The following is a 57,671-nucleotide window of genomic DNA, read 5'->3' as shown; positions in this document are numbered from 1 at the left end:
CAGTTCGCTTCTTCAATCACACGCCGGTTATCTCAATGTTGTCATACTCCAACTTCGGTGCTGATACTGCAGGTAGCCCTGTGAAAGTGCACGAAGCTGTTGCCCACATGCAGGAAGAATATCCGGAACTGGCTATTGACGGTGAAATGCAGGTAAACTTTGCCATGAACCGCGAATTGCGTGATACCAAATATCCGTTTACCCGCCTGAAAGGAAAAGATGTAAATACATTGATTTTCCCGAACTTGAGTTCAGCAAACGCCGGTTACAAACTGTTGCAGGCAATGGACCCGGATACGGAATTCATCGGCCCTATCCAGATGGGATTGAACAAACCTATTCATTTCACCGATTTCGAAAGCTCTGTCCGCGACATTGTCAATATCACAGCTGTAGCCGTGATCGACGCCATCGTTGACAAAAAGAAAAGAGGAGGTAAATGAAACGTCCGTTATCCAAATCACAAATAGTTTGCATCAGCCTGCTTTGGTTGGCGCTTTGCTATCTAGTTCTGACAAAAGCCGAACGAATTGACGGGATGATGGCGGTAATGCTTGGCATTTCGGCAGCATTAGTGTTTATTCCTGTCTATAAGTCGATCAAAAAGAACAAATAAATATCTTTTTTCCTATTTTTAATGCGATAAAATATCAAATTTGATGTTTTATCGCATTTTTCTTTATAAAATGTTTGCTAGTTCAATTTTTATCTTTACTTTTGCAACCGAAAATAAAATATCCGATGTACCCATACGCAGATGTGCAAATCTGCTATATAGCACAAAAGCACATAGTCAAACGGTATATTAGCAAATTGTCAAATTAGCACTTTATTTATATCAACCAATTAAAGAAAAAAAAGATTATGAATGCAGCAAAGGTATTAGACGATCTGAAAAGAAGATTTCCCAATGAACCGGAGTATCATCAAGCAGTAGAAGAAGTACTTTCTACTATTGAAGAAGAATACAACAAACATCCGGAGTTTGATAAAGTAAACTTGATCGAACGTTTGTGTATTCCTGATAGAGTATATCAGTTCCGCGTGACTTGGATGGATGATAAAGGTAATATTCAGACCAATATGGGTTACCGTGTTCAGCACAACAACGCGATCGGTCCTTACAAAGGCGGTATCCGTTTCCACGCATCTGTAAACCTTTCTATCTTGAAGTTCCTTGCCTTTGAACAAACATTCAAAAACTCACTGACTACTCTGCCAATGGGTGGTGGTAAAGGTGGTTCTGACTTCTCTCCTCGTGGAAAGTCAAATGCTGAAGTAATGCGCTTCGTACAGGCATTCATGCTGGAACTGTGGCGTCACATCGGTCCTGAAACTGACGTTCCTGCAGGTGACATCGGTGTTGGTGGCCGCGAAGTAGGTTTCATGTTCGGTATGTATAAAAAACTGGCTCACGAATTTACCGGAACATTCACAGGTAAAGGCCGCGAATTCGGTGGTTCACTGATTCGTCCGGAAGCTACAGGTTACGGTAACATCTACTTCCTGATGGAAATGTTGAAGAGAAAAGGAACTGACTTGAAAGGTAAAGTTTGTCTGGTTTCTGGTTCTGGTAACGTTGCTCAATATACAATCGAAAAAGTAATCGAACTGGGTGGTAAAGTAGTTACTTGCTCTGACTCTGACGGTTATATCTACGATCCGGACGGTATCGACCGCGAAAAACTGGATTATATCATGGAACTGAAGAATCTGTACCGTGGCCGTATCCGTGAATACGCAGAAAAATATGGTTGCAAATATGTAGAAGGAGCTAAACCTTGGGGTGAAAAATGTGATATCGCTCTTCCTTCTGCTACTCAAAATGAATTGAACGGTGACCACGCTCGTCAGTTGGTAGCAAACGGTTGTATCGCTGTATCTGAAGGTGCTAACATGCCTTCTACTCCGGAAGCCATCAAAGTATTCCAGGATGCAAAAATCCTTTATGCTCCGGGTAAAGCTGCTAACGCTGGTGGTGTATCAGTATCAGGTCTTGAAATGACTCAAAACTCTATCAAATTAAGCTGGAGCGCTGAAGAAGTAGACGAAAAGCTGAAAAGCATCATGAAGAATATCCACGAAGCTTGCGTTCAGTATGGTACAGAGGCTGACGGATACGTAAACTATGTGAAGGGTGCTAACGTAGCCGGATTCATGAAGGTTGCTAAAGCAATGATGGCACAAGGTATCGTATAATCAGCAAAAGATATATAAGCTATAGTTTATTTAAAAGCTCCCGTCTTCCGTGAAGGAAGTGCGGGAGTTTTTTTATGCAATAAAAAGATGTACGACACCCAGGTGTCAGCACAATAATCTTTGTAGAAAAATAAATAGCAGACAATACACACAATTCATAGTTATTCTCTATCTTTAGATAGAAATTATCTGTTTGACAAGCGAGCAAAAGAAGCCTATCTTTGTTATATATTATAAACCCCGGATGAAAGAATAAAAGGAAACAGTCTGCTTATACTTGTATCCGACTAAAAAATCTATTTATGGAAAAGAAAAAACTTACTGCAGCGAACGGTCGTCCTATCGCTGACAATCAAAACTCGCAAACCGCAGGTCAACGCGGACCTGTAATGTTACAAGATCCCTGGCTTATAGAGAAACTTGCCCATTTTGATCGTGAAGTAATTCCTGAAAGACGTATGCACGCTAAAGGTTCGGGAGCTTACGGTACGTTTACTGTCACCCATGACATTACAAAGTACACCCGTGCTGCTATTTTCAGTAAAGTCGGAAAACAAACAGAATGTTTTGTCCGTTTCTCCACCGTAGCCGGAGAACGTGGAGCTGCTGATGCAGAACGTGACATCCGTGGTTTTGCTATGAAATTCTATACGGAAGAAGGTAACTGGGATTTGGTGGGTAACAACACTCCTGTATTCTTCTTACGTGATCCGCTTAAATTTCCGGATCTGAATCATGCCATCAAACGAGATCCGAAAACAAATATGCGTAGCCCGAACAGTAACTGGGACTTCTGGACGCTTTTACCAGAAGCATTACATCAGGTTACTATCACTATGAGTCCGCGTGGTATTCCTTATTCATATCGCCACATGCACGGATTCGGCAGTCATACTTATAGTTTTATCAATGCAGAAAATCAACGTATTTGGGTTAAATTCCATCTGCGTACCTTGCAGGGTATCAAGAATCTGACAGACCAGGAAGCAGAAGCAATAGTTGCTAAAGATCGCGAATCTCATCAACGTGATCTCTTCGAGAGCATCGAAAAGGGCGATTATCCGAAATGGTTATTCCAGATTCAGTTAATGACGGAGGAAGAAGCGGACAACTATCGTATCAACCCGTTTGACCTGACTAAAGTATGGCCGCACAAAGATTTCCCTCTACAAGATGTTGGTGTCCTTGAACTGAACCGCAACCCGGAAAATTATTTTGCTGAAGTGGAACAAGCTGCTTTCAACCCGATGAATATTGTAGACGGTATCGGTCTGTCTCCCGACAAAATGTTACAAGGTCGTTTATTCTCTTATGGCGACGCACAACGTTATCGTCTAGGGGTGAATGCAGAACAAATTCCGGTCAACAAACCTCGTTGTCCTTTCCACGCCTATCATCGTGACGGTGCTATGCGCGTAGACGGTAACTACGGTGCTACTAAAGGGTATGAACCGAACAGTTACGGCGAATGGCAGGATTCTCCTACTATGAAAGAACCGCCTCTTAAAGTTACCGGTGAAGTTTACAACTACAATGAACGGGAATATGATGACGACTATTATAGCCAACCGGGTGACTTATTCCGACTGATGCCAGCTGAAGAACAACAATTATTGTTCGAAAATACAGCTCGCGCCATGGGAGACTCCGAATTGTTTATCAAACAACGTCATGTGCGCAACTGCTACAAAGCCGATCCTGCATATGGAACAGGAGTTGCCAAAGCGCTGGGTATTGACTTACAAGAGGCTTTGAAAGAATAATCTGCTATCACTTTCCTCTACAGGTACTCCTTCTTCCCAAAGAAAGAGTACCTGTTTTCTTATACCCCATAAGGTATAATTCATAAATCTACAACTAAATTTATACCCTAAAGGGTGTAAAATAGAAAATTTACATTATCTTTGTACCCAAAAGGGTATAATATGAACGATAAATCATTATCAGAATACGTCAAGCAAATGCGTAAAGAACATAACTTGACCCAAGTAGAGCTGTCCGAAAAATCAGGAGTCGGGTTACGTTTTGTACGCGAACTCGAACAGGGGAAACAGACTTTGCGTCTTGATAAAGTAAATCAAGTGCTTAGTCTCTTTGGAACGGAAGTGGGTGTTGTACCAATAAGTAAATTCAACAAGCTATGAGACAAGCACTCATATACAACCAAGACCAGTTGGCAGGATTGCTTACAGAAGATGAAAATGGCTATACCTTTCAATATGATACAGCCTACATTAAATCCAGCGATGCGGAATCTATCAGCCTCACACTGCCAATCTCGGAAAAGCCATATACAAGTCTAATATTATTCCCATTCTTTGACGGTCTTATTCCTGAAGGCTGGCTTTTAGATATTGCTGAAAAAAGTTGGAAGATAAATCGACGTGACCGTATGTCACTACTGCTTGCCTGTTGCAAAGATTGTATCGGTGCAGTTAGTGTGATTCCCATCTTAAATAAAGAATAATGATGAGCAGATGCCTATATTGTTATCAGGAACTTGGCGAGGGAGAAACTGATTTTCACCCTCAATGCGGAAAGAAAATATTTGGGAGCAAAACAGTTCCTCTCCTACCTTATACAAAAGCGGATATTAAGCAACTTGCCGAACAAGTCATACGCTCACAAACCACACTTACAGGAGTGCAAGCAAAATTGTCTCTCGATATATCATCGTCCCCCAACCAACCGCAACGCTTTACTATCGTTGGTTTATGGGGACGTTATATTCTCAAACCGCAAACGGAACAATTTAAATACATGCCTGAAGTTGAGGATTTAACGATGCATCTTGCCGAATTGGCTAAAGTGAACGTTGTCCCTCATTCATTGATTCGTTTTGCCGATGGCGAATTGGCCTATATCACTAAACGCATAGATAGAACCGCAAAGGGTGAAAAGTTGCCAATGGAGGATATGTGCCAGCTCTCGGAACGCCTCACAGAGTATAAATATAAGGGTTCTTATGAAAAGATAGCAAAGATAATTATGCAATATTCCTCTGTGCCAAAACTTGACGTAATAAATTTCTGGGAACAAGTCGTTTTCTCATGGCTGACCGGAAATGCGGATATGCATCTGAAAAACTTTTCACTTTATAGTCAGCGTAAAGGCTATTATTCACTGACCCCGGGATATGACATGATCTCTACGGCACTCCTCATGCCGGAGGACACTGAAAAATTGGCTTTGACACTTTATGGAAAAAGACGCAAAATCAAGCGTTCTGATTTTGAAGTTGCCATGAATAGTTGCAGTTTAGAGAAAAAGATCATAGACAACCTATTTTCTAAATTTACCAAAGTTGCCGAAAAATGGTTAGAGTTCATAGATATTTCTTTCTTGCCCAAAGAAATGAAGCAACAGTACAAGTTGATTATAACAAGGAAGTTAGATTTATTATAAAAACAGTGCGGGGATTTAAAAAGGAATAATTCATTTATAACATTAATTTTAAAAAGGCGCTAATTTTATTGAATTACTTAAGTGATGAAGTACTGCATTTCAAAAAAGAAACTTAACTTTGCAACCAAGTTTTATAAAAGAGACTGAATTAGTAAACTAAAAAGGAAAATCAAATGAAAATTAAGACTTTAATAGCCTATTTCATCTTTACATGTGCAATATCTTCCTGCATACAGGATGAAGCATTAAATTCAGAAGCAGCCATTGATGTTTGTTCAGGCGATGATGTGCAATTGGCAAATATCGATGCAGATTCTAAAGTAATCAATGTATATGTAAATAAAGGAGCCGACCTTTCCAAACAAAAATTAGAATTTACACTTCCACAAGGAGCTACAATTAAAGTAAATACTCCAATAACTGGAGATACTGAATCTACCTATGATTTCAGCGAAGAACCGCACTCCCGTAAATTCACTGTTACATCAGAAGACGGTCAATGGCAGCCTGTTTATACCGTTAATGTGATTTTAGCGGAATTACCTACCCTTTTCAAATTTGAAGAATTACTGACAACCTCCAGTGAATACGATACATTTTACGAATTTACACCTGCAACCTCACAAGAAATATCTAAAGTATTACAATGGTCAAGCGGTAATCCCGGTTTTAAATTAACGGGTATGGCTAATTCTAGAATAGATTACCCAACAGTACAAGTTGCAAATGGTTTTAAAGGTAAGGCTGTAAAGCTAGAAACTCGTAATACTGGAGATTTTGGTGCAATGGTAAAAATGTATATTGCTGCTGGAAATTTATTTATCGGGACATTTGAAGTAGAAAATGCACTGACAAATCCTAGAAAAGCAACGAACTTTGGTTTTCAATTTTATAAACATCCCATAGCACTTAAAGGATATTATAAATTTAAAGCTGGGGAAGTTTATTCTGTAGAAGGACAGCCACAAACCGGAAAAAGGGACAAATGTGATATTTATGCTGTTATGTATGAGGCAGAAAATAATTCTATCATGCTTAATGGTGATAACGTATTTAACTCTGATAAATTGGTATTATTAGCACGAATAGAACCTGAAGATATTGTTGAATCAGATGAATGGAATGAGTTTACTATACATTTCGAATCAGTAAAAGGACGAGAAATTGACGATACGAAACTACAAAACGGTAAATATAAATTAGGTATTGTACTATCATCCAGCGTAGATGGCGCCTATTTTAGAGGAGCTGTCGGTAGCACTCTATACGTTGATGAGCTAGAACTTATTTGTAAAGAATAAAAAAACTAATACAATGAAAAAATATCAATCAATCAATATTATAGTTGTGCTGCTATTTGTAAGCATATTCACAGCTCAAGCACAGGAAGAAAGAAATCAAGGTATCATCTGGTCTTATCTACATGGATGGGAATATGGAATAAAGGCCGGTTTCAGTATTGGTGGGACTTCACCATTACCTCTACCAAAAGAAATCCGTAAAATTGATAGTTATGCGCCAGGAATCGCAATTTCAATTGAAGGTAATGCGACTAAGTGGTTCGATCCCAAATGGGGGATGACTGTAGGAGTACGACTTGAAAATAAGAATATGACCACCGAAGCTACCGTAAAAAATTACGGTATGAAAATTATTAATACTAATGGTGGAGAATTACAAGGATTATGGACAGGAGGAGTAAAGACCAAAGTTAAAAATTCATATCTGACAATTCCGGTAGTTGCTAACTATAAGATAAGCAACCGTTGGAAATTGTCTGCAGGCCCATACATATCATACCTCATCGAAAGGGGATTCTCCGGACATGTATACGACGGTCATTTACGTACCCCAGACCAAACTGGCTCACGAGTAGTTTTCTCTGGGGAAAGCATAGCTACCTATGATTTCTCCGAAAATCTCCGAAAATTCCAATGGGGACTACAACTAGGCGGTGAATGGAGAGCATTTAAACATCTAAATGTATACGCCGACTTAACGTGGGGGTTGAATGATATTTTCAAAAAAGATTTTGATACAATCTCATTTGCCATGTATCCTATTTATTTGAATATAGGATTTGGATATGCATTTTAGTATATTGTTATATTAAACGATCCAAATATTGTGTCAATAAAAAACTACGAGAATTCTTCTCGTAGTTTTTTCATTTATGTATGGGCTAAATCAATAAATACAGGAGTAGTGTCTAAGAAAAATGGACGTCTCAATAGACCAACACTCATAACATATAATTTAATTACGGTACATTCTTCATCTACACCTTAAACTTCATACCCTAGAATAACTATCAACAACTACAAAAATCCCTCCACTCATTTATTCTTCAGATGATAATAAAGAACAAGAGTGAAGGGAAATAAAACTAAATTATATTTATTCTATATCTACTATTTTTCAGCTACAACTTTCACATTGTCCACTATCAAAGTACTCCCAGGTGCTCCACTAAATTTATCACCATTTTTACTAGAAGAAAATACAATAGCAAATCGATACTTTTTAGTAGGATCATAATCTTTCTCATAGTTCAAAGTAAGGGTAATATCTTTATAATCTTCTTGGACACCACTAGAGAATGTTGCCATTGCTATAACTTGATCTGTATTAGTATATAAATTTGCCCCAGTCAATCGTTTATCATAAGCTTTATTATTAGCATCATCAGGGTCCACCGTCTCCCAATATGGCACTTCATAAATAACAGCAGTTACACTACATTCATCAGTTGTATTAGGATCTTCAGTAACTGCTTCAGCTTTTACCGGATCAGGGCATGTATAATACACTGCCCCCGGAGTATATTTATAAGAGAATTGTACAGAAATAGGTTTAGAATAATATGGATTACCAAACTTAGTACTATTCAATGTATTCTGAATATCAGTTTCAAATGTCCCTAAAAATAAAGAACCAGAAGTCACTTTAGGAATAGCTGGTATTTTAATAAAACCCCAATCAGCCCCTGCTTGTCCTTTAGTATCCAATGTTATCAATTTCACTCCAACAGCACCATCTTTAGCATCCTCACTTTTAACAACGGGATAGTCACCATTATATACATCAGGATAAACAGTCTTTATAAACCACACACCTGTGTTAGAAGTAGCCCATCCCCCATCCGGTTCTTCAAAAGCTCCATCATTTAAAGACTTCCAGGTCTCAAAAGAATAGTAGTCAGAAGATCCAGCTATAAAAACTGAATATTTTTTAGTTGTACCATCTTCAGCAGTGACAGTATATTCCACCTTTTTGCCATTCGAGAAATCCTGCGCAACACCTGAAGCTGGAGTTATTTTAGCTTTCGATGATACCACAATAGTAGGAATCATTCCAGACAAATCGTCATCAACAGCAGCATCGCTAACCTTAAAAGTTACTATTCCTTCCTCTTCATTAATAATAGGTTGTTCTGTTACAATATCATCGTCCAAAATAAAACTTATTATTTTAGCCTCCGAACTTTCACTACCTGTCAATTTACGACCAACAAAAGTAGCCTTTACATTTTGATTTAAAGGAGCACCAACCTTTACACCTATTTCAATATTAATATTGCTACCTTTCACAGTACCAGAAATACTAACAGGGCAATTACCAAGTGGCTGTACCAAATCTAGATTCTGTTGACCTTCAAAAGCATAACCACCATCTATAGCTTTCACAGTGCAAGGATCAACTTCAATATCACCAACATTTACCAAAAAAGTAAAATTCTTCAATGATAATGCAATTTGGTTAGTTTCCTTATTAGACTGTGAAATTGTGATTTTTTGATTTTCGGTAGTTCCCATTTGATTACCATCCACATTCACAGACAGATTACCAACATAGCCTCCAGCCAATTCTGTATCTATCGGATATTTCACTTCATCGTCATCATCACTACAAGACGTAAACAATGTCGCAGTACACAATACTGCAAACAGATAATAAAATAATTTCTTTTTCATTTCTAAATTCTCTTTTTAATTAATACTAGCAAACGCGCGATATACCATCGCACCAATGCCCAAATTTCACGTTGCAAAATAACAATCTAATTTAATATAACACAAGGTCTATTTTTCTTGTTTCTGTTCCATTTTGAAGAAAAACACCATATTTCTTTTATAAAACACCATTTTTTCACCAGCCAATATATTTTTGGGGAAATAAAAAAGACTTCTATTTCCCAAAATCGGTTACCTTTGCATAAAGAGAATGCATGATGAATAAAGAATTACCTAAAATAGACTTGCCAGAAGAATGGCTCATTGGTACAGGTATTAATAAGGATTTACTCAACTTGTACACGAATTTTCCATGCCGATTAAAATCGGAGATTTTCGTATTATGCATGGATGGAGAAATAGAAGCTTCAGTCAATCTGAACCACTTCACAGTACACGCTAATGATTTCGTAACAATTATGCCGGGAAGTATTATTCAGATACACAGTCTAAATGGAGAGCCTGTCCTTTACTTCGGCGGCTTCTCATCCAAATATATAGAACAGGCTAGTTTAAACCATGCAGCAATTGATACCTTATTTGTGACACTGGGAAGACCGATCATCTCATTGAAACCGGAGGGCGCCAAGCTATTGGAAGAATATCTTCATTTTTTAATAAAACTTTATTCCTTTTTCGACGAAACAACACGCAAAAGTATTACTCCACATCTATATAATAACATACACGCAGGAATAGCCGCCATGTATAAAAACCGGCTGCAAAATACAACAGAGAATCTATCAAAAAATGAGCTGATTTACAAGAATTTCACTCAACTAGTGATGCAAAATTATAATCAGACACGCAATGTAGCATGGTATGCTGAGAAACTAAAAATTACACACAACCACCTCTGTACTATAGTAAAACAGGTTACTGGGAACACATGCATAGAAATTATTTCTCACATGGTCATCATGGATGCCAAATCACAATTGAAATCGACAAGACTCTCTATTCAAGAAATTTCCGATTCACTCAATTTTGCCAACACATCGTTCTTCGGCAAATACTTTAAACGATATGTTGGCATGAGTCCATTGGCCTATAGGAATAATGGGTAAATGACCGGACACTAACAGATTATCTTCGTTATATGCTATAAAGCCAATCAGTTATCATAATCGTATTCCAGACTAAACTCATCCACATAAAGCACACTACCGGACGCTCCAGTAAAGAAATCACCATATTTGCTTGCAGAACATACCAGGACGATATAGGTTGGTTTTCTGTTCGTAGCCCTATATTCCAGTTTCAAGTCAAATTCCTTATACACGGCAACAGGAGTTCCCGATGTAAATTCAGCATAAGCAATCACATGCTTATCATTTTTATCAAACAATTTCCGGTTAGAAGGTTTGGTGCGTATTTCAATCGGACTATCCCAATCACCAATGGCAATATAGATCGAGCAGGTATCTGTCCTTCCTTTTAAATAATTATATTCAATGGAAGAGTTATCAATGACTCCGGGCTGGTACTTATAATATCCTTTCAGATGAGTAGGATAAGCAGAGAACGATTGCCCAAAGTTCAAGATACCATTTGTTCCGTCGGTTGCCACATATTTACCGACAAAGAGGTTACCGGCAGCTAATTTTCCGGCAGAACCTACTCCCACAAACTTAGACTCAAGCTTCGCAGCCATACCGGTTGTTTTACCCGACCATATATCTTCGGTAGGAACAGAGTTACTGTCACCTAAGGTTGTAGCTCCTTGATTTCCGGTATCCCAGAAAGGAGTTTCATTACTTCCCCACGGGTTCCAGACTTTACCACTCTGATTCCAATTATCAAATGTACCACCTGTTAAAGGAATCGCAGCAGTCGTTCTAAAAGTAATCTCTTCACCACGATCCTCTGTACCATCCACCAAAGCACGGCACACATATTCCGTGTCCGCTTTCAAATGCGGAACACAAACATAGAAATTTACTCCATTCTGTACAACGATATCCTGATCTACCCTTGTCCATTCTTCTGATGAAGCTTCACGTATTTCAAAGCCGTTCACTACATCCTCCTGTCCTTCTCCATAAAGCCATGCTACATTAGTCCAGCCATCCGCCGAATTAGTAAAGACAACCTTATCCGTGATGAATGCGTACAAACTCCACTCTTCGGTTTTTCCTTTAAATGTCACATTTACTCTCTGCTCTTGTGTAAAGTCCTTCAAAGTGATAAAGTCAGGCGAAACGGTAGAACTGATCGGCCCCAGCTTCAAATCTTTCACAGTTATTTTGTTGAGCATCGTATTTTTATTGACATAAACGATAGCTTGTCGAGTTTTTTCGTCAATCACAGCTCCTCCGACCTGATTCTTGACGCTAAATACGCGTTCGACGGTCTGGTTGGCTATAATCTTCCATCGATAATCTTGATACAAAGACAATACCACTTCTTTAGGAGAAGACAAATCAATCGTTGTATTCACCTTCAAATCCGTATTAGCCTCTTCCGAATAATCGAAACGAGTGACAATCACTTTCTTCAAATCCACAGAATCGAGCAAGTCTACTGTTACTGTACGTTCTTCATTATTAATGACTGCACTACCAATCTGTCCATTCACCTCAAAGCCGGTAATAGACAATCTGACAACAGGATACGGCAAATCGTTCTTGACGCATGATGAAAAAGCAAATGCAATGCAAATGCATATAATTAAGGATAAAAGTCTATTTCTGCCTTTACTTTTCATGATTACATACTTATAGTTAATCCTAAATTAATATCAAACAAATTTATTTTAAAGTTGGCTCCACCGTTCGTACGGGAACCTTTCTCACCAAGATTATTCACCTGACTTTCCTTACGGTATTTCAAGCCTATCACTCCCACACTACATTCCACACTCACATTTTGCATAATAAAGACAGCCACTCCGGGATTAATCCCCAACTGTGCCTCAAATATATTCGTTTTGGTATTCTTCAAACTCTCGCCCGAACCTCTTGTAAACTCCGAATGTCCGAATCCCAAACGCAGATTGGTTTCATTGAACAATCCGAAACGTTTTCCCGGATCCAACCCGATATAGGAGCTATGGAAAAAGGTGCAATTATACAACTCTTCTTTCAACTTCAATTCCTTGAGAGTGAAATTCACGTCATCATCAATCTTAAAACTAACATTGCCTAAATGACCGTCCGTATGCTTATAACCGAGCTTTACACCCACTACCTGATTATCTTTGAAAAAATAACCGATAAAAGGAGCCACATTAATGGTACGTGCTTCAAAATCAAAATTATCGAGGTAAGTAAACAATAATTTAGAGTCCTCACTGTTATAATCCCAAAATGAAAAATCCGTACCAAACATCCATTTTCCTTTAGGCATAAAGCGATAATTCACAATGCCACGATCAAACCGCCCTACCCTTTTGATTCTCAATAAATCAATGCCTCGCTTGGTCTCTAACGTATCACTTTTCCAATCGAACTCTCTTTTAACCGTTTCAACCGCGTGAACCGGAAGTGCAGCTGTTATTTTACTATCCTGTTGACGCTCCGACAATACAAGGTCACAAATAGTTCCTTCTAACTTCAAAGGAGTATTGACAACATCAGAAGCCAATTTTATATCCGTTGAAGAAACCGGCGGAACAGCTACTGCTTCTCTCTTAGACGCAACCTTCTGCCTTTTATCTGCCTGCTTTTTATCTACAAACTTCCCCACTGATCTTTCTTCAGATTTCTCCACTGTTCTTTCTTCAGGCTTCTTCACAACCTTTTCCACAGAATTCTCTGCTGGAGACACGTTTTCCTCCACTTCTCCAATTATCTGGCAGGCAGAGTCCACAGCAGCTTCAGGTACCTGATGAGTATCCTCTACTGATGACAATACCTCCTGTTTGTCTTCCTGTCCCTCACTTTTTATTCCATAAAAGAATACCAAGCCGGCACATACAACCAGAAGCAGGAACAGTAATATGTATTTTTTTCTATGTCTCATAAAATCATAAGCAAATCGTCAATCCTAAACTAATATTGAAAGGATTCACCCTAAAGTTAGATCCACCCGTCATCCGTTTTCCCGTCTCTCCCAGATTATTTTTCTGTTTTTCCTGCCTGTAACGAATGCCGGCTATTCCGAGCGAACATTCAATACTTACATTTTGCATGATAAAAACAGCCAATCCCGGATTTATTCCCAATTGCACCTCAAATATATCTGTTTGAGTATTAACCAGATTTTCTTCTACACCACGGTCGAATTTAGACTTTCCAAAATTGAACGTCAAAGCAGTCTCATTGAACAATCCAAATCGTTTACCGGCATCCAAACCTACATAAGAGCGATGAAAGAACGACACGTTATACAAATTTTGTTCCAACTTTAAATCTTTCAAAGAGAAATCGACATCATCATCAATTTTCAGCGTGATATTATTCAAGGCTCCCCGCATATTCCGGTATCCGAACTTCAATCCCAACACCATATTATCACGCACGGCATAGCCGCCATACACAGAAAAATTAAGGTTACGCCCGTCACAATCAAAATTATCAAAGTAGGCAAACAGCAGTTTATTATCCGCACTATTGTAGTCCCAGTATGACATTGTGAAACCAGAGATCCACTTCCCTTTAGGAATGAAACGATAATTCATGATTCCACGATCATAGCGTCCGATACGTTTGATTCGCAGGAAGTCCAAACTCCCTTTTACCGGTAGCGTATCCTTCTGAAAAACGGGGACAGAATCTTCTACCTCCAACGATTGACAAACCGTTTCCGTCTTTCCCCACAAAGAGAAAACGAATACAGACACCAGTACTGTTACCAATAACCGTTTATACATTCGTCTTGTTTTTTAAAGGTAAAAAGCTATTCCCAGTCCTATACTGAAAAGATTAATTTTAAAATTGGCACTCATCGACGAACGGTTGCTTTCGTAAATCCGGTCCGTCACTTGATGGGTTCGACTGACATTCAGTCCCAACACACCAATGCTTACTTCCACTGCCGTATAATTATTGATAAAGGCAACCAAACCTGGACTCAAACCAACACTTGCATCCAAAGAAGTCTGATATACTCCTGTCAGGTCATCCCCTTTACCGTTCACCACTTTTGAAACAGAACCTCCCAACTCTAACTGCACTTCATTGAATAATGCAAAACGCTTGCTAGTACCTAAATTGATATAATTTCTCAAGACAGCAATTCCCGAATAAGAGTTCTTCAATTCATACAGGTTACTAATATCAAAGTTGGTATCTTCATCAATATTTACACTGATATTATTTAGCTTGGTATACGTCCGGCTATACATAAAACGTCCACCTGCAGCTACATTATCCTTAAAAGCATAACACAATACCGGACTCACTTTAAAAGCATACCCTTCTCCACTCAAATTCTCTATCACCAGAAACTGATAGTTATCATTTGAGTATTGAGAATAAGAAACTGAACTACCCACAATCCATTGTCCCTTAGGAATGAAAGTTCTCATTTCTATATTCCGTTTGAACTCCTGTTGCGCGCATGTTTGCGTCGTTCCAACAATTATTCCCAAGATTATCAGGAATGAAGTTTTGATAAAGTAATTCATACTTTGCTTATTCATAAATTAATTCCAAATCATCAAGCCACAAAGTACTGCCCGTACTTCCGGTAAAATAATCTCCATATCTACTTGCACTACCCACTAAAATAATATCAGTCGGTTTACGGTTAGAGCGATAGTTAATCGGGATCTCCAGTTTAATCAATCCTTCACCCTCCGTCGACTCTTTAAGAATACACTCTCCATAGCCTATCACATTCGAAGAATTTGAATCAAAAAGCTGCCTGTCAGCAGGCTTTGTCTTAACAAGTACCGGTATATCCGTTTCTCCTTCAAAAGTCTGATGTGGCCAGTCACCCAATGCTATATAAATAGAGCCCATGTCTTTACTGTTTTTCGGCAACTCACTCAATGTTGAATAGTCCACCGTACCAGCTACATATCTATAATAAAGCACCAATTTCGATGGACGTGAAGTGAAAGGACGTCCAAACCGTAAGATACCGTCTGTTCCATCTATTTTCAGGAACTTCCCAACAAATACATTTCCGGCAGCAAAAGCACCAATTCCAAAAAGAGCCACATATTGAGACTGTAATTTTGCAGAATAATTCCCGCTGTGCTTAATGGTTGCGTCATACGTTGTCACATTCTTATTCAATGTAGCAGAACCCGTATTACCACTATCCCAGAACATTTCTCCACCACTCTTATAAATATAAAGAGGAGAACTTCCATGCCAGTCTTCAAACCCGGCATTCGGTAATTGCGCAGGAGCTTCTGTAGTGAATTGTTTTGTTTCTTTCGCTGCAACAGTACCAGCCATTGCCTGATATTCATAGGTTATACCAGGTTCAAGTCCGGTTATTTGACTCGTAAATATTTTATTATTCAACACAGCCTGATTCGAATACATCCAGTCATTGGAACCAAGCGCCCGGTAACGGAAATTCATTTCTGTAACTGAAGCAACCAGACTACCATACAGAGTGGCTTTTGTTGACCAAATATCGTTCTGTGTAGCAATATCCTCGGTAGCAACCAAAGCATCTGTAGCGATAACCGTCAACGTTTTCGCTCTATCTTTTCCATTCCGGTCCCTTACTTCAATGTCAAATCGATAGGTGTTATTACCGTCGTCAATCGAATTAGTCATTATCTCTCTCAAGTTTTCCTTAAATGCAAACTGAACCTTTGTCATATCCGCATTAAATTGGATACTAAATCCAAGATTATCCAGTTCTCTTATCTGAACTTCAGTCAATTCCATCAAGTCGAAAGAAGAAAAATGGGTAATTCCCAACCGTGCAAAATCCGCACTCGTCACTTTCAGTTCAGTAAAAGGCACACTGGCAGCCATCCGCACAACAATAGGTGTTTCCTTGTCGAATTGCGCACGATAAACTGCATTATCCAACTCATAAATCTGATCATTCTCGATTATCTTAATAACAGGACGTGCTAGTATATCTACTTTCTCATCCGTCGTCAAAGCTGTCTCAACCACATTTACAGAAATCATGCCACCACCCACTTCAGAGGAAGAATTACTAAAAGTCAAATCATATCTGGTTGCTTTCCGCACCAAATTAATAACTCCACTTTTGGTTATTTCTGTTTCACTGCCGTTAAGTTGCCCAACAAAATTCCATCTTAATTGGTTTTCATCATCCAACAGCATAAAATATCCAAGCTGGGATATATTATCCTGTGTATATTCCAAGGTTCCCAATCGGTTACTCACCGTAATTTTATAAGTAGGAAATGCCTCCTGTAATTCGTCAGACAGAACCAGACTGACTACTGTATTGCGAATGCCACACACTACTGATTCCGAAATAGCCGTCCCTTTTGAAATTGTAAACTCTTTCGTCCCCTTGAAATAAGAATCGGTAAAAGATGCAGCTACAGAATCACCCGCAGTAACTTCCGCTTTATAATTGTCGGGAACTAACAGTATTTGTTCCGGCATTTCATCCAAAGTGGCGAATTTACGCACCAAGCCCTCCGCGTTACGGATATACACTTTACACTTCTGAAGCAATTCTTCATCGGTAAGCGTAGCTCTCGTTTTTCCGGCAGAAACAGTGGGTAATTCACGTTGAACACCTATCTTTAAAGATAATGCACCCTCTCCATTATTTGTCAGATCACTTTCACGGCAGGAGACACAAACAAGTCCAACAATGAAAGCTATGACTAATATATGTATCAGTTTTTTCATTCTGTTTTCTTTGCTATTGATTTCAATGCTAAAGTAGCTGTTCTCGTATTATTTGCCTGATCGACAACGGTAATAATAAAATTATGAGAAGCAAGTCCATACAATCCGAGTAGCGGGGTAAACTGTGTAATATCAAACACCAAATATTTCACTCCGATCACTTCACTGCCCACCGGGAAACCTAAGCTCTTCAACGCTTTCTCCAAATCAGCATTTGCAGGATGTGCCAAATCAAATTCGGAAGACAAGCCTACCGACTTCAGAATTTCAGGCGTCAAAGTCTCCGAATCAATCTTCACTTTCAAATTTTGAATGCCATTATCTGCCGTGATATTAACAATAATAGTTTTGGTTTCGTCTTTCTCGACTTCTATCTCATCCATTATATTGAAACCTTGTCCTACGATTGTCGGTGCACTTGTACCAGGATTTACAGATGGATCTTCCGGCAATATATCTTCTGCTCCCGGATTAGCCCAAGCAAGCAAATCCACTTTCTTACATACCGCATCCAGCTTTACGCTTAATCCCATGTCACCCACTGAAGGTATCTCCAGATTAAACACAATGTTCCGGTGCTCTCCACCTTTCACATTGCTGAAACTGGTTTGCTCTTCTGTCCATTCCCCATCTACCGTTCCCTGGAAATGAACAATAATGATATTGCTTACTTCGGCAGCTTCAAAGAATCCGGCACGTCCACTTCCAATATCGTTATTATTAAAAGTCAGTTCACCTGTACCGACTTTTATTGTAATGGATTGGTCACCACCGACTTTCTGCTTCAAATCATCATTGAGATCGACTGTCACCATTATATTCTGCAAGAAGCATTTAATTACATCAACCGATGTAACCTCATCTTTCTTTATTGTAAAAGTCTGGGTTCCTTTATAGAAAGGTTTTTCCCATTCAGCAGGTTTTACGTCATGTGATAATGCTTCAATCTTATAGTTACCCACATTCAAGGTCAAGATCTCCGGCATATCTCTATATCTTGTATATTCCTTTACCAATAAATTATTATCAGTTGAATAAATCCGAATGATATAATCATCTGTATTGATTGCTTTACCGTCCGCACGTGACAGCACATCCACAGAAACAGAAACACTTGTTCCCGCAAGTCTTACCTGTCCTTCGCCTTGATTTGTATTCCCGGTTCCTTCGTCGTCCCTTCCAAAATCAGGGTTATCATTCATACAAGCACTGCATAAACCTAAGATGCTTGCCAAACATATAAAAACGAGTTTTTTTATTGCTTTCATATTACTCATTACTTATATTCTAATATTATATTTTTATCTATATACAATTCACTACCAGTAGAAACAGCTTCACCCTTATTATCCGTTGTTTTAATCTTACTGTCTTCAACACTTTGAGTGTTTGAAGCATTGGAAGAAGAGGCAAACATCACTCTTAAATGAGTCGCTTTTTTCTCAAACATCGTATTATAAGTTAAGTCCACCGTGAAGTCCTTTTGAGAACTCGTCGCTGTTAAGACTTCACTACCTTCGGCCAGCTTTAATGTTTGTCCTCCTTCGCGGTTTTCTACTATTACAGTTACAATACCGCCCTGATCGTTATTAGCTACATAAGTATAAGTACCCTTTAGCTTTATCGGACGGGAAGTGAAGGATATACCTTCATTATAGATTTCGACATTAGTAGAATGGTTATAACTATAACTTCCCAAGAAAAGCTTACCGGCAGAACGATGACCATGCGTAGGAGGCGTAAGATCAGTTAAGCTATTTCCAAACAAAGCACTTTTCCCTGGAGGATCTGCTGAAGTCATGGTCCATGCAACATTGCGCATTAAAACACCATTATTTTGTTTGATGCTAGAAGGAACCATATACCAAGAATTTAGATTGCCACTAGTTGGTACAGTTTTCTGATTAACAGTAACCCAAGCCCCATTTCCATCTAAATCAAAAACAGTCAAATCTGTTGTATCAAATTTATAAGTTCCAAAAGCACCATGAGTATACTTTCCTCCTTTATTAATAGTTCCACTAAAGATTGTCTTACCCCATCCCTGCGTGAAATCCGGAAGCTGTATTACACTCTCTGTTGCCTGCATAACAGGAATTGAATAAGTCGTACCATCATCACAAGTCGTTCTGAAATAATAAGTAGTTCCCGGAGTAAGTCCTGAAATGACAGCCTTTCCAGTGGTTACATCCAGTTTCAAATCTTTGGCATCCACTTTCGTCCACGTACTTCCATTCAAAGAAATATATGCTTCAATAGCACTCATCACATTAGACATATCTTCGGCATATTCAGGTATAATCGTCATTTCAGCCGTGTATGACCACACATCAAACGGTTCGAGGATAACACTATAAGAAGGTATAATAACAGCTACGGAAACGATGGCTGATTTCAAACCATTATATTCAGCCTGGAAGTCTTTGGCTACAACTCCCATATCAATACCACTTGCTTTTATATTGTAATATCCTTCTTTTCCTTCTATCGGAGTGATAACCGTATTGTTAATCAAAGTCATCACACCATAATAACGATAATAGAGCTTAATATTCTGCGGATTGCCTTCTTTCAGTTTCACCGGAATCGTCACTTCTTTACTCTTCATCTTCACAGGCTCCGTAGGCAGCAACATAAAGTTCTTAGGCGTTGTTATATTCAACACATAATCTTCACTTTGCTTACCATAAGTACTAGTGGCACTCAAATAGAATAAATGAGTATCATTATTATCCGTGATATTCAGATTAGGAATCAAACCAGTAAAATTAATAATACCCATCTGATCCTGATTAATACCAAAGCCAATCAACTTCACACCTGATTTGTCCAGCAATGCTTGATCTTCAGGAGTAAGTGCCGCCAGATTAAATCCTTCCTCCGGCCAATCGGGTAAATTAGGAGAAGTAGTTCTAAGAATACATTTCGTAAAACCGCCCAAAGAAGTCAACAAAGCCGATAACTGATTCGATTCAATCGGATTACCGTCCCACTGATTACCATCATTACTTGTTTTCTCAAATCCGGTCAATGTGAAATAAGGAGGTTTAATATTCAATGCTTTATCCGAAATATCCAAAGTAATGGGTCTGACTTCCGTTACACGGTCAAAAACAATGCTCAACATGGCTTTACCAGCGTCCACATTCATTTGCAAATGATAATGATGTTGAGCTAACGCCTCCTCAATGGTAGCCACTTCAATAGTAGTCGGACTTAGTCCGCCATTCACTTTCGTGAAAGTCAGTTTTACTGAAATTCTACCCGGCTTCACATAAGCAGCACGTGTTTCTCCGGACGAAAAAGAAACTTCACTTCCCAACTCTGCCTGTACGGTAGAAGAATAAGTCTTAAAATACTGTTTGAAATCATCCGTGTATTCAATACTTATTTTAGTATTGGCCAACTTACAAGTAGTTTCCACAGGAGTAGTCTCGCCACCACGGATGTTAAAATCGGTAGTACCCTCATAATAAGGAGAATCAAAGCCTTCCTTCTCAATGTCACCATAGAAAGCTTTCAAGGTATAACTTCCTACCGGAAAAGTAGTGTCTTCATCATAGTCACTCAACTTATCCCAGGAAGCCTGCACTTTGTCACCTTGCAACACAGAAATAGAGAAATCTTGTATGGAAGGCAGTACTTCCTCACTCGAGCGTGTCGTAACATCTGTCACCGAAGAATTTGCGGATAGATGCAAGCTCATTCCGCCAAAGGCACCCGAACGCTTTTCATCGTTTACACAACTGCACAACAATACAATCTCTAAAAATAAAATAAACTTCAAAATACCCTTCATACCGAATTAAATACGCCTTTAAATAATACGGAGTCCCTCTCTCTGAAATCAAAGATAAGCTTAAATACCTAATATACAGGTGCTATCTTGTAAACTAGCCGCAAAAATACAGTTTTATTTCTTTATAATAAAGTATCTAAAGAAAGTTTTATTTCCGAATATGAAAAGAAGACCACAATTAAGGCCTAGAATATGAAAAATAAAACATTTTTTTAAGAGATATAACATAAAAGTTCTGCCTTTCAGATGAAAAACAGAACTTCATTATGTAATAGTTAAAACGTTAATAAAGCTTATTTATCGACACCTGGCATCAAGACCACTCCCAACTTCTTTTTGCCGTCCATCTTGACTACCACAGGCTTTTCAAAGCGAACGTGACGGAGATAGTTCGTTTCCTGCACTGCCGGTTGCGCATTGAGGAAATCCTGATTATATACTCCATCATTCATAAAGGCGTTGATCGTGAAATACCCTACCCCGAAAGAAGTCAGATTCTGGAAAAAGTGTGTCCCCTGACTGGGATCTACCCGGTAATTAGTCAGACCGGCTTCCACAATCACACGGGCAGCTGAAATATGAGGCCACTTCACCGGAATACCAAGCCATGCATCACTGCTCCCCCAGCGTCCCGGACCAACCAATATATAGTTCTTTCCTTCGTTCAGGAACTGTTGATTGATCTTTTCTATCTCCCAAGCAATCGTCTGATTATTGGAGGCACTATAATTGTCCGTTTTTACATAAACCACATCATATACCTCATTCATAATGCCGTGTCCCAATGAATTATACGAACGGAGAATCACATTCTCATCAGGAATCTCGTTCAAATCTTCGTCCAGCATTTCTTTGCTGTCTACGATAGGACGAATCTGCAATAGATAGAAAGTTCCGGATTTATCATGTTCGCGACTTAACGTTGCAGCAAATTCAATTTCAACCGGACGGCGCATCTCCTGTTCACCATATTTCAATACTAACTGCAGAATACGAGCTAACGGAAAAACATCATGTTGCAGGATATTAGCAAAAGTAATCACCTTACGTCCTCCCGGATATAAACCATCACGAATGATCTGATCGTACGGATCGTAGGTAGAAGCAATATAACGCAGAGCACCGTCACTTTCTGCCTCTTTGACATGAAGTTTCAGCAAATTAAAACCATCGTCGATAGAAAAATCATGTCCGGCATTTTTCAAATCCAATGCATAGAAACGGGTTTGAGTCTCCTTGAGAGCAATTTCCATTTCGCTGGTCTGTAACACCTGATTAGGATGATAAGGAGAAAAACGAAGGGTCATGCCACCGTCAACAATATATTTTCCTAATCCCAAAGCCAGATTCACCGTTCCCTCTTCTGCCTTTTCATTCCCCAACGGATAATAATTGAGCGAGCGTGCCACACCGGACATGGAAGGATAATAACGGTCACCATACTGATTGCCAACTACTTCCTGTAAGATAACAGCCATTTTCTCCTGATCGATTACATTCGACGTAGCTTGCATATACGCTTTGCTGTCACGGAAATAAACCGAAGCATACACCCCTTTGATGGCATCGGAAAGCATCCGCAACATTTCATAGCGGTCGTCCAGATAAGGAATCATGTAAGTGTTGTAAATTCCGGCAAACGGTTGATAGTGAGAATCCTCCAACAAGGAAGAAGACCGAATGGCAATCGGAGACTTCACGACATCGAAGAAAGTGAAAAAGTCCTCTATCAACCGGTCCGGCAACTTTGCCTTCAGGAAATATTTTAAAATCGTGGCATCATCCGCATCCGACAACGCAATCTGATACAGATTGTTGGTGTCCATGAACTCATCAAAGACATCCGTGCAAAGCACCACTGTTTTCGGAATAGCAATACGCGCATTTTCAAACTCGTCAAACTCCGGATGACGCTTCACCATATTATCAATAAATGCCAGCCCACGCCCTTTTCCTCCGAGAGAGCCATCCCCGATACGGGCAAAGTTAGAATAACGGTCGAAGCGGTCGCGCTTAAAGACCGCCACGACTCCCTGGTTCTTCATCTTACGATACTTCACAATCGCCTCAAAGATGATTTTACGGTGAGCATCCACATCCTGAAGACTATTCCAGGTTATCGGTTTCAAAAATTCAGCCACCGGGAACATGGCACGTGAATAAAACCAACGCGACACGTGATTCCTGCTGATATGATATAAGAAAGATTCCGCAGGTACGGCAAAAAGAATGTTTTGCAGCTCCTTCAAATTCCGGACGCGGGCAATCTCCTCCCCGGTATCCGGATTGCGGAAAATAAAATCACCAAAACCAAAATTATCGGAGACGATACGGCGCAAATCAACGTCCATCTTCTTGGAGTTCTTATCGATAAAGCTGGCACCATACTTGGCTGCATAAGACGAATTTTCAGATTCGGAAGACTGAATAATCAAAGGAACAAACGGATCATTCTTACGTATCTCCGCACACAGCTTGATACCTGCCAGACCGTCTTTCTCTCCCCGTTCCACTTTCGGGAAACGGACGTCAGTGATTACCCCCAATATATTATTCTGATACTTATGATAGATCTCCATCGCCTCCTGATACGTACGTGCCAACACTATTTTAGGACGTCCGCGCATACGGAGCGTACGCTGGTGTGCATTCAAGGCTTCGGTAGAGAATTCCTGACTCTGCTTCAACACGAACTTATACAGATTCGGCAAAATGGAAGAATAGAAACGAATGCCATCTTCCACCAAAAGAATCAGCTGCACACCGACCTCCTGTACATCGTGTTCCAGATTCATCTTGTCCTCTATCAACTTAATGATAGACACCAACAGGTCGGTATTACCCAACCAGCAGAACACATATTCGAACGCACTTAAATCTTCATTGATAATCCGTTTGGTAATACCATGGCTAAAAGGAGTCAGTATGACGATAGGAATATGCTCGTATTTCTCTTTAATGTGACGGCCGATATCGAAACTGTCATTATCCCCCGTGCTCGGCATACAAATCACCAGGTCGAACGACATATTTTCCAACTGTGACAATGCTTCCTCCTCCGTAGATACCTGCGAGAAACGAGGTGGATAGCGCAGAGACAAAGAAGTGTATTCATTGAAAATCTTCTCATCAATGCGCCCGTCATCCTCCAACATGAAAGCATCGTAAGGATTAGCGATTAATAACACGTTAAAAATCCGCCTTGTCATCAAGTTAGCGAATTGTGTATCTTTGAAGTAAAGCTGGTTTAATTTATATTTACTAAGCATAAAGTCATTCTCCTTTCTTATTTCAAATCGTCTATCTGCAGAATCACATTTTGCAAAGTTAATTCTTTAAATCTCATTTTCCACCATCTTCTTTATAAAGTTTACTTGTTTATCTCTTATTATTTTGTAGATTTGTAACTTTAAGTTTATTCAAAAAGACTTTTTATTCACATGAAAAAAGTAACTTTATTAATGAGTGGAATCATGGTGATGTCATGCGCTCCCCAACAGAAAAAGCTAGTCTACCCCGAGACGGCAAAGGTAGACACCGTAGACGTGTACTTCGGTACACAAGTTCCCGACCCTTACAGATGGCTGGAAAATGACACCAGTGCAGCTACTACTGCCTGGGTAGAAGCACAAAACAAAGTAACGAATGAGTATCTAAGTCAGATTCCATTCCGGGAAAACTTGTTGAAACGATTGACCACACTGGCCGATTACGAGAAGATCAGTGCGCCAATCAAGAAACATGGCAAATATTACTTCAGTAAAAATGATGGCCTGCAAAACCAGAGTGTATTCTACGTACAGGATTCACTGGACGGCGAGCCTCGCGTTTTCCTCGACCCGAACAAGCTCTCGGACGATGGCACAGTGGCACTGACCGGTCTTTACTTCTCAAACGATGGCAAATATACCGCTTACAGTATCTCACGCAGCGGATCGGATTGGTCTGAAATATTTGTCATGGACACTGAAAGTGGCAAGTTATTGGAAGAGCACATCGAATGGGCCAAATTTACCGGTGCCGCCTGGCAAGGAGACGGATTCTACTACAGCGCCTACGATGCTCCCGCCAAAGGAAAAGAATTCTCCAACGTAAACGAAAAGCACAAAATCTATTATCACAAAATAGGTGAACCGCAATCGAAAGATAAACTGATTTATCAGAATCCGGCTTATCCGAAACGTTTCTATACAGCCAGCACCAGCGAAGACGAACGTATTCTCTTCCTCACAGAATCCGGTGCCGGAAGAGGCAACAACTTATTTATAAGGGACCTGAAAAATCCGAATTCTCCTTTTATCCAACTGACTACCGACCTCGACTACCAATACTACCCGATTGAAGTGTTCGGCGACCAGATTTATATTTATACTAACTATGGCGCACCGAAAAACCGGATCATGGTAGCCGACATCAACCGTCCGAAACTGGAGGACTGGAAAGAACTCGTTCCCGAATCGGAAGCCGTTCTTTCAAACGCAGAAGTGATCGGTGGCAAACTGTTCCTTACTTACGACAAAGATGCTTCGAACCATGCATACGTTTACGGCCTCGACGGCAAACAAATTCAGGAAATCCAACTGCCTTCACTCGGTTCGGTAGGCTTTAGCGGCAACAAAGACGATAAAGAATGTTTCTTCGGATTCACTTCATTCACCATTCCGGGTGCCACTTACAAATATGATATGGACCAGAACACCTACGAACTATACCGTGCACCGAAAGTACAGTTCAACTCGGATGATTTTGTGACGGAACAAGTATTCTTTGCCAGCAAAGACGGTGTAAAAGTCCCGATGTTCCTTACCTATAAGAAAGATCTGAAGAAAGACGGCAAAAATCCTGTATTCCTCTACGGATACGGTGGTTTCGGCATCAGCCTCAACCCGGGTTTCAGTGCAATGCGCATCCCATTCCTCGAAAATGGCGGTATCTACGCACAAGTCAACCTGCGTGGTGGCAGCGAATACGGTGAAGACTGGCACGTAGCCGGAACTAAGATGCAGAAGCAGAATGTATTCGACGACTTCATCTCTGCTGCCGAATATCTTATCAACGAAAAATATACGAATAAAGACAAAATCGCCATTGTAGGTGGCTCCAACGGTGGTCTGCTAGTAGGTGCCTGCATGACACAGCGTCCGGACCTGTTCCGTGTAGCAATTCCGCAGGTAGGCGTGATGGATATGCTTCGCTATCATAAATTTACTATCGGTTGGAACTGGGCAAGCGATTACGGAACAAGCGAAGACAGCAAAGAAATGTTTGAATACCTCAAAGGCTATTCTCCATTGCACAACCTGAAACCGGGCACGAAATATCCGGCAACACTAGTGACCACTGCCGACCATGACGACCGTGTGGTTCCCGCCCATTCATTCAAGTTTGCCGCTACGCTGCAAGCAGACAACGACGGTACAAACCCGACACTGATCCGCATCGACAGCAAAGCAGGTCACGGTGCAGGCAAACCGATGGCAAAAGTACTTGAAGAACAGGCAGACATCTACGGTTTCATCATGTACAATTTGGACATGAAGCCGGATTTTAAGAAGTAAAAGTACAAAGTATTAAATTCAGGTATCAAGTATTAAGTATTAGCACTGAATACTTGATACCTAATGCTTTTTCTACTATCATTTTATCATTATTTAATCAAAACAATGGCATAAAATCAATCACATCTGAAAAATTTTCCTATATTTGCAGTGAGTTAGTTGACATTTTATCAGAATTAACCTTTTAAAATATAGTATCATGAACATCCAGAAAATCATGTCCTCTTTGGAGGCTAAGCATCCCGGTGAATCTGAATATCTTCAGGCAGTGAAGGAAGTTCTTCTTTCTATCGAAGATATATACAATCAACATCCTGAATTTGAAAAAGCTAAAATCATAGAAAGATTGGTAGAACCTGACCGTATCTTCACTTTCCGTGTGACATGGGTAGACGATAGAGGCGAGGTACAGACCAATCTCGGCTATCGTGTACAATTCAATAATGCGATAGGCCCATATAAAGGTGGTATCCGTTTCCATGCATCCGTTAATCTTTCCATTTTGAAGTTCCTCGGTTTCGAACAAACATTCAAGAATGCACTGACTACCTTGCCTATGGGTGGCGGTAAAGGCGGTTCCGATTTCTCTCCACGCGGAAAGAGTGATGCTGAAATCATGCGTTTCTGCCAGGCATTTATGCTGGAGTTGTGGCGTCATCTCGGACCGGACATGGATGTGCCTGCCGGTGACATCGGCGTAGGAGGACGTGAAGTGGGCTATATGTTCGGCATGTACAAGAAACTGACTCGTGAATTTACCGGTACATTCACTGGTAAAGGATTAGAATTCGGCGGTTCATTGATTCGTCCGGAAGCTACTGGTTTTGGAGGACTGTATTTTGTCAATCAGATGCTTCAGGCAAAAGGGATCGATATAAAAGGTAAGACAGTGGCAATCTCCGGTTTCGGCAACGTTGCCTGGGGAGCAGCTACTAAAGCTACCGAACTGGGTGCAAAAGTGATTACGATTTCCGGTCCGGACGGATATATCTACGATCCGGATGGTATCAGTGGTGAAAAAATTGACTATATGCTCGAACTTCGTTCTTCGGGTAACGATATTGTGGCTCCTTATGCTGAACAGTATCCGAACGCAACCTTCGTAGAAGGAAAACGCCCGTGGGAAGTGAAAGCAGACATCGCACTTCCTTGCGCCACCCAGAACGAATTAAATGGAGAAGATGCTCAAAATCTCATAAAAAATGACGTACTTTGCGTCGGAGAAATTTCCAATATGGGATGTACCCCTGAAGCTATCGATCTTTTCATTGAACATAAGACGATGTATGCTCCCGGTAAAGCGGTCAACGCAGGTGGTGTAGCCACTTCCGGTCTGGAAATGTCTCAAAACGCAATGCACCTTAGCTGGAGTGCCGCCGAAGTGGACGAAAAACTCCATGCAATCATGCACGGCATCCATGCACAATGCGTGAAATACGGCACGGAACCCGACGGATACATTAATTATGTGAAGGGTGCCAACATTGCCGGATTTATGAAAGTAGCTCACGCAATGATGGGACAAGGCGTTATTTAAGGACTTTGTTTAGTTGTATTTGTATTTGTGGTTTGCGCTGCTCGTCTCCTGTGACAGGACGCGGGTAGCGCTATTTTTTTGAGATTAACATTATTTTCGCTGGAATTAATTATCTTTGTAGCATGATAGGTTAAATAATAGTTTGTGAATTTGTTATATGCGATAAACAACTCACAACTAATAATTTACCATTATTGGTTTTGTAATTAATAATCAAGTAATAAATAAAAAATGCTACAACCCGAATTGAAATTTCGCCGTGACAAAATTCGCAGTCTGATGGTGTCGCAGGGCATTGACGCCGCACTTATCACGTGTAATGCAAATTTAATTTACACGTATGGCTGTGTAGTCAGTGGCTATCTTTACCTCCCCCTTCATTCGCCTGCACTATTATTTTTTAAACGTCCTAATAACATCACAGGAGAGCACTCATTCTCTATCCGCAAACCGGAACAAATTGTTGATCTGCTGAAAGAACAAGGATTACCGATGCCAACCAAACTGATGTTAGAAGGTGACGAACTTCCTTATACGGAATATTGTCGTCTGGCCGGTCTCTTCCCGGAAGCGGAAGTGGTAAATGGTACCCCGTTGATTCGCCAGGCACGCAGCGTGAAAACACCTGTAGAAATTGAAATGTTCCGCCGCTCCGGCATTGCTCATGCAAAGGCTTATGAGCAGATTCCTGGTGTTTATCGTCCCGGTATGACGGATATTGAATTTTCCATCGAAATAGAACGCCTGATGCGCCTGCAAGGTTGCCTCGGAATTTTCCGGGTATTCGGACGCAGTATGGAAATATTCATGGGTAGCGTACTGACCGGAGATAATGCCGGTTACCCCTCTCCTTATGATTTTGCCTTAGGCGGTCAGGGACTTGATCCTGCCTTGCCGGGAGGAGCAAATAAAACTCCGTTAAAAGAGGGACAAAGCGTTATGGTGGACTTAGGTGGCAACTTCAACGGTTACATGAACGATATGAGCCGTGTATTCTCCATCGGCAAACTGCCCGAAGAAGCTTACACCGCCCATCAGGTTTGTCTGGATATCCAAGAAAAAATTGCTTCCATTGCCAGACCGGGTATTGCCTGTGAAGTGCTTTACGACACAGCAGTCGAAGTGGTCAAAGCAGCCGGATTTGCCGACAAATTTATGGGAACAGGACAACAAGCCAAATTTATCGGTCACGGCATCGGGCTTGAAATTAACGAAGCTCCGGTACTGGCTCCCCGCATAAAGCAACAATTAGAACCGGGTATGGTCTTTGCCCTCGAACCGAAAATCGTTATTCCGGGTGTAGGTCCCGTAGGTATCGAGAACTCTTGGGTAGTGACCAACGAAGGAATAGAAAAACTGACGAACTGCAATGAAGAAATCATTGAATTAAGTTAAACAGACGATGAAAAAGATGTGTCCGGCAAAGAACAGGCACATCTTTTTCTACTAATAATAACACACTTAACCCCCAAAACCAATGAAACAACCTTTCATTCTAACCCTTGTATCCTCTGTTGCCTGTGCTGCAACAGCCGCCAATAAAGCACCGGAAAACACCACACCGACAAAGTCAAAAACACCCAACGTTGTATTTATCTATGCCGACGATCTCGGCTACGGCGATCTGGAATGTTACGGAGCTAAAAACGTACAGACACCCAACGTCAACCGACTGGCAAAATCGGGAATCCTTTTCACCAATGCTCATGCAACAGCCGCCACCAGCACCCCTTCCCGCTACTCCATGCTAACCGGAGAATACGCATGGCGCAAAGAAGGAACGGATGTAGCGGCAGGAAATGCCGGAATGATTATCCGTCCCGAACAATACACCATGGCAGATATGTTCAAAAGTGTCGGTTACACCACTGCCGCAGTAGGCAAATGGCATCTGGGACTCGGAGATCAAACCGCCACTCAAGACTGGAATGCTCCGTTACCGTGCGCACTGGGCGATTTAGGTTTCGACTATCATTACATTATGGCAGCCACAGCCGACCGTGTACCCTGTGTATACATCGAAAACGGGAAAGTAGCCAACTATGATCCGAGTGCTCCCATCGAAGTCAGTTATCAAAAGAACTTCGAGGGTGAACCTACCGGAAAAAGTAATCCTGAATTACTTTATAACCTCAAGCCAAGTCACGGTCACGACATGTCGATCGTTAATGGAATTTCACGCATCGGTTTTATGAAAGGCGGTGGAAAGGCGCTCTGGAAAGACGAAAACATTGCTGATTCACTTACCACACACGCCATTCAATTCATCGAGGAAAACCAAAACAAACCTTTCTTTCTCTACTTTGCCACCAATGACGTACATGTGCCCCGCTTTCCTCACGACCGTTTCAGAGGAAAAAATCCGATGGGATTAAGAGGCGATGCTATCGTACAGTTCGATTATTGTGTCGGTGAAATCCTGAATACACTCGAAAAACTGGGATTAAGAGAAAATACACTCATTATTCTTTCAAGTGACAACGGCCCGGTAGTAGACGACGGATACGATGACAAAGCAGAAGAACTACTCAACGGTCATAGTCCTGCGGGACCACTACGGGGCAACAAATATAGTGCCTTTGAAGGAGGAACCCGTATTCCTGCCATCGTCAGCTGGCCTGCAGGAGTAAAAAAAGGAATGACTTCAGACTTATTGGTTTCACAAGTGGACTGGCTCGCCTCTCTCGCTTCCCTGACCGGAGCTACGATGCCTAAGAATACCGCACCGGATAGTTACAACTATCTGGGAAGTTGGCTGGGTAAAGAAAAGACAGACCGCCCGTGGGTAATAGAGCAGGCTTCTAATCACACGCTTTCTGTCCGCACCAAAGACTGGAAATACATCGAACCGAATGACGGACCGAAAATGATTCAATGGGGACCGAAGATAGAAACCGGAAACTCTAAAGAACCCCAGCTTTATAAGATGAAAGAAGTGAAAGAGGTAACCAACTATGCAAAGAATATGCCGGAGAAAGTGGCAGAACTGCAAAGTATCCTTCAAAGCGTACGCGAAGGAAAGGACTTAATCGGGAAATAATTCCAGATATGAAACACTGAAACGCTTTTATTTTAATGACAACAATATCATGAATTATCAATCAATCCCGTTGATAGGCAGTGCCCTGCTCCTATCTACCCTATCTGCCAACGGACAGAAAAAAAATACCCAGCCCAATATCCTCTTCATCCTTTGTGACGATATGGGATATGGAGACTTAGGATGCTACGGTCAACCATTTATCCGTACCCCTCATATAGACGCCATGGCCGGTGAAGGAATGCGTTTTACGCAAGCATACGCAGGAAGTCCCGTCAGCGCCCCTTCCAGAGCTTCATTCATGACAGGACAACATTCAGGCCATTGTGAAGTACGAGGTAACAAGGAGTACTGGAAAAATGCACCGATCGTGGAATATGGACAGAATAAAGAATACTCAATAGTGGGGCAACACCCTTATGATCCCGACCACGTAATCCTGCCGGAGATAATGAAAGATAACGGCTATACCACAGGTATGTTCGGTAAATGGGCCGGAGGTTACGAAGGTTCCTGTTCCACTCCCGACAAACGGGGGATAGACGAATACTACGGTTATATCTGTCAGTTTCAAGCTCATCTTTATTATCCCAATTTCCTGAACCGTTATAGTAAAGCATTGGGTGACACCGGAGTGGTACGTGTAGTGATGGATGAAAACATCCAATATCCGATGTATGGTCCCGACTACCTGAAACGTCCGCAATATTCGGCCGACATGATTCACCAGAAAGCATTGGAGTGGCTGGATCAGCAAGACGGCAAACAACCGTTTTTCGGCGTATTGACTTACACCTTACCTCATGCGGAACTCGTTCAGCCGGAAGATTCTATCCTGAATGAATACAAAGCTAAATTCAACCCGGATAAAGAATTTAAGGGAAGCGAAGGCTCACGATACAACGCCATCACGCATACACACGCCCAATTTGCCGGAATGATTACCCGCCTGGACTATTACGTGGGCGAAGTTTTGAAAAAACTGAAAGAAAAAGGACTGGACGAAAACACATTGGTTATTTTCTCCAGTGACAACGGCCCTCACGAGGAAGGCGGAGCTGATCCTACTTTCTTCGGCAGAGACGGAAAACTACGCGGACTGAAACGTCAATGCCACGAAGGAGGAATACGTATTCCATTTATCGCCCGTTGGCCGGGACACATACCTGCAGGCGAAGTAAACGATCACATCTGTGCATTTTATGATTTAATGCCGACGTTCTGCGAAGTTATTGGTATCAAAGACTACGAAAAGAAATACCGCAATAAGGAAAAAGAAGTCGATTATTTCGATGGGATTTCTTTCGCCCCCACACTCCTGGGTAATAAAAAGCAAAAGAAGCATGATTTTCTGTATTGGGAATTTGATGAAACAGACCAGATTGCCGTACGCATGGATGATTGGAAAATGGTAGTGAAAAAAGGAACACCGTTCCTCTATAATCTAAAAACAGATATTCATGAGGATCATGACATAACACTCCAACATCCGGATATCGTGGAAAAGATGAAGGCTATCATCTTTGAACAACATACTCCGAATCCTCATTTTTCGGTAACGTTGCCCAAACGATAAACACACAGATAAAGAAATAATGAGTAATCAGCAGTTGGAAAGCAAGTTATCATTCATTCCGATGTGGTTTTGAGGAAAATACAGATTTTCGAAACTCCATCCAATAGAATGATTATATTTGCATTTTGATTATAAGTAATAAATTACGAACCACTAATCAGTAAACAATGAAATTCAGCAATGTAAGATTATTAGTAAACGACTTCGCCAAATGCTTCAAATTCTACACCGAACAACTCGGATTGGAACCAGCCTGGGGAGATGCAACCAGCGGCTACGCCAGCTTTAAAGTAGCCGACGGAATAGAAGGCTTAGCCCTTTTTGTATCCGACTGGATGGCACCTTCAGCAGGCAATGCAGATAAGCAGCAACCTGTTGGGATGCGCGAAAAATCAATGATCTCCTTCAGTGTAGATAACGTAGACGAAACCTTTGCCGCTCTAAAAGCAAAAGGCGTGACATTTATTAATGAACCTACAGATATGTCCGATTGGGGGATGCGTACCGTGTACCTGCGCGATCCCGAAGAAAATCTGATAGAACTCTTTACTCCTCTGTCACGGGAGCAATATAGCCAGGAACTCCTCGAAGAAGATAAGAAATTTCAATAAGAGATATTGCTAACAGAAACGTGCCCATACAAGTGAGCCGGAAAAGACATTCAATAAGCCCCATAGTGACATCACTATGGGGCTTATACGTTCACTTGGCATCCCACTCAATACTGCCTTGTTTTACTCCAATTCAACTACTGATTCGCATAAATCAGTGTCTGAATACTATAGGATTACGATGCCTGATTTTATATATGTTCCGTCCTTCTATCAGCGAATAGGCGTCATTCCCATCTTCTTTGCCCGTTCCAGCATGAAAGCATGAGCCGCCTCATATTCATTCGGAATCACTCCATCCAAGATTGCATCTTTGATAGCACTCTTCAAGACTCCGACCTCACGACAAGGTTCCAAGCCGAAAATCTCCATAATTTCTTCTCCGCTCACAGGTGGCTGGAAATTACGGACACGGTCTTTCTCTTCCAAATCCTTCAGTTTCTGTCGAACCAACTGGAAATTATTCAGGAAACGCTGTTTACGTTCCATATTCTTGGAAGTAATATCCGCTTCACAAAGCATCATCAAGTCGTCAATGTCATCACCCGCTTCGAAGAGCAAACGGCGTACAGCCGAGTCTGTCACCACATCATCTGCGATAACGATCGGGCGCATGTGCAGGCTGACCAGCTTTTGTACATACTTCATCTTCTCATTCATCGGCAACTTCATCTTGCGGAAGATATGCGGAATCATCTTTTCACCGATAAAGTTATGATTATGGAACGTCCATCCCGCTTTAGGCTCCCAACGTTTCGTGGCAGGTTTGGCAATGTCGTGCAACAAAGCAGCCCAACGCAGCCAAAGGTTATCAGTCTTCTTGCTGATATTATCCAGCACTTCCAACGTATGATAAAAATTATCCTTATGGGAACGTCCGTTCCGTGTTTCCACACCCTGCAAGGCGGCAAATTCCGGAAAAATCAACGACAGCAAACCGCTACGCTCCAAATCAATAAATCCTTTTGAGGGGATTGGAGAAAGAATAATCTTATTCAGTTCGTCCGCAATACGTTCACGGGATATAATTTCAATCCGTTCCTTATTCCGGCAAAGCGATTCGAAAGTATCATCGTCAATGTAAAAACCCAATTGCGTAGCAAAACGGATGCAACGCATCATGCGCAAGGGATCATCGCTGAAAGTAATATCCGGGTCGAGGGGAGTGCGGATTGTCTTTTCCTTCATATCCTCCAAACCTCCAAACGGATCTACCAATTCACCAAAACGTGCTTTATTGAGACATACGGCCAGAGCATTGATCGTGAAATCGCGACGATTCTGATCGTCTTCCAGCGTGCCGTCTTCAACAATAGGTTTACGCGAATCCCGTTGATAAGATTCTTTACGTGCACCAACAAACTCTACTTCCGTGCCTCTATATTTTACTTGTGCTGTTCCGAAATTCTTGAAAACAGAAACATGAGCACCACGTCCCAACTGTTTTCCAAGGGCTTCCGCCATTGCAATTCCACTTCCTACAACTACTACATCTATATCTTTAGAGGGACGTTGCAGAAAAATATCACGAACATAACCACCTACCACATAACACTCCATACCGAGTGTATCAGCCGTTTCGGCTATCTGTCCGAAGATGGGTTCGCTAAAATGCTGCTTCAATTCCTCTTGAGTCAACTCTATCATTCTTTTTAGTTATAAGTTTTGAGGGGACAAAATTACAAAAATAAGGGATATATTTGTATTTTTGCCGCTAATAAAACCAGTAAATAGAATTTGTGATGAAAAAACTGATTATCCTCTTTTGTGGTACGCTGGCATTAGCTGCCTGCGGAAATGGCCTTGAGAAAAAAGCCAATGAAAAACTGATGGTTGCCAAGGCTGCCTACGAACGTGGCGACTATGAAGAAGCTAAGTTACAAATTGACAGTATCAAGATTCTCTATCCCAAAGCGTTCGAAGCACGTAAGGCGGGACAGGCACTGATGCTCGATGTTGAAACAAAGGCACAGCAAAAAACGCTTGCTTACCTGGATAGCGCCTTTCAGGCAAAGACAGAAGAATTCAATGCCATCAAGGACAAATTCAAACTAGAAAAAGATGCCGAATATCAACAAGTCGGCAACTACCTCTGGCCTACACAGACCATTGAAAAAAATATGCACCGTTCGTACCTCCGCTTCCAAGTGAACGAGCAAGGTATAATGAGTATGACTTCCATCTACTGTGGTGCCGGCAACATTCACCATACAAAAGTGAAAGTGATTGCTCCTGACGGCAGTTTTGCAGAAACTCCAAGCTCCAAAGACAGCTACGAGACAACGGACATAAACGAGAAAATAGAAAAAGCTGACTACAAACTAGGGGAAGACGGAAATGTGATCGAATTCCTGAATCTCAATAAAGACAAAAATATCCGTGTGGAATATATAGGCGACCGCACCTATAAAACGACAATGAGTCCAACCGACCGCCAGGCCGCAGCAGGTGTTTACGAATTAGCACAAATCCTCTCGGCCATGGAACAGATTAAAAAAGAACAAGAGGAAGCCAACCTGAAAATCGGATTCATCAATAAGAAGAAAGAACGGAAAGCACAGGAAGAAATTACCGATTAGTAAAAGGAAAGCCATCCACCAGAAAAAGCCATTGGTTAATAATAAAATAGACGGGAATAGTTGTTATTTTTCATAAACGACAACTATTCCCGTCAAATGCATAATGAGACTCTTAATCCTCTGCGTGAGAGAAAAGGCGTTTCCTGGTAGGGAGAAAAGGCGTAGTCTGCCATCATCAAACGGCGTAGCCTGATAACCAAAAACGGCGTGGTCTACACGCCTTTATTTTATCCTTCTATTCAACTGATTATTAGCCTTTTCCTGCTTTGATTTTCCGACCCGTTTTCCGGTCGTCTTCTTTTTACCGACTGCAGACTTTGTCTTTCCGGCAAAAGGATTGTTACTTTTTTTGATTGGCATAGACAGCACTTATATAAACAGTACTTATTTCTTATAATTCTTATTCTCCTTCGTAATACTCACCCAAAAACCAGCGAGCCACAAAATCCCAGTTTTCCTGCAATAACTCCTTTCCGTTCTCAAACGGGAACTGTGCTTCCGGCAACAAATCGTGTTCCATTCCATATTTCAGCAGATCGAACGGACACAAACCTTCTTCACAAAACAGCTCGTATGCTTCCTCTTCAGCCAGTTCGGCATTGTAGAGCGGATTACGTTTGTCTGCAAAATATTCGGCTACATCAGGACCGATCAACAACCCTTTCGGATTGGCAAAAACCACGAAATTACCGAACTCCTTTAAGTCAGGCAACAAAGAATCCTCTTCATCCTCCCATTTCAATGATTGCACAAAGAAAAATTTCAGCGCATCGTAAGAGTCAAAATATAAAAGCGGTTCACCTTTGCTTGCTTCAAGGAAACGTTCTACGTTGGTAGGCATTTTTTCTCCCGGCAAAGCTACCGGCAGAGGCATCCGCTTCTTTTGCATCAGCTCCGTTTCCATCAGCCAGTCCGTTGCCAGATAATCGCTGATAGGAGCCGATTCGAACGCAGCATCCAAACGGTTGTAAAGCGCATCCGCAAACTCCAGCAAATCCGCATCCATCGGGTTCTCTACTCCATCAAAATCATCGCCAACCGGAGAATTGATGGCCCACAAAAGGAAAACAACATCTTCACGGTTAATTTCGTCCGGCAAATATTCTCCCGTCAGTGCGTAAAAAGGTAAATAATGTCCGTAGCTTTTCCGGTGCCAATGAATAAACTGACGCCAATTTCCTCCGTCTGCTACGCAATCTTCCAAATACAGGGCACACGTCAAAGCCACTCGCTTCTGGTCTTCCTCCCACTCTCTCCCACCATATATAAAAGAATCTGCCACCAACGGCAATAGCTGGTTAGCGAAATCCAGATACCATTCATCCGTATCCACTGCTTTTGCACGACCGTGAGCGTCCAGCCATGCTTTCATATATATCTTCTGTTGCTTCATACTACAAACGTTTCAAAGCCAGTTTGATAACCTTTTCTACCGGAGCATCCGGCTCCTCCTTCAAGATAGCCAACACCACCTTCTGTGAAGGCGCAGCAGCAAAGCCTAGCATCGTCAATGCAGACACCGCCTCTTCCTGCACTTCCACATTGGCAGGTTGTAACAACAAACCTGCGGAAGCCCCTCCGGCAGCAGACGTTCCCATTGTTTTTATCTTATCTTTCAGGTCGACAATCACCCGTTGCGCGGTCTTCAGTCCGATGCCTTTCACCGTTTTCAGCATGTTCGCATTTTCGGTGCTGATTACGTTCACCAGTTCGGCAGGCGAGAGAGCCGAAAGAATCATACGAGCCGTGTTCCCCCCGATTCCGGAAACGGAAATCAATAATAGGAAAATCTCCCGTTCCTGTTTCTCGGCAAATCCGTAGAGCACATACGCATCTTCACGAATCGCCTCGTAAATATATAGCTTACAACTTTTCTTTCCCTGAATAGCCGAATAGGTATTCAAAGATATATTGGCGGCATATCCCACCCCATTACAGTCGATCACTGCGGTTGCCGGACTTAGTTCGGCAAGTTCGCCTCTAATATATTCTATCATAACAGGGACAAAGATAAAACTTTCTCACCACAGATTACACTGATTTTCACAGATTATTCTTTTGTACATTAGATATGAAGAATATGAAAAAAATAAAAATATTAAAGCAGATGAACCAAAGTTAGTAGTAATTTGTTTACTTTTGCAAGCAAAAGAAAGAAATTTGTTCATTAAAACCAAGAAAAGAATGAAAAAAGTAAGAGCTGCCATCGTTGGTTATGGCAACATTGGACATTATGTACTTGAAGCGCTTCAGGCGGCACCTGATTTCGAAATAGCCGGAGTCGTTCGTCGTGCAGGAGCAGAGAACAAACCGGAAGAGTTAGCAAACTACGCAGTAGTGAAGGACATAAAAGAGCTGGGAGAAGTAGACGTAGCTATTCTTTGCACGCCGACCCGCAGCGTAGAAAAATATGCAAAAGAATATCTGGCGATGGGTATTAACACGGTAGACAGTTTCGATATCCACACCGGTATCGTAGACCTGCGCCGTACCTTGAATGCTACCGCCAAAGAACATAAAGCCGTATCGATCATCTCTGCCGGATGGGATCCGGGAAGCGATTCCATCGTACGCACCATGCTGGAAGCAATTGCTCCGAAAGGCATCACCTACACCAACTTCGGTCCCGGTATGAGCATGGGACACACAGTAGCCGTAAAAGCCATTGACGGAGTGAAAGCTGCCCTTTCCATGACCATTCCGACCGGCACGGGAATCCACCGCCGCATGGTATACATCGAACTGAAAGACGGATATAAATTTGAAGAAGTAGCCGCTGCCATCAAAGCAGATCCTTACTTCGTGAACGATGAAACACACGTGAAACTCGTTCCGAGTGTAGACGCCCTGCTGGATATGGGTCATGGTGTAAATCTGACTCGCAAAGGTGTATCCGGCAAAACACAGAACCAGTTGTTCGAATTTAATATGCGTATCAATAACCCCGCACTGACCGCACAAGTACTGGTATGCGTGGCACGCGCTTCCATGAAGCAACAACCGGGATGCTACACGATGGTAGAAGTTCCCGTTATCGACCTTCTCCCCGGCGACCGCGAAGAATGGATCGGACATTTGGTATAATATATTTTATACATAAAACAAAATTAAAATAGAGAAAGACGGTACACCTTTCTCTATTTTTTTTATCTTTGTGAGCATACTACAAAAAACACAATTATGAGAAAACTATTCATTCTCTGCGCATTTCTATTACAGCTCCTGTCGCCTGTCTACCCACAGCAAGCCACAACAGCCACCATAGAGCCCAATCTGAAATACGGAAAACCCTCCAAAGAAGAACTGTCTCTCACCTCTTATGCCCCGGACACCACCGCTACGGCTATTTATCTCTTCCATCAGGGACAAAGTGACTTCATCTACCATGACGGTTTTCAACTAACTACCGAGCACTGGGTACGCATCAAAATCCTGAAACCACAAGGAGTGTCATACGCCGACGTGTCCGTTCCCTACTACTCTCCTACCGATAAAGATGAAGGACAGGAAAGAGCCAGTGAGATAGAAGGCTGCTCCTACAATATGGAAAACGGGAAATGCATAAAAACGCCCATGAAGCGGGAATCCATCTCTTTCGAACGGTTCAATAACCTGTATAAAATACTAAAATTCTCTTTGCCTGCTGTCAAAGAGGGCACTATCATCGAATATCACTACAAACTCTACTCCGACTATTTCTCACACATCGACAACTGGATGATGCAGGAAGAACTCCCGATGCTCTACAACCAGTATAAAATCACCATCCCTCATGTATTTGTCTACAACATCGAACTCCGGGGAAAGGACTACATACAAGTGAAGCAAAGAGACTCCTCCATTCATGCCACAGAACGTGAAGGCTCCGGTGCGGGTGGAGTCAGCAAAGACTTCACCGTTTCGGCACAAGAAACCACCTTTATCTCACGCAACCTTCCGGCTATCCGTCAGGACGAATCCTACTGCTGGTGTCCGGAAGACTATAAGGTGCAAGTGAGCTTCGATCTGCAAGGCACTCAATTCACCCCCAATGAATACAAACCATACAGCCAGAAATGGGAAGATGTAGACAAGCAGTTGCTCAAACCGGAAAATACACAGTTCGGCGAACACCTCTCACTCACCAACCCTTTCCGCCCTGAAACCAAACAAGCCTACAACAGCGAAATGAATTTCGAGGAGAAAATCATCTGCGCCTTCCAGGTGCTCAAAAAGAAAATGGCCTGGAACGGACGGTATCAACTCTACAGCAAAGAGCTCGAAAAAGTAATCAAAAAAGGAAGCGGCAGTAATGCCGACCTGAATTTCATCCTTATCAGCATCCTGAAAGACTTTGGACTGGAGGCCTATCCGGTGGTTATGAGCCGACGTTCATCAGGTATGCTGCCGTACAACTTTCCTTCTCTGCAAAAACTAAATACGTTCTTTGTTGCTATCCACGATATAAACAAACAAAAATATGTATTTTTAGACAGTTCTATGGACGTACCTGCCTTTAATATATTACCGCTTGAATTGTCTGTAAACAAAGCACGCATCCTTTCCCGGAAAGAGAAAGAAGAGAATAAATGGGTGAATGTGATGACTCTTTCCAACAACAAAAGTTTCATGAAAATCGATGCCCGAATAGAAGGAGATCAGGTGAAAGGACATCGCAGCACAGTTCTTTACGGACAAGAAGCTGTAGAGTATCAGGCAAATGCAAAACATAAGCAGGACAGCCTCGTCTCGAATCCCGAAAACAAGATCAGTAGTCAGAAAGAGCAACTCACTGTCACCAACCTGAAAGTGAAAAAACAAGAAAATGACTGGGCACTGATAGAAGAAGAATTCGATTTCGTCTTGCAAGTCAACCGGACGGACAATCATCTTTATATCAATCCGATGCTCTTTCCGCAACTAAAGAGTAATCCGTTTATCCAGACGGAACGGGTGCTCCCCATCGAATTTCCATATCCGTACAAGTTCACGATGTTGTCTACGCTGACTCTCCCCGAAGGCTACGAAGTGGAAGAACTCCCCCAACCACAAGCCATCCGGTCGGAAGGAGACGGCCTGCAATGCAAATATATGATTCAGAAACAGGGAAATACAATCCTGCTCAATTATGTATTCCACTTAAAGGGATATATATTCCTTTCCGAACAATATAAACAACTACAAGAACTGTGGACTAAAGTGATCGAGAAAAATAATGCGCTGATCGTACTCAAGAAAATATAAACTTTACCTATCTATACCGATGATCCGTTCCAGCTATCTCATCCTGAAGCAAATGACACATCGGGCATTCAGCCTGTCCTGTGTCCTTATCTGCCTAAGTCTGCACATACAGCCGGCATGTGCACAGGATATTCTCAAGGATGCCAATTCCGTTATCGTTGAAGCACGCACAGAGGTTCTCTGCAAATCTATGACCCAATCCATAGAAAAAGAGAGCCTGACAATCACCATCCTCAACCGTAAGGGGTTGGAAGCTGCACATTTCTTCTGCGGATGTGATATGTTCCGTTCTTTGCAGAAATTCTCCGGGGAAATCATCAATGCCGATGGACAAAGTGTACGTAAGATAAAGAAATCTGAACTACAGAAAAGTGAATACAGCTCCTCGCTTAGCACGGATGATTATTTTTATTTTTACGAATGCAATTATCCTTCTCTCCCTTTCACGGTGAAATACGAATGGGAAGTGAAGTGCAACAACGGTCTGATCGGCTATCCCCCCTTTATACCGCTGGCAGACTTCAACCAAGGTGTGGAAAAAGCGACTTACCGGATCGAACTGCCCGCAGGACAAGGATGCAGATATCGTGAACTGAACACGCAAGGAAAAGGAATCCAGGTAAAAGAATCCACCGGAGCCAACGGACAGCAAGTGATTGAAGCCACCGCCTCCAAACTCTCTCCCATCATTAAAGAACCTTTCGGACCGGATTTTACTGAACTGTTTCCACGTGTCTATTTTGCGCCTTCCGCCTTCAAGTACGACAAGTCGGAAGGCGATATGAGCAACTGGCAAAAGTACGGAGAATGGCAATACCGATTGCTCGACGGGCGCGACCTGCTCACCGAACCTTTCCGCGCCAAACTGCACGAACTGACAGCCCACTGCACTACCGACCGGGACAAGGTGAAAGCAATCTACGATTATCTGGCCAAAACCACCCGTTACGTGAGCATCCAACTAGGCATCGGAGGTTTACAGCCCATTGCCGCCGCCGATGTTTGCCGCACGGGATTCGGCGACTGTAAAGGATTGTCCAATTACACCCGCGCCATGCTGAAAGAGTTGGGAATTGCTTCCACTTATACAGTCATCAGCACCACCAACGAGCGTTTACTACCGGACTTCTCCAGTGCCAACCAGATGAATCACGTCATCCTACAAGTTCCACTTCCCCAAGATACGCTCTGGCTGGAATGTACAAACCCATCGTTTCCCTTCGGTTATGTCCACCAAGACATTGCGGGACACGACGCCTTACTCATCGAACCGACCGGCGGCCAGATGTATCGCCTGCCCACCTATCCCGACTCACTGAACACGCAGCACATCGTTGCCAACATCACCCTCTCCCCCACAGCCGAGGCACGGATAGAGGTGAACGAAATCTCCCGGATTTTCCAATATGAGAATGAAGCAGGCATCGTCTATCTGGAGCCTAACAAACAGAAAGACCGCATCCGTTCAAGCATCAACTTATCCCAAGCCGATATTCAGAACCTGCAAATCAGCGAGTGCAAGGAGCCCAATCCGTCTATCACCTTCGACTACACTGCCACCAGCAATCAATACGGGCATAAAACGGGCAACCGTCTGTTTATCCCCACCAATGTGTTCCGAAAAGAATTCAGTGTTCCTCCTGTGACGAAGCGCACCTATCCCATTTACATCAACTACGGATACACAGATACCGACAGCATCCGCATCCAACTGCCGGAAGGATATGTAATCGAAGGACTTCCGAAACCGCTTGACGTGAAAAGCAAGTTCGGCAGTTTCCATTCCGGTATTCAGGTAAAAGATAAGGAAATCTACATCACTCACCGATTGTTTATGCGCAAAGGGGTTTACAGTCCGGATGAATATGCGGCATTCATTGATTTCCGCAAGCAAGTGGCAGGACAATATGGAGGAAAAATCATTTTAAAAAAAGAATAAGGAGGGAAACGCTTTACAGAAAATAAAGTATCTTTGCGACTCAACATTTTTTGTGACTTAACCATTCAAAAAAAGGAACATTGAAGAACAAACGATACAATCATATAGAAGAATGGGCAAATACCCTTAGCCACGGAATAGGCATCCTGCTTGGAATCGTGGCCGGATATTTCCTATTGGAAAAGGCTTCCGAGAATATGGAACCGCAGTGGGCAGTTGCTTGTGTATCCGTCTATCTGGCGGGGATGCTTTCCTCTTATATCAGTTCTACGTGGTATCACGGCAGCCGTCCGGGGAAACTGAAAGAGTTGCTCCGCAAATTCGATCATGGAGCTATCTACCTGCACATCGCGGGCACCTACACTCCTTTCACGCTACTTGTCCTGCGGCATGCCGGAGGATGGGGATGGGGAATCTTCGCTTTCGTCTGGCTGTCGGCTATTGCCGGTTTCATTCTTAGCTTCAAAAAGCTGAAAGAACACAGCAACCTCGAAACGGCCTGTTATGTGGGTATGGGTGCGTGCATATTAGTGGCCATGAAGCCTTTGCTGGATCATCTGGGAGAACTGGGAGCCACTACTGCTTTCTGGTGGCTGATCGGCGGCGGAGTCTCATACATCGTGGGAGCTGTCTTTTATTCATTACGCAAACCGTATATGCATGCCACTTTCCATTTGTTTTGCCTGGGAGGCAGCATCGGACATATCATTGCGATCTGGCTGATTCTGTAAGGAATGGTAGGGACAAAAAAAAGGCTATCTATCCCAGACAGCCAATCTTTGTTAACCTTAAATCTAATACTATGAAAAACACAGTACAAAGATACGGACTTTTCGGTCATCTCCAAATTTTCAGGCCAAAGCAACCTAACTTATAACACGGTTTAATAAAAAGCAGAGGTTCGTTAACGTTTAACGCAATAAAGTTAAAAATTAACGAATCGTTTATTAACGATTTAAATGATTGAATTGCCGCTAATGAGTTTTTTTCCTTCTGAATTTGAAACGAACAAACAAACAGATTCACAAATTCGTTATATAGAAAAGAGGAACTTAAAAACGAAAACGATTTAGAACGTAAACTTATGGATTGGGAAAATCACCTGATAAAACACCTGCAATGGTCGGACTCCATCATCAACCGGGAGGCAAAAGAACACGTAGCCCGTGAAATTGCCGCCACGGCAAAAGACGGAGATGTGATAGGAGCCGGCTCCGGCTCTACAGTCTACCTGACTCTGTTCGAACTCTCACGACGAATTCGTGAAGAGCACTTGCATATCGAAGTGATTCCCGCCTCACAAGAAATCTCGATGACCTGCATACAGCTAGGCATCCCCCAAACTACCCTCTGGAACCAACGGCCCGACTGGACATTCGACGGAGCAGACGAAGTAGATCCGCAACAGAACTTGATTAAGGGACGTGGCGGAGCGATGTTCAAAGAGAAACTACTGATTAGAAGCAGCCGCAAAACGTTCATCATCATCGACCCCAGCAAGCGTGTAAATCAGTTGGGAAGCAAATTTCCCATCCCTGTAGAGGTCTTTCCGGACTCACTGACTTATGTAGAGCATGAGTTGCAGCGACTGGGTGCCTCGGAGATTGTTCTTCGTCCCGCTCGTGGCAAAGACGGACCTATCTTTACAGAAAACGGCAACTTTATCCTCGACACCCGTTTCAACTACATCGACTCTTCGCTCGAAGAACAACTGAAGGCAATCACCGGTGTTATAGAGAGCGGACTTTTCATAGGTTATGACATCAAAGTGATCGTGGCGGAATAAAATAACACAAGCTGAAAATCCCATTTTGCAGAGACGTAAATTTGATTTGTTCTAATGCAAATTAAATAGTATGGCTTTACCTTTATTTTAGTTAGTAGAACTAGGTTATCTGACACCCGGGTCTCATACATACCGACACCCGGGTGTCAACTTGCAGTCTTTTGCATTCTTCTTTACTATCACTCATAATTTCAATCACTATTAGATTGTAACATTTAACTCATACCTCCAAAACACGAATATTAAAAACGCCTAGATAAAGAAAAACACCGGGAAATTTATTAAAAATTTGGGTAGAATATTAATCCCTTCTCAAAAATCAATGAGAAGCAAAGACTACTAAATTGATAAAGGAAGTTTCAATAAAAGAAACCGGAAGAATAGGTTAATTTTTAAAATCCGAAACAAAAACATTGAAAAACAACAAGATAGGAGAAAAAAAGCAGAAGGAAAGGAGGAAAGAAAAATCAATAAGTCTTAGCAGAACTTGGTACATTCGTGATTGTAAACTTACCGTCAATATCAGTGATAGTACCAAGGGTAGTGCCATTCACCAATATTGAAGCACCTACGACAGGTTGCCCATCTTCTTCAGAGGTAACCAAACCGGTAACTCTGGATGTTTGCGCTGTCACCAGACCTATACCTATAAAAAGGAAGGTCATTAAGAACATCAATTTTCTTTTCATAAATTCTCTCTTAAATTTAACCTATAAACAGATTTTTTGTCTCTAACAGGTTGCAAAGATAACACGAATTATGACAAATCGAAAAAAGTGTTACGTATTTAACTAAAAAGTATCGTTTTGAAAGCAATAAGTTTCTAAAAACTGATAGGTTAAAACAACTTCTTTTAAATTTAGCATCTTTTAAAAGATAGTTTCTGTCATAAAGATAGCACCAAAATCAGGCTTTTCAAGAAAAAGAGAACATTATTACCTCCAAAACGGTATCTTTTTATCATTTTGCACCTTCAAAAGGGTTAAAGAACTATTAACAATGATAAAGGCAGAAACTTCTACATACCAAGTTCTGCTAAAACTTTGCGCGTTTCTTATGTAGGAATGATTTCGCAAGACGTTTCCATCAAACCGGGAGTGATAAAAGTTGTTTTGAAAAGCGACGCGAAGGCACTGGATGAGGTTGTGGTGACAGCCATGGGTATCTCACGCGAGAAAAAAGCACTGGGCTACGCCGTTCAGGACGTAAAATCAGATCAACTGACGCAAGCTGCCAACTCTAATCTGGCGGGAGCGTTGCAAGGTAAGGTGTCCGGTTTGGACGTGAAGCCTTCAAGTGGTATGCCGGGAGCTTCTTCACAGATCACCATCCGTGGTGCACGTTCTTTCTCGGGTGACAACACTCCGCTTTACGTTATCGACGGAATGCCGGTGACCAGTACTCCTGACGTTAGCACAGACATCCAGAACAATGGTAGTGTGAGCGGAGCGGACTTCGCCAACCGTGCAGTGGATATCGACCCTAATGATATTGAAAGTATCAACATTTTGAAAGGTCAGGCTGCTTCTGCGCTTTATGGTATCCGTGCTTCCAATGGTGTGATTATCATCACGACCAAAAGTGGTAAAGGATTGGAAAAAGGCAAACCGCAGGTTAGCTTCTCTTCTAATGTCAGCTTCGATGTAGTCGGCCGTCTGCCGGAGTTCCAGAAAACATACGCACAAGGTTCGGGTGGAAAATTCAGTCCCACTTCGGGAACCTCTTGGGGACCTAAAATTTCCGAACTTCCCAACGATGCAACGTATGGTGGTAACACGGACAACAAATACACTCAACAGTACGGTAAGCAACAGGGAAAATATTATGTACCCCAACGTGTGTCAGCCGGTCTTGACCCATGGGCCACTCCACAGGCATACGACAATGCCAAAGATTTCTTCGATACAGGAATTACCTGGAGCAACTCACTGAATGTCGCGCAGATGCTCGAAAAAAGTTCCTACTCTATCTCATTGGGAAATACGCACCAGGACGGTATTATCTCAAGCACCGGTATGGATAGATATAATGTAAAGGTTAGTGCCGACACCAAACTGACTAGTAACTGGAGTTCCGGATTTACAGCCAACTACATCACTACTTCCATCGACAAGGCAGTGACTTCCGGTAACGGTCTGTTGAGAACGGTTTACGCAGCTCCTCCCAGCTATGATCTGGCCGGTATTCCAAGTCACGTAGACGGTAACCCGTACACACAGAATTCTTTCCGTGGTAGCTTTGACAACGCTTACTGGGCGATGGAAAACAACAAATTTACGGAAGATACCAACCGCTTCTTCGGAAATGTGTATGCAAGCTATCAGACTGATTTCGGCACAACGAACCACAAGTTGAACGCGAAATACATGGTTGGTGTGGATGCTTACACCACTCACTATGTAGACAGCTACGGATATGGTAGCAACACCGGTGGCGGTCGCGGACAGATCGAGAACTACGGCTGGACAAATGCTACATACAACTCATTGCTGACCATCAACTACGACTGGCATATCAATGAAGACTGGGGACTGAACGCGGTAGTGGGTAACGAAATTATCCAAAGCAACAGAAAGAAGTATTATGAATATGGTACGAACTACAACTTCCCGGGATGGAACCACATCAACAACGCCACTACTCAACAGACAGAGGAAGAGACATGGAAAAACCGTACGGTGGGATTCTTCGGTAACGTATCGGCTTCTTACAGAAATATGCTTTATCTGACCCTCACCGGACGTCAGGACTATGTATCCAATATGCCACGTAACAACCGCTCTTTCTTCTATCCTTCTATTTCGGCTGGTTTTATCCTGACGGAATTAGATGCATTGAAAAACAATATAGTTAATCACGCCAAATTGAGAGTATCGTATGCGGAAGTAGGACAAGCAGGTGATTTCCTTGAAAACTACTACTCTACTCCTACGTATGGAGGTGGATTCTATACGTTAACTCCAATCATGTACCCGATGAAAGGTACTACCGCCTATACTCCGTACTACACGATTTTCGACCCGAAACTGAAACCGCAGAATACACGTTCGTATGAAGTGGGCGCTGACGTGAACTTCCTCGATAACTTAATCACATTCAGTTATACGTACTCACGCCAGAACGTTAAAGACCAGATTTTTGAAGTGCCTTTGGCTTCTTCTACCGGTGCTAGCAAACTGCTCACCAACGGTGGTAAGATTCATACCAACACGCATGAATTCACTCTTGGCTTCAATCCAATCCGGACGAAGAATATCAACTGGGATTTTGCATTCAACTGGACGAAGATCGACAACTACGTAGATGAACTGGCACCGGGTGTGGAGAATATCTCTCTGGGAGGATACGTTACTCCGCAGGTACGCGCTTCAGCAGGTGAGAAATTCCCTGTCATCTACGGTGTAGGCTTCAAGAGAGATGCGAATGGTAATCGTCTGGTAGACGAAAACGGTTTACCTATCGCTGGTGAAGCACAGGTTATCGGTAAGGTTTCTCCGGACTTCCTGATGGGCTTCAACACCACATTACGCTTATGGAAGTGTACAATCAGCGCAGTGCTCGATTGGAAACAGGGTGGTCAGATGTATAGTAGGACAACCGGACTGGCAGACTATTATGGTGTCAGCAAGAGAACGGAAAACCGTGAAGGTACCATCATCTTCGACGGATACAAAACTGACGGAACTAAAAACGATATCGCCATCACAGGTGCAAACGCACAACAGGTATATTACAGCCGTTTGAACGACATCGACGAATCTTCTGTATATGACAACTCTTTCATCAAACTGCGTGAAGTGGCTGTCAACTACAAAATTCTTCAAAAACGTTCGATTGAACTTTCTGTAAACGCATTTGCCAGAAACATTCTGATCTGGGCACAATTGCCTGACCTCGATCCGGAAGCCAGTCAGGGTAACAACAACATGGCAGGAGCATTTGAAGATTATTCAATGCCGCAAACAGCTAGTTTCGGCTTTGGTTTCAACATTAAATTTTAATCTGCAAGACAATGAAAAAATATAAATCAATAGGAAAATTGCTGGCAGTTTCTTTCTTGACTGCTACCATTGCTTCTGCTTGTACGGAAGACGCAATGGATAAAATCAATGAAAACCCTAACAATCCGTTGGATGCGCCCGCTAAGTTCTTAATTACGGACTTAGGCGTAAGTACTGCATTCAGCACTGTAGGAGGGGATTTCTCGCTCTATTCTTCTGTTTACATAGAACATGAAACGGGTATATCCAACCAGCTTTACCGCGCGGAAGTACGCAGCGGAGAGCCCACAACGGCTACTACCTACAACAATGCATGGATCAACGTGTACTCAAATATCAAGAATGCTAAAATCGTTATCAAGAAATGCGAAGAAGATCCTTCGGAAAAAGGAAACGTAGTGACGGAAGCGATTGCTAAAATCCTGCTCGCCTACAATGGAGCTGTGGCAGCCGATGTGTTTGGAAACACACCGTATAGCCAGACAGGTATCCTCAATCCGGACGGTACACCGATGTATATGCAACCTAAAATGGATACACAGGAAAGTATCTATCAGGAAGTAATGCAGAACCTGGATGATGCCATCACTCTACTGAATAACGGTACTGCCAAAGATACGGGCTTATCCGGTGCAGTCGGTTCTAAAGACTTGATCTATGGTTCAAACACCAGTACACAGGCAAGTATGTGGCTTAAAACGGCCTATGCGTTAAAAGCACGTTATACAATGCGTCTGCTCAATAAAAGTGCCAACAAGACTACAGATCTTCAGAATATTCTTACTTATGTGAGCAAATCATTTGCCAACGCAAGTGAAGAATGTAAGTTGCCCGTTTACGATGCTGATTCGCAATTGAATCCGCTTTGGTCCTTCAGCTACAGCCGCAACAGTTTAGCAGCTAGTGCAAGTCTGATTGAAAAGTTCGTTGAGCGCAATGACCCCAGAGCACCGCAAGCGTTCCTGGAACCTGATCCTACCGGATATATCACTTATGGATACGGAGCTACGCAAGCTACGGACATCGCAGGCATCAAAGCGGCTCCTAACGGAACTCCGCAAGAGTTGCAGAATAATTATGGTATGTCGATGATATCATGGGCTATGTCGGCTCCTACTCTTTTAATCAGCTATCACGAAGTGAAATTCCTTGAAGCAGAAGCATTGTGCCGTTTGGGAGGCAGACTGGGCGAAGCTAAGACTGCTTTGAAAGATGCAGTCACTGCCGGATTCGAGAATCTGGGAAATTCAATTATAGATGCTGCAGACACTTGGATATATGATGGTGACAGCGATTTGGGTGCAGATGTGGCAGAAGCCTATTTCACGGATGAAGTGGAACCGTTATTCGATGCCAACCCTCTGCAAGAGACAATGATACAGAAGTATCTTGCTTTCTTCGGCGCATCCGGCGAATCACTGGAAGCCTATAATGACTACCGTCGTTTGAAAGGTGCAGGAGAAAACTTCATTGTACTGAAGAACCCGCAGAACAGCAGTAAATTCCCATTGCGCTTCGGTTATGGAGCAGATGATGTATTGGCAAATCCTGAAGTGAAAGCTGCTTTCGGTGATGGACAGTACGTATATAGCGAAGCCGTATGGTGGGCTGGCGGAAACAAATAATGAACTTAAAATCTCTCAAAGGAGAGACTTTACATAGAGTCGTTTCTGTACTCTAACAAATTAACAGAGACGAACAAAAATAGGCCAACCGTGAGGTTCGCCTATTTTATTTTATCCAAATGCATTAGATGAAGTTAGGGCAATACCATTTTTCTACCCAATCATACTTCTTTTCCATGCTTTTACGTTTTTAACGCTTAAGCACTTTTTGGATAAATTAAAAAAAAACTCGTAAGAATCAATCTTACCACTGCAAATCGGGTAAATATTTACTCAACGTAGTGCGGAGAATACCCAAGGTGATAGGTTTCACCAATACTTCAGTTGCTCCTGCATTCATTGCATTTTCTTTATCCGAGCTGAAAGCATAAGCCGTCTGCATGATAATAGGAATTTCTGTGTTAGATTCACGAATTATCTTCGTTGCTTCCAATCCGTTCATCACCGGCATCTTAATATCCATCAGCATTGCTTTGGCTCTTTGCTGGTGTTGCTGAAACAACTCCACCATTTCCTGGCCATTTTTAGCCCACTCGATATCACACTTTTTGCCTATGATAGCCTTGATTAATTTAAAGTTGCTGTCATCGTCTTCAGCTACCAAAATTAAAGGTCTGAATTCATTCATTTGTTCGCTTTCCATATCGCTTATATATTGTTTTTTTTATCTGTTTTTTTAGAGCTATCTTCCTTTTCAGCCCGCAAGGTATAAAAAATATTCATATATTTCGCTATCTTTGCGCCTCAATTTAAAAGAATAGTATGATTTCTGTTGACGGACTAGCCGTAGAGTTTGGCGGCACTGCTTTATTTAGTGATATTTCTTTCGTAATTAATGAAAAAGACCGCATCGCTCTGATGGGCAAAAACGGGGCTGGAAAAAGTACGCTGCTGAAGATTTTGGCAGGCGCACGGCAACCGACACGTGGAAAAGTTTCCGCACCCAAAGATTGCGTAGTAGCATACCTGCCTCAACATCTGATGACGGAAGACGGAAGAACAGTGTTTGGCGAAACGGCACAGGCTTTTTCACATCTTCATGAGATGGAAGCGCAGATCGAAAAGTTGAACAAGGAGCTTGAAACACGGACGGACTACGAGAGCGACAGTTACATGGCGCTGATCGAGGAAGTGTCCAGCTTGAGCGAGAAGTTTTATTCAATCGATGCTACTAATTATGAAGAGGATGTGGAAAAGGCATTGCTTGGATTAGGATTCACCCGAGGAGATTTCCAACGCCAGACGAGTGATTTCAGCGGTGGATGGCGAATGCGTATCGAACTCGCCAAATTGCTGTTGCAGAAACCGGATGTGCTCTTGCTCGATGAGCCGACGAATCATCTGGATATCGAATCTATTCAATGGCTGGAGGATTTTCTTATTAATAATGGAAAAGCGGTCATTGTAATTAGTCACGACCGTAAATTCGTGGATAATATTACAACACGCACCATCGAAGTGACGATGGGACGTATCTATGATTACAAGGTAAATTACTCGCAATATTTGCAGCTGCGCAAGGACCGCCGCGAACAGCAACAGAAGGCTTATGACGAGCAGCAGAAGTTTATTGCTGAAACGAAGGAGTTTATCGAACGGTTCAAGGGGACTTATTCAAAGACGTTGCAGGTGCAGAGCCGTGTCAAAATGCTGGAGAAGCTGGAATTGCTCGAAGTGGACGAGGAGGATACTTCTGCATTGCGACTGAAATTCCCACCTTCACCCCGTTCGGGCAGTTACCCGGTCATCATGGAGGGTGTTGGAAAGACATACGGAGACAAAGTGGTATTCCGCAATGCTAATCTGACGATTGAGCGTGGTGATAAGGTAGCTTTCGTTGGTAAGAACGGTGAGGGTAAGTCTACGCTCGTGAAGTGTATCATGAAGGAGATTGAGCATGACGGTACATTGACTCTCGGACATAATGTGCAAATTGGATATTTCGCTCAAAATCAGGCTTCGCTGATGGATGAAAACCTGACGGTTTTCCAAACGATTGACGATGTAGCCAAAGGGGATATCCGGAACAAGATTCGTGATTTGCTGGGAGCGTTTATGTTTGGCGGTCCCGAGGAATCGATGAAAAAGGTCAAAGTGCTTTCGGGTGGAGAGCGTACCCGTCTGGCCATGATTAAATTATTGCTGGAACCTGTCAACCTCCTGATTTTAGATGAGCCGACGAATCATCTGGACATGAAAACGAAAGATATTCTAAAACAGGCATTGCTGGATTTTGATGGTACGCTGATCGTCGTTTCACACGACCGTGACTTCCTTGACGGGCTGGTTACCAAGGTGTATGAGTTCGGTAATCAAAAGGTGACGGAACATCTTTGCGGTATCTATGAGTTCCTCGAAAAGAAGAAAATGGATTCGTTGCAAGAACTGGAAAAGAAATAATAAATAATAAAAAGAGGGTATCGGCTACAGGCGAAATAAAAGTATTTGTATATTTGCACTTTGAAGCTCTGAAAAGCGGATAACCTCTAAAAGAAAGGATGAAAGGGAAGAAACGAATTATAGTAACTCTGCTGTTTTTTATCAACATTATTATGTTGGTGGCAGCGGTTATTCCCCATCATCATCACCCCAACGGAATGATTTGCATGAAGCAGGACTTGCCTGTAGAACAGCAATGTCCCACGCATCATCATCACCCGGGAAACGACTCATGTTGCAGCAGTGAATGTATGACTCGTTTCTACTCTCCCACTCCATCCATACATACGGATAGCGGACCGGATTACGTATTCATCGCTACCTTATTCACGGATGTAATCATCGAGCATTTATTACGACCGCAAGAGAAACGGATTAAAAACTATTACGTTTACCGAGACTCTCTGCATGGTACGGATACTCATCGTACCACTTCTCTTCGTGCCCCTCCCTACTCTGTTTTTGCGTAAAAGCGTAAATGCAAATTAGTTGCATCTGCGCTACCTTATCTTTGTAGCGTAAAAAGAAAACAGTAAAATTTAGTAGGAAAATATCATTATGAAAAAACTTATTTTCGTGGGAATCCTGGGCTTATTCGTGCTGGGATCCTGTAATAATAGTACCGTCACACACACACACGATAAACACGATCATGCCGCGGAAGGACATAATCACGAGGCAGAAGGACCCGATCATTCCCATGAAGGCGAATGTAGCGGAGAACACAATCATGAAGCAGCCGATGAATACAACGAAGCTGCCGAAGCCCACAGTGATGAAATCATTCTTCCGAAAGCGAAAGCTGAAGCAGCCGGTGTAAAGGTGAGCGTTATTGAACCTGCACCTTTCCAGCAAGTGATTAAAACCAGCGGACAAGTGCTGGCTGCTCAAGGGGATGAATCGGTTGCCGTAGCTACAGTAGCCGGCGTGGTATCTTTCCGTGGAAAAGTAACGGAAGGTATGAGCGTCGGCAGCGGCACTCCGCTAGTCACTATTTCTTCAAAGAATATCGCTGATGGTGATCCGGTGCAACGTGCCCGCATTGCCTACGAGGTATCCAAGAAGGAATACGAACGTATGAAGGAGCTTGTTAAAAACAAGATTGTATCCGACAAGGATTTTGCACAAGCGGAGCAAAGTTACGAAAACGCCCGTCTTAGTTACGAAGCTCTTTCTAAGAATCATTCGGCTATCGGCCAAAGCATTACGGCTCCTATTGCCGGATATGTGAAAAGTATTCTCGTGAAAGAAGGTGACTATGTGACAATCGGACAACCGCTGGTAAGCGTGACGCAGAACCGTCGTCTTTTCCTCCGTGCCGAAGTGTCGGAAAAGTATTACCCGTATCTCCGCACCATCAGTTCCGCCAATTTCCAGACTCCTTATAATAATCAGGTGTACGAGTTGAAAGCATTGAACGGTAAACTTCTCTCTTTCGGAAAAGCTGCCGGAGACAATTCTTTTTATGTGCCTGTCACTTTTGAGTTCGACAACAAAGGGGAAGTGATTCCCGGCTCATTTGTGGAGGTATTCCTGCTTTCTTCAGCAATGGAAAACGTGATTTCTCTTCCGCGCACCGCGCTGACAGAGGAACAAGGCATATTCTTCATATATCTGCAACTGGACGAAGAGGGTTATAAAAAACAGGAAGTAACGATAGGAGCCGACAACGGCAAAAGCGTTCAAATCCTAACTGGTGTAAAGGCTGGCGACCGTGTAGTGACCGAGGGTGCTTATCAGGTTCGACTGGCAAGCGCAAGCAATGCAATCCCGGCACACAGCCACGAACACTAAAGAGACTAGGCGTCGCAACCGTTTTTTTGTGCGGCGCATCTATCAAGTTATTTATAACTCTCAATTAATGAAATATCATGCTTAATAAAATTATACATTACTCCCTACACAACCGGCTGGTGGTAGTTTGTGCGGCCATCCTCCTGCTTATTGCGGGAACGTACACCGCCATGCATACGGAAGTAGACGTATTCCCCGACCTAAATGCACCTACGGTAGTAATCATGACCGAGGCGAACGGTATGGCTGCGGAAGAAGTTGAACAGCTCGTTACTTTTCCTGTTGAAACTGCCGTAAACGGAGCTACGGGTGTGCGTCGTGTCCGCTCTTCCTCCACTAACGGATTTTCCGTTGTTTGGGTAGAATTTGATTGGGGAACGGATATTTATCTCGCTCGTCAGATTGTTAGTGAGAAATTAGCGGTGGTCAGCGAATCGCTGCCGGTCAATGTCGGCAAACCGACTCTTGGACCACAGTCTTCTATCTTGGGCGAAATGCTCATCGTCGGTCTGACTGCCGACTCCACTTCCATGCTCGATCTTCGCACGATTGCGGACTGGACCATCCGTCCACGCCTGCTGTCTACCGGAGGAGTGGCACAAGTGGCTGTGCTCGGAGGAGATATCAAAGAATATCAGATTCAGCTAGATCCCGAACGGATGCGTCATTACGGCATCTCGATGGGAGAAGTGATGGCTGTAACACAGGATATGAACCTAAATGCCAATGGAGGTGTGCTCTATGAATTCGGAAATGAATATATTGTACGTGGTATACTCTCCACTTCGAAAACAGAGCAACTTGGCAAAGCGGTAGTAAAGACAGTGAATAACTTCCCTGTCACGCTGGAAGATATTGCAAACGTAACCATCGGCCCGAAGGCTCCGAAACTGGGTACTGCTTCAGAACGCGGCAAATCTGCCGTCCTGATGACTGTTACCAAGCAACCGGCTACCAGCACACTGGAACTGACGGACAAACTGGAAGCATCTCTGAAAGACCTCCAGAAAAATCTGCCGCCGGACGTAAAAGTTTCAACGGACATATTCCGTCAAAGCCGCTTTATCGAAAGCTCCATCGGCAATGTGAAGAAATCACTCTTTGAAGGAGGTATTTTCGTTGTCATCGTGCTTTTCCTGTTCCTGGCAAATGTACGTACTACGCTGATCTCATTGGTGACACTGCCTCTTTCCCTGCTCGTTTCGATCCTGACTTTACACTACATGGGGCTGACAATCAACACCATGAGTCTTGGAGGTATGGCGATAGCTATCGGTTCATTGGTAGACGACGCCATTGTCGATGTGGAAAACGTATATAAACGACTGCGGGAGAACCGCCTGAAAGCGGAAGCAGAAAGACTAAGTACGCTCGAAGTGGTATTCAATGCGTCGAAAGAGGTGCGCATGCCTATCCTTAATTCAACGTTGATTATCGTAGTCAGTTTTGTTCCGTTATTTTTCTTGAGCGGCATGGAAGGCAGAATGTTGGTTCCACTAGGTGTTGCTTTTATCGTGGCCCTGTTTGCGTCTACGATAGTTGCCCTGACACTAACTCCGGTACTCTGCTCTTATCTATTAGGAAGCAATAAGACGAACAAGGAACTGAAAGAAGCTCCTGTTGCCCGCTGGATGAAAGGGATTTATGAAAAAGCACTGACTTGGGTACTGGCACATAAACGTGTGACTCTCGGAAGTACAATCGGACTTTTTGTAGTTGCCCTCGGAGTGTTTTTCACACTTGGACGCAGCTTCCTTCCTTCGTTCAATGAAGGATCGTTTACTATCAATATCAGTTCTCTGCCGGGTATTTCGCTGGAAGAAAGCAACAAAATGGGACATCGTGCCGAAGAGTTATTGATGACAATTCCCGAAATACAAACGGTAGCCCGGAAAACGGGACGTGCCGAATTGGATGAACATGCGTTAGGAGTCAATGTTTCTGAAATAGAAGCTCCGTTCGAATTGAAAGACCGCTCGCGCAGTGAACTGGTAGCTGATGTACGTGAAAAATTAGGTACGATCACCGGAGCAAACATAGAAATCGGACAACCGATCAGCCACCGTATCGACGCAATGCTATCGGGTACGAAAGCGAATATTGCTATCAAATTATTCGGTGATGACCTGAATAAAATGTTTTCACTCGGTAATCAAATCAAAGGAGCGATCAGTGACATTCCCGGTGTTGCCGACCTGAACGTGGAACAACAGATTGAACGTCCGCAGCTGAAAATACAGCCTAAACGGGAAATGCTGGCTAAGTTCGGTATTACCCTGCCGGAATTTTCGGAATATGTGAATGTAGCTTTGGCTGGAAAAGTGATCTCACAAGTGTATGAACAAGGCAAGAGTTTTGACCTGATCGTAAAAGTGAAGGATGATGCCCGGGATGAAATAGAGAAAATCCGTAACCTGATGGTAGACACGAACGACGGCCGCAAAGTTCCTTTGAGCTATGTAGCGGAAGTGGTATCGGCCATGGGTCCGAATACGATCAACCGCGAGAATGTGAAACGTAAAATTGTCATTTCCGCCAATGTGGCCGATCGTGATTTGCGCAGTGTTGTGAATGATATTCAGAAACGTATCGACACATCGGTACAATTACCCGAAGGTTATCATATCGAGTATGGTGGACAGTTTGAAAGCGAGCAGGCTGCCAGCCGGACATTAGCGTTGACTTCATTTATCAGTATCGTGGTTATCTTCCTGTTGCTGTACAATGAGTTCCGCAGTGTGAAAGAATCCGGGGTTATCTTGCTGAATCTTCCGCTGGCATTGATCGGTGGTGTCTTTG

42 protein-coding genes (1 of these 42 only partly in view) are annotated in these 57,671 nt (G+C 42.5%); 28 read left to right on the top strand and 14 right to left on the bottom strand.

What is annotated here, in order from left to right; genetic code table 11:
• From BSCG_RS11365 to BSCG_RS11400, 9 genes are all read left to right on the top strand, one after another.
• Window positions 1-443, top strand: partial view of an NADP-dependent malic enzyme gene (locus tag BSCG_RS11365; protein WP_004306858.1) — the end only. 1,849 nt of this gene lie to the left of the window's left edge; 443 of the gene's 2,292 nt are visible here — the last part of the coding sequence; its start codon lies beyond the left edge, outside the window; its stop codon occupies window positions 441-443.
• Window positions 440-616, top strand: a complete 177-nt coding sequence (locus tag BSCG_RS29440) for a hypothetical protein (protein ID WP_008776324.1) — start codon at window positions 440-442, stop codon at window positions 614-616. Before BSCG_RS11365 ends, BSCG_RS29440 begins: the two co-directional genes overlap by 4 nt.
• A gap of 248 nt (window positions 617-864) precedes the next feature.
• Window positions 865-2,199: an NADP-specific glutamate dehydrogenase gene (locus BSCG_RS11370; RefSeq protein ID WP_004297671.1), complete on the top strand. Its 1,335-nt coding sequence runs from the start codon at window positions 865-867 to the stop codon at window positions 2,197-2,199.
• Window positions 2,200-2,501: 302 nt separating this feature from the next.
• Entirely contained in the window at window positions 2,502-3,962 is a 1,461-nt protein-coding gene (locus BSCG_RS11375) for a catalase (protein ID WP_004310080.1), read from the top strand.
• 162 nt (window positions 3,963-4,124) lie between these two features.
• Window positions 4,125-4,343, top strand: a complete 219-nt coding sequence (locus tag BSCG_RS11380; protein ID WP_004297664.1) for a helix-turn-helix transcriptional regulator — start codon at window positions 4,125-4,127, stop codon at window positions 4,341-4,343.
• Window positions 4,340-4,666 (top strand): HipA N-terminal domain-containing protein, encoded by a 327-nt coding sequence (locus BSCG_RS11385; RefSeq protein ID WP_004297663.1) that lies wholly within the window; start codon window positions 4,340-4,342, stop codon window positions 4,664-4,666. Before BSCG_RS11380 ends, BSCG_RS11385 begins: the two co-directional genes overlap by 4 nt.
• A gap of 2 nt (window positions 4,667-4,668) precedes the next feature.
• Window positions 4,669-5,604, top strand: coding sequence for a HipA domain-containing protein (locus tag BSCG_RS11390; RefSeq protein ID WP_008776321.1), 936 nt, complete (start codon window positions 4,669-4,671; stop codon window positions 5,602-5,604).
• Window positions 5,605-5,777: 173 nt separating this feature from the next.
• A complete protein-coding gene (locus BSCG_RS11395; RefSeq protein ID WP_004297660.1) occupies window positions 5,778-6,905 on the top strand; it encodes a PCMD domain-containing protein in 1,128 nt (375 codons plus the stop codon).
• 13 nt (window positions 6,906-6,918) lie between these two features.
• Window positions 6,919-7,701, top strand: coding sequence for a porin family protein (locus BSCG_RS11400; RefSeq protein WP_004297659.1), 783 nt, complete (start codon window positions 6,919-6,921; stop codon window positions 7,699-7,701).
• Window positions 7,702-8,015: 314 nt separating this feature from the next.
• Here BSCG_RS11400 and BSCG_RS11405 read toward each other — a convergent pair whose 3' ends face one another.
• A complete protein-coding gene (locus tag BSCG_RS11405) occupies window positions 8,016-9,578 on the bottom strand; it encodes a PCMD domain-containing protein (protein WP_004298014.1) in 1,563 nt (520 codons plus the stop codon).
• Window positions 9,579-9,835: 257 nt separating this feature from the next.
• Here BSCG_RS11405 and BSCG_RS11410 point away from each other — a divergent pair, with 257 nt between their 5' ends.
• A complete protein-coding gene (locus BSCG_RS11410; RefSeq protein ID WP_004306845.1) occupies window positions 9,836-10,684 on the top strand; it encodes a helix-turn-helix domain-containing protein in 849 nt (282 codons plus the stop codon).
• Between the two features lie 47 nt (window positions 10,685-10,731).
• On the opposite strand, the gene BSCG_RS11415 is transcribed toward BSCG_RS11410, so the two are convergent.
• The 8 genes from BSCG_RS11415 to BSCG_RS11450 form a co-directional block, all read right to left on the bottom strand.
• Window positions 10,732-12,324, bottom strand: coding sequence for a PCMD domain-containing protein (locus tag BSCG_RS11415; RefSeq protein ID WP_008776320.1), 1,593 nt, complete (start codon window positions 12,322-12,324; stop codon window positions 10,732-10,734).
• 2 nt (window positions 12,325-12,326) lie between these two features.
• Window positions 12,327-13,580 (bottom strand): hypothetical protein, encoded by a 1,254-nt coding sequence (locus BSCG_RS11420; RefSeq protein WP_004298010.1) that lies wholly within the window; start codon window positions 13,578-13,580, stop codon window positions 12,327-12,329.
• A gap of 4 nt (window positions 13,581-13,584) precedes the next feature.
• A complete protein-coding gene (locus BSCG_RS11425) occupies window positions 13,585-14,430 on the bottom strand; it encodes a hypothetical protein (RefSeq protein ID WP_004298008.1) in 846 nt (281 codons plus the stop codon).
• A 12-nt stretch (window positions 14,431-14,442) separates the two neighbouring features.
• Window positions 14,443-15,186 carry a hypothetical protein gene (locus tag BSCG_RS11430; protein WP_004306842.1) on the bottom strand — a complete coding sequence of 248 codons (744 nt, stop codon included), beginning with the start codon at window positions 15,184-15,186 and terminating at the stop codon, window positions 14,443-14,445.
• 7 nt (window positions 15,187-15,193) lie between these two features.
• Entirely contained in the window at window positions 15,194-17,365 is a 2,172-nt protein-coding gene (locus BSCG_RS11435) for a DUF4493 domain-containing protein (RefSeq protein WP_004298005.1), read from the bottom strand.
• The gene (locus BSCG_RS11440; protein ID WP_008998773.1) at window positions 17,362-18,633 is read right to left on the bottom strand and encodes a DUF4493 domain-containing protein; all 1,272 of its coding nucleotides are present in this window, start codon (window positions 18,631-18,633) and stop codon (window positions 17,362-17,364) included. The genes BSCG_RS11435 and BSCG_RS11440 overlap by 4 nt, the downstream gene beginning before the upstream one ends.
• Before the next feature lie 8 nt (window positions 18,634-18,641).
• The gene (locus BSCG_RS11445) at window positions 18,642-21,164 is read right to left on the bottom strand and encodes a DUF4493 domain-containing protein (RefSeq protein ID WP_004298002.1); all 2,523 of its coding nucleotides are present in this window, start codon (window positions 21,162-21,164) and stop codon (window positions 18,642-18,644) included.
• Between the two features lie 293 nt (window positions 21,165-21,457).
• Complete coding sequence (locus BSCG_RS11450) at window positions 21,458-24,433, bottom strand: PEP/pyruvate-binding domain-containing protein (protein WP_004306839.1); 2,976 nt, start codon at window positions 24,431-24,433, stop codon at window positions 21,458-21,460.
• A 171-nt stretch (window positions 24,434-24,604) separates the two neighbouring features.
• Here BSCG_RS11450 and BSCG_RS11455 point away from each other — a divergent pair, with 171 nt between their 5' ends.
• The 6 genes from BSCG_RS11455 (at window position 24,605) to BSCG_RS11480 (ending at window position 33,486) form a co-directional block, all read left to right on the top strand.
• Window positions 24,605-26,722 (top strand): prolyl oligopeptidase family serine peptidase, encoded by a 2,118-nt coding sequence (locus tag BSCG_RS11455; RefSeq protein WP_008776316.1) that lies wholly within the window; start codon window positions 24,605-24,607, stop codon window positions 26,720-26,722.
• Window positions 26,723-26,921: 199 nt separating this feature from the next.
• Window positions 26,922-28,259, top strand: a complete 1,338-nt coding sequence (gene gdhA / locus BSCG_RS11460) for an NADP-specific glutamate dehydrogenase (RefSeq protein ID WP_004310063.1) — start codon at window positions 26,922-26,924, stop codon at window positions 28,257-28,259.
• Between the two features lie 231 nt (window positions 28,260-28,490).
• Window positions 28,491-29,654 carry a M24 family metallopeptidase gene (locus BSCG_RS11465; protein WP_004306834.1) on the top strand — a complete coding sequence of 388 codons (1,164 nt, stop codon included), beginning with the start codon at window positions 28,491-28,493 and terminating at the stop codon, window positions 29,652-29,654.
• Between the two features lie 82 nt (window positions 29,655-29,736).
• A complete protein-coding gene (locus tag BSCG_RS11470; protein ID WP_004297992.1) occupies window positions 29,737-31,299 on the top strand; it encodes a sulfatase family protein in 1,563 nt (520 codons plus the stop codon).
• 49 nt (window positions 31,300-31,348) lie between these two features.
• The gene (locus tag BSCG_RS11475) at window positions 31,349-32,875 is read left to right on the top strand and encodes an arylsulfatase (protein WP_004326066.1); all 1,527 of its coding nucleotides are present in this window, start codon (window positions 31,349-31,351) and stop codon (window positions 32,873-32,875) included.
• 167 nt (window positions 32,876-33,042) lie between these two features.
• A complete protein-coding gene (locus BSCG_RS11480; RefSeq protein ID WP_004306829.1) occupies window positions 33,043-33,486 on the top strand; it encodes a VOC family protein in 444 nt (147 codons plus the stop codon).
• A 213-nt stretch (window positions 33,487-33,699) separates the two neighbouring features.
• Here BSCG_RS11480 and BSCG_RS11485 read toward each other — a convergent pair whose 3' ends face one another.
• The gene (locus BSCG_RS11485; protein WP_004321787.1) at window positions 33,700-35,133 is read right to left on the bottom strand and encodes a CCA tRNA nucleotidyltransferase; all 1,434 of its coding nucleotides are present in this window, start codon (window positions 35,131-35,133) and stop codon (window positions 33,700-33,702) included.
• A 95-nt stretch (window positions 35,134-35,228) separates the two neighbouring features.
• On the opposite strand from BSCG_RS11485, the gene BSCG_RS11490 reads away from it, so the two are divergent.
• Complete coding sequence (locus BSCG_RS11490; RefSeq protein WP_032849567.1) at window positions 35,229-36,065, top strand: hypothetical protein; 837 nt, start codon at window positions 35,229-35,231, stop codon at window positions 36,063-36,065.
• A 400-nt stretch (window positions 36,066-36,465) separates the two neighbouring features.
• Here BSCG_RS11490 and BSCG_RS11495 read toward each other — a convergent pair whose 3' ends face one another.
• Together BSCG_RS11495 and ruvA are read right to left on the bottom strand one after the other, a co-directional pair.
• Complete coding sequence (locus BSCG_RS11495) at window positions 36,466-37,458, bottom strand: DUF3843 family protein (protein ID WP_008650334.1); 993 nt, start codon at window positions 37,456-37,458, stop codon at window positions 36,466-36,468.
• A 1-nt stretch (window position 37,459) separates the two neighbouring features.
• The gene (gene ruvA / locus BSCG_RS11500) at window positions 37,460-38,062 is read right to left on the bottom strand and encodes a Holliday junction branch migration protein RuvA (RefSeq protein ID WP_008776314.1); all 603 of its coding nucleotides are present in this window, start codon (window positions 38,060-38,062) and stop codon (window positions 37,460-37,462) included.
• Between the two features lie 187 nt (window positions 38,063-38,249).
• Between ruvA and BSCG_RS11505 the strand changes: the two genes are divergently transcribed.
• From BSCG_RS11505 to rpiA, 5 genes are all read left to right on the top strand, one after another.
• Complete coding sequence (locus tag BSCG_RS11505; RefSeq protein ID WP_008776313.1) at window positions 38,250-39,149, top strand: diaminopimelate dehydrogenase; 900 nt, start codon at window positions 38,250-38,252, stop codon at window positions 39,147-39,149.
• Window positions 39,150-39,245: 96 nt separating this feature from the next.
• Window positions 39,246-41,288 carry a DUF3857 domain-containing protein gene (locus BSCG_RS11510; protein ID WP_008776312.1) on the top strand — a complete coding sequence of 681 codons (2,043 nt, stop codon included), beginning with the start codon at window positions 39,246-39,248 and terminating at the stop codon, window positions 41,286-41,288.
• A gap of 19 nt (window positions 41,289-41,307) precedes the next feature.
• On the top strand, window positions 41,308-43,227 hold the full coding sequence (locus BSCG_RS11515; protein WP_004310052.1) for a transglutaminase domain-containing protein: 1,920 nt from the start codon (window positions 41,308-41,310) through the stop codon (window positions 43,225-43,227).
• A gap of 80 nt (window positions 43,228-43,307) precedes the next feature.
• Entirely contained in the window at window positions 43,308-43,958 is a 651-nt protein-coding gene (gene trhA / locus BSCG_RS11520; protein ID WP_004297979.1) for a PAQR family membrane homeostasis protein TrhA, read from the top strand.
• 353 nt (window positions 43,959-44,311) lie between these two features.
• Window positions 44,312-45,013: a ribose 5-phosphate isomerase A gene (gene rpiA, locus BSCG_RS11525; RefSeq protein WP_008776311.1), complete on the top strand. Its 702-nt coding sequence runs from the start codon at window positions 44,312-44,314 to the stop codon at window positions 45,011-45,013.
• Between the two features lie 467 nt (window positions 45,014-45,480).
• On the opposite strand, the gene BSCG_RS11530 is transcribed toward rpiA, so the two are convergent.
• A complete protein-coding gene (locus tag BSCG_RS11530; protein WP_004297975.1) occupies window positions 45,481-45,702 on the bottom strand; it encodes a carboxypeptidase-like regulatory domain-containing protein in 222 nt (73 codons plus the stop codon).
• Window positions 45,703-46,035: 333 nt separating this feature from the next.
• Between BSCG_RS11530 and BSCG_RS11535 the strand changes: the two genes are divergently transcribed.
• Together BSCG_RS11535 and BSCG_RS11540 are read left to right on the top strand one after the other, a co-directional pair.
• The gene (locus tag BSCG_RS11535) at window positions 46,036-49,014 is read left to right on the top strand and encodes a SusC/RagA family TonB-linked outer membrane protein (protein WP_256379263.1); all 2,979 of its coding nucleotides are present in this window, start codon (window positions 46,036-46,038) and stop codon (window positions 49,012-49,014) included.
• A gap of 11 nt (window positions 49,015-49,025) precedes the next feature.
• Window positions 49,026-50,639: a SusD/RagB family nutrient-binding outer membrane lipoprotein gene (locus tag BSCG_RS11540; protein ID WP_008776309.1), complete on the top strand. Its 1,614-nt coding sequence runs from the start codon at window positions 49,026-49,028 to the stop codon at window positions 50,637-50,639.
• A gap of 244 nt (window positions 50,640-50,883) precedes the next feature.
• Here BSCG_RS11540 and BSCG_RS11545 read toward each other — a convergent pair whose 3' ends face one another.
• Window positions 50,884-51,282, bottom strand: a complete 399-nt coding sequence (locus BSCG_RS11545; protein ID WP_004297972.1) for a response regulator — start codon at window positions 51,280-51,282, stop codon at window positions 50,884-50,886.
• A gap of 119 nt (window positions 51,283-51,401) precedes the next feature.
• On the opposite strand from BSCG_RS11545, the gene BSCG_RS11550 reads away from it, so the two are divergent.
• From BSCG_RS11550 to BSCG_RS11565, 4 genes are all read left to right on the top strand, one after another.
• Window positions 51,402-53,039, top strand: a complete 1,638-nt coding sequence (locus BSCG_RS11550) for an ABC-F family ATP-binding cassette domain-containing protein (protein ID WP_004311684.1) — start codon at window positions 51,402-51,404, stop codon at window positions 53,037-53,039.
• A gap of 98 nt (window positions 53,040-53,137) precedes the next feature.
• A complete protein-coding gene (locus BSCG_RS11555) occupies window positions 53,138-53,548 on the top strand; it encodes a DUF6769 family protein (protein WP_004306814.1) in 411 nt (136 codons plus the stop codon).
• Between the two features lie 88 nt (window positions 53,549-53,636).
• A complete protein-coding gene (locus tag BSCG_RS11560; RefSeq protein WP_008776308.1) occupies window positions 53,637-54,872 on the top strand; it encodes an efflux RND transporter periplasmic adaptor subunit in 1,236 nt (411 codons plus the stop codon).
• 77 nt (window positions 54,873-54,949) lie between these two features.
• A partial coding sequence (locus tag BSCG_RS11565; protein WP_008776307.1) for an efflux RND transporter permease subunit occupies window positions 54,950-57,671 on the top strand: 2,722 nt, incomplete at its 3' end.

The organism is Bacteroides sp. 2_2_4 (genome assembly GCF_000157055.1).
Classification (GTDB): domain Bacteria; phylum Bacteroidota; class Bacteroidia; order Bacteroidales; family Bacteroidaceae; genus Bacteroides; species Bacteroides ovatus.
Note: the sequence above shows the minus strand (reverse complement) of the source record. Positions and strands in the feature narration are given on the sequence as shown.

Excerpts from the sequence above, each read along its gene's own strand:
- BSCG_RS29440 (WP_008776324.1), top strand. The coding sequence starts at position 440 with ATGAAACGTCCGTTATCCAAATCACAAATAGTTTGCATCAGCCTGCTT.
- BSCG_RS11370 (WP_004297671.1), top strand. The coding sequence starts at position 865 with ATGAATGCAGCAAAGGTATTAGACGATCTGAAAAGAAGATTTCCCAAT.
- BSCG_RS11375 (WP_004310080.1), top strand. The coding sequence starts at position 2,502 with ATGGAAAAGAAAAAACTTACTGCAGCGAACGGTCGTCCTATCGCTGAC.
- BSCG_RS11380 (WP_004297664.1), top strand. The coding sequence starts at position 4,125 with ATGAACGATAAATCATTATCAGAATACGTCAAGCAAATGCGTAAAGAA.
- BSCG_RS11385 (WP_004297663.1), top strand. The coding sequence starts at position 4,340 with ATGAGACAAGCACTCATATACAACCAAGACCAGTTGGCAGGATTGCTT.
- BSCG_RS11390 (WP_008776321.1), top strand. The coding sequence starts at position 4,669 with ATGAGCAGATGCCTATATTGTTATCAGGAACTTGGCGAGGGAGAAACT.
- BSCG_RS11395 (WP_004297660.1), top strand. The coding sequence starts at position 5,778 with ATGAAAATTAAGACTTTAATAGCCTATTTCATCTTTACATGTGCAATA.
- BSCG_RS11400 (WP_004297659.1), top strand. The coding sequence starts at position 6,919 with ATGAAAAAATATCAATCAATCAATATTATAGTTGTGCTGCTATTTGTA.
- BSCG_RS11405 (WP_004298014.1), bottom strand. The coding sequence starts at position 9,578 with ATGAAAAAGAAATTATTTTATTATCTGTTTGCAGTATTGTGTACTGCG.
- BSCG_RS11410 (WP_004306845.1), top strand. The coding sequence starts at position 9,836 with ATGAATAAAGAATTACCTAAAATAGACTTGCCAGAAGAATGGCTCATT.
- BSCG_RS11415 (WP_008776320.1), bottom strand. The coding sequence starts at position 12,324 with ATGAAAAGTAAAGGCAGAAATAGACTTTTATCCTTAATTATATGCATT.
- BSCG_RS11420 (WP_004298010.1), bottom strand. The coding sequence starts at position 13,580 with ATGAGACATAGAAAAAAATACATATTACTGTTCCTGCTTCTGGTTGTA.
- BSCG_RS11425 (WP_004298008.1), bottom strand. The coding sequence starts at position 14,430 with ATGTATAAACGGTTATTGGTAACAGTACTGGTGTCTGTATTCGTTTTC.
- BSCG_RS11430 (WP_004306842.1), bottom strand. The coding sequence starts at position 15,186 with ATGAATTACTTTATCAAAACTTCATTCCTGATAATCTTGGGAATAATT.
- BSCG_RS11435 (WP_004298005.1), bottom strand. The coding sequence starts at position 17,365 with ATGAAAAAACTGATACATATATTAGTCATAGCTTTCATTGTTGGACTT.
- BSCG_RS11440 (WP_008998773.1), bottom strand. The coding sequence starts at position 18,633 with ATGAAAGCAATAAAAAAACTCGTTTTTATATGTTTGGCAAGCATCTTA.
- BSCG_RS11445 (WP_004298002.1), bottom strand. The coding sequence starts at position 21,164 with ATGAAGGGTATTTTGAAGTTTATTTTATTTTTAGAGATTGTATTGTTG.
- BSCG_RS11450 (WP_004306839.1), bottom strand. The coding sequence starts at position 24,433 with ATGCTTAGTAAATATAAATTAAACCAGCTTTACTTCAAAGATACACAA.
- BSCG_RS11455 (WP_008776316.1), top strand. The coding sequence starts at position 24,605 with ATGAAAAAAGTAACTTTATTAATGAGTGGAATCATGGTGATGTCATGC.
- gdhA (WP_004310063.1), top strand. The coding sequence starts at position 26,922 with ATGAACATCCAGAAAATCATGTCCTCTTTGGAGGCTAAGCATCCCGGT.
- BSCG_RS11465 (WP_004306834.1), top strand. The coding sequence starts at position 28,491 with ATGCTACAACCCGAATTGAAATTTCGCCGTGACAAAATTCGCAGTCTG.
- BSCG_RS11470 (WP_004297992.1), top strand. The coding sequence starts at position 29,737 with ATGAAACAACCTTTCATTCTAACCCTTGTATCCTCTGTTGCCTGTGCT.
- BSCG_RS11475 (WP_004326066.1), top strand. The coding sequence starts at position 31,349 with ATGAATTATCAATCAATCCCGTTGATAGGCAGTGCCCTGCTCCTATCT.
- BSCG_RS11480 (WP_004306829.1), top strand. The coding sequence starts at position 33,043 with ATGAAATTCAGCAATGTAAGATTATTAGTAAACGACTTCGCCAAATGC.
- BSCG_RS11485 (WP_004321787.1), bottom strand. The coding sequence starts at position 35,133 with ATGATAGAGTTGACTCAAGAGGAATTGAAGCAGCATTTTAGCGAACCC.
- BSCG_RS11490 (WP_032849567.1), top strand. The coding sequence starts at position 35,229 with ATGAAAAAACTGATTATCCTCTTTTGTGGTACGCTGGCATTAGCTGCC.
- BSCG_RS11495 (WP_008650334.1), bottom strand. The coding sequence starts at position 37,458 with ATGAAGCAACAGAAGATATATATGAAAGCATGGCTGGACGCTCACGGT.
- ruvA (WP_008776314.1), bottom strand. The coding sequence starts at position 38,062 with ATGATAGAATATATTAGAGGCGAACTTGCCGAACTAAGTCCGGCAACC.
- BSCG_RS11505 (WP_008776313.1), top strand. The coding sequence starts at position 38,250 with ATGAAAAAAGTAAGAGCTGCCATCGTTGGTTATGGCAACATTGGACAT.
- BSCG_RS11510 (WP_008776312.1), top strand. The coding sequence starts at position 39,246 with ATGAGAAAACTATTCATTCTCTGCGCATTTCTATTACAGCTCCTGTCG.
- BSCG_RS11515 (WP_004310052.1), top strand. The coding sequence starts at position 41,308 with ATGATCCGTTCCAGCTATCTCATCCTGAAGCAAATGACACATCGGGCA.
- rpiA (WP_008776311.1), top strand. The coding sequence starts at position 44,312 with ATGGATTGGGAAAATCACCTGATAAAACACCTGCAATGGTCGGACTCC.
- BSCG_RS11530 (WP_004297975.1), bottom strand. The coding sequence starts at position 45,702 with ATGAAAAGAAAATTGATGTTCTTAATGACCTTCCTTTTTATAGGTATA.
- BSCG_RS11540 (WP_008776309.1), top strand. The coding sequence starts at position 49,026 with ATGAAAAAATATAAATCAATAGGAAAATTGCTGGCAGTTTCTTTCTTG.
- BSCG_RS11545 (WP_004297972.1), bottom strand. The coding sequence starts at position 51,282 with ATGGAAAGCGAACAAATGAATGAATTCAGACCTTTAATTTTGGTAGCT.
- BSCG_RS11550 (WP_004311684.1), top strand. The coding sequence starts at position 51,402 with ATGATTTCTGTTGACGGACTAGCCGTAGAGTTTGGCGGCACTGCTTTA.
- BSCG_RS11555 (WP_004306814.1), top strand. The coding sequence starts at position 53,138 with ATGAAAGGGAAGAAACGAATTATAGTAACTCTGCTGTTTTTTATCAAC.
- BSCG_RS11560 (WP_008776308.1), top strand. The coding sequence starts at position 53,637 with ATGAAAAAACTTATTTTCGTGGGAATCCTGGGCTTATTCGTGCTGGGA.